Raw genomic sequence first — 57011 nt, 5'->3', positions numbered from 1 at the left:
TATTATCGCACAGATAGAAAATATCGGCAATTACGGCGATTTAGGCAGGGGCCACATAGTCCGCGACCCTCCATCAGGAGTATTGCCGTCATCTGGAATCTTGCCCGTCATTTGGAATATTGCTTGAGATAGGCGATGAGATCGGTGATTTCCTGATCATCCTTCAGGCCGACGAAGGCCATTTTCGTGCCCTTCACCTTCACTCTCGGATTGTGCAGGTAATCGCGCAGCGTTGCCTCGTCCCAGACGAGCCCGCCATCGCCGGCCGCCTTCATCGAAGCCGAATAGGCGAAATCGGGATGCGTCCCGGCCTTCCTGCCGAGCACCCCGTTCAGCGACGGACCGACCTTGTTCGTATCGGAATCGACGATATGACAGGTCGCGCATTTCTTGAAAACAATGGCACCCGCATTGGCATCGCCCTCCTGCGCCCCTGACTTACCAGGGGAAAGGGCAAACACGGATGCAGCGATCAGCAGAACAAGACGGTAATCCACGGCAAACCTCATCCTCCTCAAGGTCGCCCAGCCACTCACACCCTCCGCTCACATTCGCGCGCCGATGGTGGTTGCTACGTCTCAAAGCTTAATCTTTCGCGGGAGCAAGTCAATTGCTCACAATTCGGGCTCGGCGACGGATGGGAAGGTCGAAACCATCAGGCTGAGTGACCCTACCTGCACACCGCGGCAATGGTTTCCGGCGCAAATATCTGGCCGGCCTGCGTCAGAGCAGGCAAAAGCAGTCTGTTCCGGCAGGACGACCCATGGCAAACTCCGGCGCGAGTGCCGGTGCAGGCGCATCGAACATGACGTCACTGGAGGCTGTCTTGCCACTGAACCGATTGGTGATTTACGCCGGCGATGTCGAGGAAACCGCCGCATTCTACGAGACACATTTCGGCTTCAAGCCCATGCGGCTGCCCGGCGACCGCATCGTCGAGCTGGTCGCGCAGGATGGCGGCGCCAATATCATGCTGCATCAGGCTGCCAAGGGGCAGCGCCGGGGCCAGTCCATTGTCAAGCTGGTCTTCGATGTCGAGAACGTCGAATCCTTCTGTGCCGAATGCGTCGGCAACGGCCTGACATTCGGGCCGATCCACAAGGCGGACGGCTATGTCTACGCCAATGCAAAGGACCCGTGTCAGAACTCGATCCAGGTTTCCAGCCGGGCCTTCCGGTGAGCACTTGCCGAAGCCTCGGGCTCCGCGCTTTCAGCCGCGCATCCGACTCAGGAGATCCTGCACGTGCCGATGAATGGCATCCGTACTCTCCTCTGCTGAGAGCGAGGTAACATCGAGATTGAGCGTATTCGCATGCTCGGGATCAAGCACCTGCAGCGTCCGGCTGCGCTCCCGCGAGGCTTCGGCATTGACCGATTTCAGCCGCTCACGCCGCTCTGGTATGGCAACCCGTCGCGCCAGCTCCTCCGCCTGGCAAAGCAATTGCACCGGCACCAGCAACGATCCCCGCTCATCGGCAGCATCGGCAATCTGCCGGAAGGTTCGCTGGCTACGCTCATCGCCCTGAATGCCGGCATGGGTGAAGATGAAATTGGCTGACGGAGCGCTGAAAGCGACGATCGTATCCAGCACCGCCTGCCGCACCCTGCCCGTCTGCTCCCAGATCGCCTCCGGCAGCGGCTGCGTCAGATCATGATCGAGAACGCCGAGCACCGGATTGTTGACCCAGTGGTTGTCAATGATCCTTGCCGAAATGAGCGGGCTCAGCCGCTTGGCGATGGTGAGCTTTCCGGTGCCCGGAAAGCCGATGAGCAGGAGGAAAAGTCCGGTCATGAGAGCGCAACTTCGGGAATATCACTTTAGCTATGCCGGCAATCTGACCGCCCGCGCCGCCGTCTGCAAGGGGCTTGCGAGAGCGCTTCAACTTCGAAGGGCTTATATCAGTCCAACCAGTCTCGATGTCGCGGGTGCCGGAGACGACCGCCACGACGAAGATGCCATAAGACATCGGGAAGCCGGCGGCCGGGCGCATCTCGAATACTGGATACCGGTCGAAGAGATAGATTGATTCAACGCCGCCATCGTCGGCATGATCAAGGCGACGCAGATCTTAGGTAATCTCTACCTATTTGCAGACGGCTCTTCCGCCCCTGCGCGACATGAGATCGAAGTGGAAATGGTTCCAGTGTTCGGGATTGTAGCCCGGGCCGAGCACCGTCGTGAAATAATTGCAGCTGTCGGTGCGCACGGCCTTCAGCAGGCGCCCTTCGCGGAAGGAGAACAGGCCCTTCTTGCGCACGTCGATCTCATGGCCGTCCTTCAGCACGAACTTGCCGACATCGATGGCGTTGCCCTTCGCATGTTCCGAAATCGGATTGTATCTCTGGCGGCTGTTGTTCATGCGCCGGCAGGAGTAGCCGCCGAGCGGCTCGATGGTCCTGATGCCGGTCCAGTAACGGAAGCGCGCAGACGGCGCGAGCTCGTTCTTCACCCATTTGGCGAAGGCGAGCGTGACCTGGCAATTCAGGATCACCGCCGGCTTGACGCCGATATTGCCGGAGAGGCCTTGGAGCGAAACCGGGTAAGGCACCTGGCAGGCCGGCCCGTTGGAGATCGGCGGGCGATCCTCGAAGATCACCCCCATGCGCTTCAACTCGCGCCGGCAGGAGAGCTCTGAAGCAGGCATGGCGCCGGGATCGATGGGGGCTGCCGGCTCGCTCATCATGGGATTGTTGGGCCGCAGCATGGCGACCTGCTCGGGCTCGTCTTCCTCGGGCACGCGCGTCGGCGCGAGAACCGGGCTGCCGTCGCTCCAGGTCCGGGCGCCACCGCCGGCAGCGCGCACCGGCTGACGGCTCATCTGGCTGGCCGCGACCGGCTGCGGCATGGTGCGTTGGTTCAACTGTCTGGGATTCTCCGTGCCGATACCGTCGACGACAGGTTCGGTGGCGTTGCCTTCGGCGATCTGCTGCTGTTGCTCTTGCGCCAGGCCGACGACCGGCTGATTGCCCGGCCCGGCGCCGAGCTCCTCATCCATGTTGACGCCGCCCTGGGGAATGGCGAGCGGCTTCACGCCGCCCCAGTTGCCATTGGATGCCTCTCGCTGCTGGCTCTGTTGGGCGAGCGCCTCGTCGCTGTCGATCATGGGCAAGCGTCGCTGCCCCTGCTGCGGTGCGGCCATGGGCGCCGGTTGCTGCGCCGGCGCACGCATCTGATGGCCCGATCCGGCAAGGTTCGGCGTATCGAGATAGTCGATCTGCCCCTGCGTATTGCCCACAGGCGAGCTGGCGACGGGATAGGGTTGCTGGCTCTGGACAGGCGCCATGCGAACGGCCCCGCCCCGCGCGGGCGAAATGGAGCTGACGCGCGTGCTGCTATCGACATTTTCAGGCGGCACCAGCCCATCGCTGATCGAACAGGTCGTCAACGCCGTGGAAAGCAGAATTGGCAGGGCGGTACGCCGGAGAAGGGAAAGAAACGCCATACTTATCGCTTCCGCATGCGGCCTGTGATCGGAAAACCTCGATTCAAATTTAATTAAAAACGGTGAATGAAAGCTTTACGTGTGGAGAATGGGAGACCGAAGGCGTTTGCTCTCGTTAGAGAGGTATCTGGGAACCGAAAGGAATCCCAGAAACATATCCGGCGTCGCAAACCTCGCCTTCCGGGCGGCCGCGTCTCCTTCCTCCCCTCATCTCTATGCCCTCGCGCACAAGGGCACAGGAATGAGGAAGCTGCGTTTACTGCACCCCTATCGAGGTCGTACGCCGCCACGATCGAGGCCACCCACGAGCCTATCCGTTGGTAAAATTGATCAGATCGGCCATTGTAAAATTCCCCTTTTCCTTGCCCGGCAGCGTCGGCCGCCATTTCGGCCATTGCGCCAGGAAGGAATGGCGATCCTCGCGGATGAGGCCGGCGATGACCTCGGCAATGATCGTGCCGCCGACCGGGCCGAGATGCTGGCTGTCTGCGGCGATTTCCGCCTCGCGCAGGATATAGAACCATAGCGGCGCATTGTTCTCGAAGATGCCGGGATGGTGTTTCAGCACCTTGCCGCGCGCCTCCTTCACGTCAGCATCCTCGCTGTCGAACAATTGCTTATCCGTCAGTGCCTCCATTTCCATATGGTGCGCCACCGCCTGACCCGATGGGAGCCCGAGCCGCCAACCGCGCAGGAGATTGAGCGCTGCAAGCGCCCTGCGGATCTTGACCGGCTCCTGCTGATGATCCGGCAGGCTGGTCAGCGGATCGACGAGAAGTGTGTCGATCTTGTAGGAAGGTTGCGGCAGCACGGCGCCAGGAGGCGGCGGTCCATCAGGCGCAACACCGTCGAAGAAGAAGGACCAGTCGATCGCCCAGAAGCCGGGCAATTCACGAAAGCCGTTCAAATTCGCTTGGGGATGCTGCGCCACGTCCATCAGCGAGAAGATCGGGATGCGGTTGAACGTCGCCTGCTTGCCGTTGAACGGCTGCTGCACGGGATTGGGCGCCTTGACGATCCTGTTCAGCGCGTAGCTCGGCCGCACCATGGAATGGCCGTAGCGATAGGCGGCAACCGAGAATTCCACCGGGATGAAGGCATAGCGGCCCTGCGGATTGTAGAAGCGGATATTGGGCTTTTCGCCCTTGCCGACGATGACGCGCCGATAGGTATCCTGGCCGATGATGCGCGGCAGGAAATCATGCAGCACGATCCACTGGTAGTGCCAGCGCACGGTCTGCTGACAGAGCTCGAAATCGCGGCTGTCGAGCGTATCGACCACCTTGTTGTGAAATCTTAGAAAGGTGGTGTGGAGCTGCGAGACGATGACATTCTCGTCGTTGCGCTTGTCACCGAGCAGCGCGCGGCGGATCTTTGCCGTATTTCGCGGCAGGTCGGGACGCTTCTTGCGCGCCTGATCGAAATCCTTGTCGTCACCGAGCAGCAGATGAAGTTCGTCCGCATCATAGAGGAACGGCTGGTCGGCCGGCCCCGATCCATAGACGGAATCAAGATCCAGGCGCGGCGTGCGAAAATCCTGCAGCGCATTGGGATCGTTGAAGCGATCGAGCGACGAGGCCGGATCGAAGGTGATGTCGTGATCGAGAAGCTGGCCGAAATAAGTAAAGCCGGCCGGAATGGTTGGATTCTCGTCTTCCGGCTCTTTCTCGTCGAGCGCAACATCGACAGGCTCGTGCTTCTCGATCTTCTCAGCGAACTCCCCCTGAAACATCGTCTTTGCGAGATCGACGAGCGCGTCCTCGGTATAGGCGGCGGACGGCAGGTTGCGGAACATGCGCCCGAACCTTTGGTCTCGAACGCTCGATTGCGCGACGTTGTCCATGCCCCTCACGGGTGAACCATGCTTGCTCTGGGCCATTTCGGGCCTCCCTCGGTTACAAAGCTGGAATGCGATGGCGAAAATCTAGGTTTCCGTATGCACGTCGGCAGCGATGAGATTGAGTGGCAGCGGCTGGATGCAGATCTCTGCAGCCGGCGAACAGTCGCTCGCCGGGCCTAAAACGTGGAATTTGGACAACGGCCGCAACAAAGTGCCGTGACGATGGTCTCGGATCTCAAAAGATGCGGAAAGGTGTACTGGCTTCTATGTCGGTAGCAGTCGCCGCCTTGATATCTCGCCCCTCAAGTACAACCTGAATTAAGCATATTAGCATAGTCATTGCAATGATATTCTCTCTATACTTGAATATCCGGCTCGTGATTAATCAAATCGGCTGACTGTTTCTTGGAAAATCTTCGATCACGACACCAGGATTCTGTCGTGACTGCCAGGCCGGAATTGCCGCTTGCCGGCAACACGTTGCCCCGGTCACACTGGCTCTCTAGGCTGGTTGCCAATCCTGGAAAGGCACGCGAAATGATGCACGCCGCAGAGACTACCCTTGAAGACATCCGCGCGCTCGAAGAGGCCCTGCACCGCCCCGACATACGCCGCTCCAGGCAAGCACTGGAAGCGCTCCTAGCCGATGGCTTTACCGAATTCGGCGCCTCCGGAAGAGCCTATCGCCGCGATGTCATGATCGAGTTGTTGCTTCGCGAGGAAGACAGCGCTGATGGTGGCGAGCTTCACTCGGCCGACTATGCGCTCACACCGATCTCCAGCCATGCGGTGTTGCTGACCTACCGCACGTGGCGCAGGCAACCTGATGGCGCCGAACGGCATGTGTTGCGCAGCTCGATCTGGAAGCATGACGGGCAGCGCTGGCAGATGCTTTTTCATCAGGGCACACCGAGAGGGGCCTAGCGGAAAATCCCAAAATGAAAAAAGGGCCGCGGCATCATCTGCCGCAGCCCGTGAATATTGGTCACACTGCCGCTTACGCAGCCCGGCCGTATCGCGCACCCTGCCCCGTCTGGTCGCGCAGGCGGAATTTCGACAACAGCGCCCGCAGCTGCTGGCTTTCCTCCGCCAGCGTCTGGCTCGCAGCCGTGGTCTCCTCGACCATCGCGGCATTCTGCTGGGTCATCTGGTCCATGTGGTTGACCGAGGTGTTGATCTCGTGCAGCCCGGTTGCCTGTTCGCGGGCAGCAGTCGCAATGGAGTCGACATGGGAGTTGACGCGGTTGACCAGCGCCTCGATCTCGACCAGCGCATCACCCGTGGAGCGCACCAGCGCCACGCCGCCTTCGACTTCGGCTGCCGAGCTTGAAATCAGCGTCTTGATCTCCTTGGCCGCATTGGCCGAGCGTTGGGCGAGTTCGCGCACCTCCTGCGCCACGACCGCGAAACCGCGGCCGGCTTCGCCCGCACGCGCTGCTTCCACGCCGGCGTTGAGCGCCAGAAGGTTCGTCTGGAAGGCGATCTCGTCGATGACGCCGATGATCTGGTTGATGCGGCTCGAACTATCCTCGATGCGGCTCATGGCGGAGACGGCGTTGCGGACGATCTCGCCGGATTTGCCGGCGCTCGTCTTCGTCTCCGCCACCATGGTGCGCGCCTCGTTGGCGCGCTCGGAGGCGGTGCGGACCGTCGCTGTGATCTCGTCGAGAGCGGCGGCCGTCTCTTCGAGCGCTGCAGCCTGCTGCTCGGTGCGCTTGGAAAGATTGCCGGTCGCATCGCTGATGTCCCGGGCGCTGTCATTGACGATATGGCTGGATTCCGCGATCGCATGGATGACGCCGTTGAGCGCATCGACCGCCGCGTTGAAGTCGGAGCGCAGTTTCGCATAATCCTGACCGAGATCGTCGATCGCGACCGTCAGATCGCCGGCAGCCAGCCGCTCCAGGCCGGCGCCGAGCGCCTGCATCGCCGCCGTCTGGCGTTCGGAGGACGAGCGTAGGCTCGCCTCGTTGCCGCGCCGTTCGCCCTCGATCTCCCGCTGGCGCTCGTCTTCGCGAACGCGCAGTTCGGCGCGCTCGGCAACGGAGTCGCGCAGCACAATCAGCGATTTCGCCATCTGGCCGATCTCATCGCGCCGATCGGCATCCGTGATATCGACGCTCGCATTCTCATCGGCAATCGCATTCATCGCCGCCTTCAGGCGCGCAACCGGCGCCGTCACGCTGCGCACGATCGCATAGGCGATGGCAAGGGTAATGAGCGCGCCGATGAGACCGACCACGGCCGTCCAGATCGCGTTCTGGCGATAGAGCGCTGCAAGGTCATCCGAATAGACGCCGGTGCCGACGATCCAGCCCCAGGGCTGAAAGCCCGCCACATGCGAGTATTTCAGCACCGGCTGGTCGGCGCCCGGCTTCGGCCAGTAGTAGTCCACGAAACCCTGCCCGCTCGCCTTCACCGTATTGACGAATTCGACGAACAGGAACTTGCCGTTCGGGTCCTTGTTCTGCGTCAGGTCCGTGCCGTTGAGTTCTGGCTTGACCGGATGCATCACCATCGTCGGATGCATATCGTTGATCCAGAAATAGCCGGTGCCGCCGCCATAGCGCATGGAAGCGATCACTTCCTTGGCCGCCGTCTGCGCCTGCTCGCGGGTCATCGCGCCCGCCTGCTCCAGCTTGTAATATTTGTCGAAGATGGCAAGCGCCGTCGCATCCATCTGCGCCAGACCGGCTTTGCGCTCGGCCTCCAGCTCCCGATAGGAATAGTTGAGGAAGAAGATCATCGTTGCGGCAAGCACGGCAAGCGCGAAGGCGACGAGGCTGTAGAGGCGGGTTGAAATCCTGATGTTGCGCATGGGGTTCCGGCAGCTCTCATGTGTGACAATCATCAGATACTGATGTGAGCCGCTTACCGGACGGTAAAATTTGATTAGATCTTGATGAAATAACGCTACGTGAGGCAATCGGGCGCAGCCCCGCTGCAAGATCAAGCATTTGAATTCGAACCGAATTTTAACGGTTGAAATTCTTCCGCAGCCGCCTGATATTTTTTGCAGGCGTCGCGCAAACCTGTGTTTTTGCGCCCTTTCCCACCGGCTTGCCTTTGCATTAGGGTGATTCCAGATGAATCACCGGCCAAACGGAGAGCCCTGATGACCGATGCCGCCAAGCCGACAGGCGAACTGACGCTACGTACGCTCGCCATGCCCGGCGATGCCAATCCGGCCGGCGATATCTTCGGCGGCTGGGTCATGGCGCAGATGGACCTGGCAAGCGGCATCCGCGCCGCCGAGCGCGCCAGGGGCCGCGTTGTTACCGCCGCGGTGAAGGAAATGGCCTTCGAACTGCCGGTCAAGATCGGCGATACGCTGTCCATCTATACCGAGGTAGAGCGCGTCGGCCGCACCTCCATCACGCTGCGTGTTGAAGCCTGGGCGCACCGCTCGCGCTACAATCAGCAGGAAAAAGTGACCGCCGGAACCTTCATCATGGTGGCGCTCGACGAAGACGGCAACCCCAAGGTCGTCCCCCAGGAGTGAGATGATGCAGGCGGCCGCGACACCGGAAGTCTACGTCTACATCCGGACCGTGATGTCGATGGTGATCGGCCTCTCGCTCGCCCGCCTGCTGACTGGCCTCGGCGGCATCGTGCAATCGCCTGGCAAATTCAGGGTCTACTGGGTGCATCTCGGCTGGGTCGCCTCGATGTTCCTGTTCATCATCCATTTCTGGTGGTGGGAATATCGCCTGCAGTCGCTGGCCGTCATCTCCTTCGGCGTCTATCTGTTCCTCATTAGTTTCTGCTGCCTGTTCTTCTTCCTCTGCGTGCTGATCTTCCCGACGACGATCGAGGATTACGGTGGCTACGAGGAATATTTCATCTCCCGGCGCAGATGGTTCTTCGGCATGCTGGCCGTGACCTATGCGGTGGATTTTCTGGATACGCTGTTGAAGGGCAAGGCGTATCTGGCCGCACTCGGGTGGGAATATCCGGTGCGGAATGCGGTTTATATCGTGCTGTGTATTATTGCGGCCTGGACGGCGAACCGGCGGTTTCATGCGGTGTTCGTCAGCGCCGGCCTCATCTACCAGATCACGTGGATCTTCCGGCTGTATGATTTCATTTGAGGCCTCTCTCCTCCGTCATTCCTGTGCTTGTCACAAGAATCCAGCAGCCGCGTGTCTACGCGGTGGGAGACTCCTCCCYTTGCGAAACATTCGGATCTCCTATTTGGTATTGTTTTAAAAGAGTCTTTTCGGCTTGCCGACGCAAGCCGGCTGGATTCCTGTGACAAGCACAGGAATGACGGAGGTTGGGGTACCGACCCCGCCAAACAGCAACGTCGTACCTACTGTAACATCCGACTACTAATCCAACCTACGCACATTGATTGCGTATCCCGTAATCGCAACCCTACATATATTTTATCCCTTCCCGGCCTGTACGAGGATCGCGACATGAAGGTCCATCTCACTCGAAGTGCCCTGAACGAAGTCCGTTCGTTCGGCGCATATATGGCTCGAAGCGAACGTGACAAACAAACGATACCAACGGTCAGTTGGGTATTTTCGAGCGAGTCGCACAATGAGATAACAGGTGAAGTTACCAGGCGTGGTCCGCATTTTATTCTGGGTGCGCAACTGACGGACAGGCTGTGGGGATTGATGATCTTCACGCAGGACGGCGTAACTTTCGGAATTGCTTTGCCCAAAGAGGCCGAAGGACTCGACTGGGTCGAGATCGACTACAAAGACCGCGACTTCTTCATCAGCAATTAGCCGAAGAGTCGGTCCTGTGTAGTAACTCCCAGCAACACGAAAATTCGCAGTATCGACCAGCTTCGCGCAAGTACGGCCAAGCATTGTCCGACCCATCAGGATGATCCTGATCAGGAGACCACCAATGCGTATCGATGGCAGCACCCCAAGCTACTCCGCATTTTCGACCCAGAAGAAGAGCGCCGCCGGCGGATCGGCCTTTGCCGCAAGCCTCGATGATTTCGACCAGCCCATCGGCGAGGATCCCTCGGGCGAGGAAGAAGGCGGTTCTCACGATTTCAGCCATATGACGCCGGCCGAAATGCGCGATCTCTCCACCGATCTCTATGACTCCGGCGATCTCGACCTGACCGAGATCCTGCAGCTGCAGCTCTCAGGCCGCCCCTTCGGCAAGATCGACCCGGACGGCACGCTCCTGCCGCTCTCGGATGCTGAAACTTCCGCCTATGACGGTACCTCGCAAGACTTCATCGGCATTGCCAACAATGCGCTCGACCAGATCGAATCCCAGGGCCGCACCGACGACCCGACCTCGGGCTATCAGAGCTGGCAGAGCATTCTCTCGGTGCTGAATAATTTGCAGGGTGGTGCGCGGACTGAGGATGACGCGGTTTGATGTTGATTGAAGGGAGCTCATCACGCGTGGGCTCCTCACCCTAGCCCTCTCCCCGCTGGGTAGAGGGGACGTGGCATACGACGCCTTTTGAGAATGCAGAGACGGCGCGGCACATCCCCTTCTCCCCTGCGGGGGTCCGAAGGACGGGTCGTGACCCGTGGCTCGGGGCCAAAATCACAGAACCACCCGATCAAAGCATCCAACATCAAGCCCGCAAAAACTGCGATCCCTTGTCAAAGCTCAGCCCCGGAAAAATCTTCCCCGTCAGATCCTCCGCCGACACATCGAACTGCCGATAAAGCATCGCCGCCGCCAGTTCCCGCACATCTGCCATTGGCATCAGATCGCGATCATCGAGCAGCGCGCCATCCGCAAGCCCCGGCCATCTGCCGAGAATCCGCCCACCATCGATCGCACCGCCCGCAAGCACCGCACAGCCGCCCGTGCCGTGATCGGTACCACCCGAGCCGTTCTCACGCACGGTGCGGCCGAATTCCGTCATCGCAAGCACCACCGTCTTCGACCAGAGATCGGCGCCCATCGTGGCTTTCAGCGTCATGATCGCCTGCGCCAGATCCTGCACCGGCCGCTTGAACTGGCCGAGCTGGCCGACATGCGTATCCCAGCCGGTAATCGAGAAGCTGGCGATGCGGTAATCGCCCTTCAGCATATTGCCGGCGAGCGCCGCAACATCGGTGATCTTCTCGCCGCGCTGGCCGGAGGATTCGGCCATCATGGAAGCGCTGTTGGCCCGCATCGCCTCGTCCATTGCCTTGGCGAAAGCCGGATCGCCGGCATAGAGCCGCATCAGGAACTGCATCTCATCCTTGGCCGGCCCGAGATTGGAGTCCGACGCCCAGACATCGACATTGTTCGGCCCGGTCAGGATCAGCTCCGTGGAGGTGTTGACGTCGATCGCTTTGCGCGCATCTGAGCGCGGGATGACGGCAAGCGCCCGGTTCAGCCAGCCGGTCTTCTCCTCGGCCACATGTTCGCCGCCGGATTCCAGCATGTCCTGCCCGTCGAAATGGCTGCGCTGGTCGCGATAGGGCGTGGAGACCGCATGGACGAAGGCCAGCTCCTTGCTCTTCCACAGCGGCATGAGATCGGCCGCCGCCGGGTTGAGGCCGAAATGCCCGTCGAGATCGAGAAGCCCCTTGTCGGGCGTGAGCGCCAGCGTCGGCCTGAGCGCCGCAAAGCCGGCATCGCCATAGGGCTGGACCAGGTCGAGCCCGTCCATCGCCCCGCGCAGCACGATCGTCACGAAGCGCTTGTCGCCGGGCATGGCCGCGAAGGTGACCGGTGTGAAAATGGGGGCTGCGGCGAGACAGCACGCGGAAGTGAGGAAGCCGCGGCGCGAAAGCGTAAACTCTGTCATGACGGGCTCCTATCGACGGTTGAATTCGGGGGATGCAAGAACCAGCGTCAGTCCGCTCACCCTGTTCGGCGCCTGCGAGACGACACGGATCGTCTCGTCGCGGGCAGCATCGGCAAGCGTCGCCTTCAGGAAGTCGCGCGGATCGACATCCTTGCCGAACTGGGCACTGGCGCGCCGCGCCCATGACAGCCGCTCGGAAAGCTGGCTTGCGGTGATCCAGGCGGAAAAACTCTCCTCGAAGCCGGCCGGGCTCGGCGGCAGCCATGTCGGCTGGCCCATGCGGCGAAGAGCGCCCTGCCCGAGCGCACGCGCCATCTGGAACGCCTTGCGTTGCTTGATGCGCGCCTCGTCTTCAGGGCTCGGCGGCGCCTGCATCATCGCCTGCCCGTCGGAAGCGGGCGCTGCATCCTTCTTCGGCATCGCCATCATCTCGTCATTGTCGGCATCGTCCTGCTGATAGGCCTGCATGAAGGCCGCGACATCGCCCGCCCCCGAACCGCTGTTCAGTGCTCGCAAGCCCGTGACGATAAAATCGAAAGGCTGGCGCGCCTTGGCACCTTCATCCGCCCAAGCGGCCGGATGGTCGAGCATGGCGCGGTAGACGGCGGGCAGTTCCCCATCCGTCTTCTTCCACGCCTCGCTCATGGCCCGGATCATCTCCTGCGGCGGCTGGTCCGAGATGAAATGCACCGCAAGCTTGCGGCTGATATGCTCGGCCGTCTTTGGATTGACCGCGAGATCGTCGAGCATCGCGAGATAATCCTTCCGCGTACGCCTGGCCCCGCCATAGCTGACGCCGAGCACCGCATGCGCACCGGGCTCCGAGATCTGCGGACGAAAAGCCGTCTCCATCGCCTGCTGGTCGATCGTCAGCCCGGTCAGCACCATCGCTGCCGAGCGCACATCGGCCTGCGTATAACCGCTGCCCGCGCCGAGCGTATGCAGCTCCAGGAGCTCGCGGCCGAGATTTTCGTTGAGCCCTTTGTTGCGCTGCATGCCGCCCTTGGAATCCGGCCCCAGCGACTGCGCCTGATCGAGATAGATCAGCATGGAGGGATGCTCGGTGGCGCTGCGCAGAAGCGTCGCAAACTTGGCTCCCATATAGGGCCGGATCGCCTCGGCCTCATAGAGCGGCACGATCAGCCGCATCGGCAGGCTTTTCGCAGCACTGGTAGAAAAATGGTTGGTCCAGAAGGTCGCCAGCCGCTCGTTGAACCCATCGGGCGAAAGCACCGCCTGCATCAGCCGCGCATTGGCATCCATCTGGAAGAGCACCTGCGCCCGGCGCTGCAAAAGCCGACGCTGCTGCCGGCGATCGAGATCGTCGCCATCGGCCTGCCGGATCTGTTTCAGCCTGTCCTGCAGGTCGAGGATCGCAGTATGCCGCGCCTCTATACCGCCGACGGGAAAGCCCGGCACGCCATTCACGCCGCGCGTCACCTGCCCGATCAAATCATCCTTCGTCTGCGCCGGGGCCTCGCCCGGCCGTAATCCATAGCCGAAACGGATCGCCGCCATCGTCGGAAAAGACAGACTCATGACCGCTCACCTCCTCATCACCTAACGGTGACAAGGTCTCAGCCAATTGCGACGGCAAGGTGTAGGAAATGCGGCGATTTTCCGACATGGACGATTTGTAATCTATTGAAATCGTTGGATTCGAGCTGTCGGTGGCGTTGCGCCCATTACTTATGGGCGGGTTTGTCAATTGCCTCGTCGAACGGCACCATTGACCGGATTTGCGAGTTGGCTCAGCAGCCGCGCGCGACCGAGACCACCCGCGGGCTGGACATGTCGCGCGGCGGTTCGCCCTCGACCATCACCTTGTTGCGCCCGGCCTCCTTGGCGGCATAGAGCGCCTTGTCGGCCCGCGCGATCTGCTCGTAAAGGGAATGATCGGCCGGATTGGCGCCGGCGACACCGAAGCTTGCGGTGATCTTGCCGTCGAAGCCGATCGGCTCGCCGTCGAAACCGATCGGCTTGCGGTCGACCGCCGCAAAGGCAAGCCGCACCCGGTTGGCGAAATCGGCACCCGAAGCCAGCGGCGTCGCCGGCAGGAAGATCACGAATTCCTCGCCGCCGAACCGCGCCGCAAAACCGCCTTCCGGCATCCGAGCCTGCAGCATCTCGGCAAAGGCACGGATCACTTCATCGCCGGGTCCGTGGCCAAACGTGTCGTTCACCCATTTGAAATTGTCGATGTCGCAGATGATGACGGCGCCTTCCGCCCGGCCGCGCTCCCCGACCATGCGGTCAAAGCCGCGCCGGTTCAGCATGCCGGTCATCGGATCGCGCTCCGCGGCATCGCGATGCGCGGTGATCGTATCGAGCGTCGTTGCCGCAAGCGCCGAAAGCGCAAACATCAGCGCCAGGATGGAAGCCGCCGCCTGCATGGTGAAGGCGTATTGCGACGAGATGAAATCCTCGTGGCCGCCATAGGATGGCACGATGAAGACGAAGACCACATTGCGGATGATGATATCGGCAATGACGAGACCGGAGACGGCAAGCAGCAGCTTGTCGGCCGCATGGCGTATGTGCCGCAGACTGACGGCAACGGCAAAGCCGAGCAGCGCCACGCAGGCAAGATCATTCAGCAGGAACTCTGCCGGAATGCTGACAGCGACCAGCGCCGCATAGAGCATGCCCGCATACATCACCCCGGCAAAGGCAAGACGCAGCCGGAAATAGGAAGGCCGTCTGAAACGGGCGAGCATGGCCCCGGAATAGAAAAAGAACGCGAGAAGGAACAATGCATCGGCAATGGCAGAGGCGGTGCGCTCGGCGAGCAGGCTGTCGAAAAGCGGAACGGAAAACGCGGCCGCAGCAAAAAGATAGCCCGGGCCCCAAAGCCTCGCTTCCCGCGACCCGAACCGGGCAACGATCAGAAAAGTGCAGCCGAAAATCAGCATCATGACCGGCAGCAGGAAGGCGAAATTACTATCCATGACCCCTCGCGGCGGGACGCAATACAGAACCGGCGCTCAGACACGCTAGGACAATGATCTTAAAAAAGGAGAAACCGGCCGGCATCAAAAATTCGTACCAGAACTAGGCATTACGCAGCGGCCGGGGTGCCTGCGACGTGGTGACCACAAGGAAAGGCCGGCAGCTTTCGCCGCCGGCCTTCAGGCCGCAGGCAGCGCTATATTCGCATCGCGCCACGCGGCTCCTCGGCCTCCTCCGTGCCGAAGCGCACATCCTTCTTCTCGTAACCGAGGCCCGTAAGCACTGCGACGACGACAGCGACGATCACGGCCACTATGACCAACGCATAGGCATAGTCGCCGTTCCAATGGGCGGCGAGGTCGGCCTGCATCGTCGCATTGCCTGAGGCCAGCAGATTGCCGAGCTGGTAGGCGAAACCGGGGAATGTGCCGCGCACTTCGTCAGGCGAAAGCTCGTTGAGATGAACGGGCACGATGCCCCAGGCGCCCTGAACGAAAAACTGCATCAGGAAGGCGCCGATCGCCAGCAGCACCGGACCCGGCGCATAGGCCCAGAGCGGCGCCACGGGCACGGCGATCAGCGCGGCGATGACGATCGCCCGCTTGCGGCCGATGCGCTGCGACAGCGCCCCGAAGAACAGCCCGCCGACGATCGCGCCGATATTATAGACGATGGCGATCGCGCCGACCGTATAGCTCGAATAGTTGCGCTGGCTTTCGAGGAAGGTCGGGTAGATATCCTGCGTGCCGTGGCTGAGGAAATTGAAAGCGGTCATCAAGAGCACCGCCCAGATGAAGAGCGGAATGTTTTCGCGCAACACCGTTAGGAACGGCCGGCCACGACCCTGCTGCTGGCGTTTCAGGAAGGCCGGGCTCTCCTGCACATTGCGGCGGATATAGAGCACGAGCAGCGCCGGAGCCACGCCGACGAAGAACATGCCGCGCCAGCCGATAACAGGAAAGAGCAGGAAGAACAGCAGCGAGGCGATCAGATAGCCCGAGGGATAACCCGCCTGCAGGATGCCTGAGACGATGCCGCGGCTTTCCTCCGGCACTGTCTCCATGACGAGCGAGGCGCCGACACCCCACTCCCCGCCCATGGCGATGCCGTAGAGCGCGCGCAACACCAGGAACATGGTGAGCCCGGTCGAAAAACCGGTGAGGAAGTCGAAGAGCGAATAGAGCAGCACATCCACCATCAGCGTGATGCGCCGCCCGTAACGGTCTGCCGCCAGCCCGAAGATCAGGGCGCCGAGCGCCCGCATGGCAAGTGTCAGGAAGATCGCCACGGACACCGCGGGAACGTCGGTATGAAACTCCTCGGCGATATATTTGAGAACGAAAACGAGAATGAAGAAATCGAAGGCGTCGAGCGTCCAGCCCAGATAGCTGGCGATGACAGTGTTGCGCTGCTGCGGCGTGAGCGCGCGCAGACTTGCCAATGCGGACATAAGCATTCCTCCGTCCGAAAGCGGCGGCGAGGCGGGGCAATTCCGGATGCCGTCGGAAGGGGTGTCAGGGTGGGCATGCTGCTGGGAGACAGCGAGGCGGAAACGTCAGGATTGCTGACCGGGTTCCATCACATCGACGCGATTGGGGATTTGGTGGTCGGGCAATGAAGTGATCGCCGCGCCAGATCAATCGGGCTCGAACGGCCCCTTCGGCGCGACCGCCGCCTTTGGATTATAGTCGAAGACTTCCAGAATTGCTCCTTCGGTCGTTCCATAGGTCTTGTTTGGATATTCCGGATCCTTGAAACGCCGCTCCGCTCGGACAAAACGTTTGCCTTTCGACGAAAACCAGACGTCGATGTCGGCCACGATACCATCACGTTGCCATGTGGCGCGATACTGGCGGATCTTATCGCCGAGATCCTCGCGCTCGGCGACGAACTGGCATGACTGGAACCGTGGACCATAGTCATCCCTCGGCGACCAATTGGCCCGTTGGGAGCGAGACCAGGCCGGCTTGCCGACCGTTCTGTAATAAGCGGTCTCGTCGTCGAAGCGCTGCTCACCAAACTGTTTTCCTGCGCCATCTTTGCGAAGGTCGTAGAACCTTTCGCTGTAAAACCAGCTGGATCGTGTCGCCGCGTAGGCATAATTGACCTCAGCGCAAGACGGATCTTCCTTGAGCTTCTGAGCAAAAGCCGGAGCGGCGATCGATGCCATCAACACCCCGCAAGCAATCGCAAATATCCGCAAATCCTCGCCCCAAAAACATTGCCGACACTGATTTCTGGTTCATACAACCTGTTCGCGCAGGCAGGCAATATGCAGCGAATGGTCAAAATTATCCCAAGGCAATGATATGCTGAGCCTCCGCCGCCTTACGGGCGGCGAAAGCCTCCCTCGCCGCCCATCAGCCTCAGCCACGGCCCGACATGGAACAGGCTCATCAGTCCATACATGGCCGCCATGCCGCTGAAGGCCGATGCGCCATGCATCGGCATCCCGCCCATCGAGCAGATCATGTCCGCCGCCGGATCGCTTGCCGAGAGCGCAGCCATGACGGCAAAGGTGGGTGCCGCCGCAAGCGATAGCCCGCGTGCGACACCAGGCAGAAGCGGGCCGGCGCTATTGCCGGCCCCCATCTTCGAAGGCGTGCTCATTGCCCTGCCCCGTAACGGTCGTGGTGACGCCACCAGACACCCGTTTCGTTGCGCCCCAGCGGTGCGCGGTCGAGCAGCTGGTACATGCCCCAGATCCCGTCCAGCCCGCGGGCATAGGAAGAGTAGCTGTGGTAGATCTCGCCGTCCTGCACGACGAAGGCGCTGAGGCCTGGGCGGTCGCGGGTGTAGGTGGAGATATCGGTGCCCGTCGTTGCGGCCATCTGCGCCACCGGGCCTTCGCCGCCGCGCAGCTCCCATTGCTGTACCCTCTTGCCGGCCTGCGCATCCGGGATCGGAGGTTCGCGGCGGTAGTTGTAGTCGATGCCGCCGTCGCGCTGTTCCTGCAGCGTGAACACCACATTGAAATCATGGTTGAAATCGCTGCCGGCCGACGACGCCCAGTCGAAGGTCCAGCCCATGCGGCGCTTGAATTCCAAGAGTTTGGCCAGCGGCGCGCGGGAGATGGCGGTAAAGGCGACATCGTGGTTTTCCAGATGCACGGTGACGCCGTTGAAGCCATCGGCAATCGCCGAGCAAGATGGGCAGCCGGCCGTATAGTCCGGCCCGAACATGAAGTGATAGACGAGCAGCTGCGAGCGGCCCTTGAAGAGTGCCGACAGCGGCACGATGCCGGCTTCGGTCTCGAACCGGTAGTCCTTGTCGATCTTCACCCAGGGCAGTTCCTGGCGGCGCTCTACCAGTGCATCGCTGCGGCGCGTCAGATCCTTTTCCTCGTCCAGCAGCGCCAGCCGCGCCCGCAGCCATTCCGCCCGTGTTCCGGTCTTGTGCATCATCATTGGTCTTCTCCTCATTTGCATTGAAGGGTCTAAGCCGGCGGGCCGTTGCCTGCCGATGGGGAATAAACTAGGTCTGAATGCCCGAGGGGTGGGAGTTACAAGTGTGACGGGATTCCGATGGACTCGCTGATAACAGCTGCCGCGCAGGCGTTGGCCGTGGGCGATGCGCTGGGCGCAATGAAGCGCGTGGCGCTGCGCGACGACCCGCCGGCGCTTGCGCTGCGCGGCATCGCCATGGCCCAGCTCGGCGATCTCACCCGCGCCAAGGCACTGCTGAAGAGCGCTGCTCATGCCTTCGGCCCGCGCGAGGCCGTGGCCCGCGCCCGCTGTATTGTGGCGGAGGCCGAAATTGCCCTTGTCTCGCGCGATCTCACCTGGCCGGAAAAGGCGCTGGAAGGCGCGCGCCTGACGCTCGAAAGGCGCGGTGACCGCGTCAACGCCGCCCATGCCCGCAACCTGCAGATCCGCCGTCTGCTCCTGATCGGTCATCTCGATGCCGCCGAAAAGCTGCTCGCCGATCTCGACCCCTCGCCGCTGCCGCCGGCTGCCCGCGCCGGCCATGAACTTGCCGTCGCCGGTGTCGCAATCCGCCGGCTGCGCACGGAGCCGGCGCGCCAGGCACTGGCCCATGCGGCCGAAGCGGCGCTGAAAGCCGACATACCGGCACTTGCCGTAGAGGTGCGCGATGCCGCAAAGGTTCTGGAAGCGCCCGCCGCCCGGCTGATCGATGGCGGCACGGAACGCCTGCTGCAGCTTCAGGAGGTCGAGGCGCTGCTTGCCTCAGATACACTCGTCATCGATGCCTGCCGCAACGTGGTGCGCGTGGGCAGCGCGATCGTGCCGCTTGCAAGCCGCCCGGTGCTGTTTGCACTCGCCCGCACGCTCGCCGAGGCAGCACCATCGGATGTCTTACGTTCGATTCTGCTTGCCCGCGCCTTCCGCGCCCGTCACGCCGATGAATCCCACCGGGCGCGGCTGCGCGTCGAAATCGGCCGGCTGCGCGCGGCACTTGCCAATCTTGCGGAGGTCAAGGCGACGACCCACGGCTTTGCGCTGATGCCGCATGATGGACGCGCCGTCGTAGTGCTCGCCCCGCCGGTCGAGGAGGAGCATGCCTCGCTGCTGGCACTTCTCGCCGATGGCGAATCGTGGTCCAGCACGGCGCTCGCAATCGCCCTGAGCCTGAGCCCGCGCACGGTGCAGCGGGCGCTCGACGCGCTGGAAGCGGCCGGCAAGGTGCAGTTTTTCGGCAATGGACGGGCGCGCCGCTGGATGATGCCGCCGGTCGTCGGCTTCCCGACAACATTGTTACTCCCGGGTCCGCTACCGAGCGATTAGAAATAAACGGCAGCAAAGTGCGGAGCGGTTCTGCGTCCGGAATTGCGAAAAAAGAAGGAGGATGGAGCACCATGAAGACATCACAGGCAGAAATCGTCAGGGAGTACGGCCCCTTCGAGGGCACGCGCAATATCGGTGGCGTCACCTATGATGGCCGTCGGGTCTGGTTTGCCGCCGGCGAAAACCTGCGGGCTTTGGACCCCGAAACCGGGGCCGAGCTCAAGACCATCGATGTCGCCGCCCATGCCGGCACCGCTTTCGACGGACGTTACATCTTCCAGATCGCCGAGGACAAAATCCGCAAGATCGATCCCGAAACCGGCACCGTGGTCGCCACCATACCCGCCCCCGGCAAGGGTGCCGATTCCGGCATGGCCTGGTGCGAAGGCAGTCTCTGGGTCGGCCAGTACCGCGAAAACTGCATTCACCAGATCGACCCTGAGACGGGGACGATCCTGCGCACAATCGAATCCAAACGCCATGTGACGGGCGTGACCTGGGTCGATGGCGAGCTCTGGCACGCCACCTGGCAGGACGACAAGAGCGACATCAGGCGCATCGACCCTGACACCGGCGAGGTGCTGGAACGGCTCGATATGCCCGAGGGCACCGGCGTTTCCGGGCTCGAGGCCGATGGCGCGGACCTGTTCTATGCTGGTGGCGGCGGCAGCGGCAAGGTACGGGCGGTCCGCCGGCCGCGATAAGGTTGGGCCGGGGATGTCCGTGGTGCAGCACAATTGCTGGGGCTGCCGATCCGCTCGCCCTGCTTACTTACCCTTCTTGCGCAGCGCTTCGATGAGCACATGCGCTGCCGGACCTGACGATGCCGGGTTCTGCCCGGTGATCAACTGCCCGTCCGTGACGGTGTAGACACCCCAATCCTTGACCTTGGAAAAGATCGCCCCGAGGCTCAGCAACTCGTCTTCCACCAGGAAAGGCACCACCTTCGTCAGCCCGACGGCCTCCTCCTCGCCATTGGTGAAGCCGGTCACCTTCCGGCCCGCGACGAAGGGCGTGCCGTCGGCGTTCTTGACCCGATGCAACACGCCCGGCGCATGGCAGACGAGTGCGATGGTCTTGCCGGCCGCGATGAAGGACTCGATCAGCTTGATGGAGTTGGGGTCTTCGGCCAGATCCCACATCGGGCCATGCCCGCCGGGATAGAAAACCGTGTCATAGTCAGCCTGGTTGACGCTATCCAGCCGCACTGTATTCGCAAGCCGCGCCTTGGCGGCCTCATCGGCATTGAAGCGTCGCGTAAGATCCGTCTGAAACGCCGGCTCGTCGCTCTTGGGGTCGAGCGGTGGCTCGCCGCCCTTGGGCGAAGCGAGCGTCATCTCCGCACCCGCATCCTTGAACGCATAGTAAGGAGCGGCGAGCTCTTCCAGCCAGAAACCCGTCTTCTTGCCGGTATTGCCGAGCTGGTCATGTGAAGTCAGTACGAGCAGAACTTTCATAGTACCTATCCTTCTGTGATTGGCTTGGGGCTGCATTGATCACGACTGAAACCTGGGAGCCGCTGTCATGCGGGCGACAGCATCGGCGATTGGCGATGGCTTTAAGATTTTCGATACAGGGACGAAGTAGCGGAGAAGAATAAAGAGGGAAGACCACGCCAGAGGCAAGTAGTGCCGGCGAAGCCCCAGAGAAACGGAAACTTAACCATACAAAGACAGCTCCGGAACCGTCTTCCATGGCGGGAAGTTTCCCTGCTGCAATCGATGAAGTGAGAGTGACATGGTTCAGTCGTTTCAGGAGCGGTATATCACGCGCGAAGAGCATCAGCGGATCGTCGATTATTACCGGAAGCTGGTGGCCCGGCTCTATGGCAACGTGCGGGATCTGCGGGCACAGGCCGAGGCGCCGGTGAAGAAAGCTCCGCAGGCCGCCGAATGGCCGGACGGGATGCCGCAGGGAAAAGACCTTGGGCCGAATGTCGTCCACCTTGGCTTTTATCGCGACCGACGGAAATCCGGTGCCTGATAATCCGGTGCGCGTCTATACGGTCGAGGAACCCGCCATCTCTGATGAATCGCAGCCAACGCCAGCTTACCCCGGCACCCTGCCCCGGCACGCCCAGGCGACCGAGGCAAACGACCGCGGCCCGTCCGGCTCTCCGGCCTCATAGGCATCCCTCACGGCGATATCGACCCTCGCACGCGTATATGCATCCAGTCCCGCCACATACTTGCCGAGAGGGCCTTCGCCTGATGCAATCGGGTCCCAGTAGTCGGCAAACGAGCCGTAATCCATACGGATCGTGAGCGAAGTCTCCTCCACATCGGCAAGGCCATTGCTGATAAAGCTCGCCTTCATCTCCCCAGGCTGCGTCATCGGCTGGAAAGAATAGCGATGGCGCATCGCCCGCGAATTCGCGTCGATCATGGCAACCGTGTCCCACATCATGCGCATGCCCGACATGCCGCCATAATGATCCCAGACGGCGGCGGCAACGACACCGCCCGGGCGCACGACGCGCCGCATCTCGGCCACCGCCCTGCCGGCCTCCGGCACGAAGTGCAGCATGAGCATCGAGATCGCCCGATCGAAGCTGCTATCCTCGAACGGCAGCGCGCAGGCATCCGCTTCTCGAATGCTGATACGGGAATCGGTATTGCGCCAGTTCGCGGCCTCCACGAAGACGGGCGAAAAATCGATGGCGGTGATCGCCTTCAGGCCGGGATTTTCCGCCAGCGTGAAGGTGAGGCTTCCCGTGCCGCAGCCGACATCGAGAATGCTTTCCCCATCCGCAAACCCGGCAAAATCGATGAGCCCGGGCGCGAGCCTTCTGCTCCAGCGCCCCATCAGTTGCTCGTAACCATCGGCACTTTCGACATTGAAACTCGACGGCATCGCAGTCTCCCCCAAAAAGAGGCAAGCAAGCGGGACAATGTCCGCGCCAACATTAGGACTGCGCGAGCCACGCCGCAAGCAAATCGGCTCTCTTTGTTTCACGCAATTCCGGCCGCAAAACCGCAGCGCAGTTTTGCTGGAATTGCTCTGTCGTTTTCAGTACCCGCTTTTTGCCCTGAAGTTCAGTAGCTTGGCGTCATTTCTTCCGGTTTGCACCCGTAGCGGAAGTTGTCCCATGCGGTATATTATTTCACGCTGGCGAGCAGGCGTCCGAATGCGGCGTCGAAATCCTCCAGGCTGAAATTCTGCGGGTCGTCATGCTCGTCGCTCAGGCCCTGATCGATTGCCGCATGAAATGCTGGAACGAGGCCGGTTTGTGCACGTATGCTCGCCATCAGGTAAAGGAGGGCGAGCCGGTCATACTGGGCCGGCGAGAAACCCGGAGTTGGCGCATTGCCATCGGGTTGGCTCGGGTGCTTCCGGCGCGGCTGCACGTTCTCGATGTGCAGGAACATTCCGCGAGACAAAGTGCCGATCTGCAGTTCCAGCTTGGTTGCGCGCCAGGGCACGCCAAAATCATGGCCGACATAGATCTCGCCCCGGCGGTTGAGGAATATGTGCGCCTTGGCGTTCGACGGGCTCTTGAAACCGTCGAGCCGATTGACCTGGTTGCTTGTATCGATGTCGGCGGGAAACTGCGCCACGTTCCCGAAATTCGGCGAACTCGTGTCGTGAATGACAAAATAGCGCGCGAACGGCGCATTCGGATTGTTCGAGTTGCCACGGGATACCGGGGCGTCAAGACTGCCTCCAAGCCCGGCTTCGGTCAGTCCGGTGGCAGAGATTGCCTGCTGCAGCTTGGGCCTGGAGATCTCGACCGGTTTGCCGATGAAGCCGGCAAGATTGGGCGGTAGCTGTGCGGGCGTGGCGTCCACATTTCCCAGTATTTTCACCTTGCGCAGCAGACAGGATGCCTGTTCGCCGGGAGTTCCCGCAAAGGCCATGGTCTCTGTGTTGAACTTGCATTTTCCAAAGGTCGCCGCTGTCGTCTGGCTGGCCGCGCCGGCAACTATCAGAATGCCTAGGGTCAAAAGGTAACGCATCGCAAATTCCTCTCCTGCTTGCGTGGAAACATCACGGGCACATTGCGCCGCCCGTCAGGTTGAGCTTCTCCTTGGCAAAGGCACACAATTTCGAGATGGCGTTCTCCGGCTTCAGATCGGGGCTCTGGCTGCCTGGGTAGACGATGAAAATCACGTCGTGGCCGAGCCCGAAATTCTTGTAGGGATAAACGTGTCCCGGCCCGACGCAGGCCGTTTCATCGCTGTTCCACTTCTTGCAACGGCTTTCGCCGATTGCCTCGAAAACCCTGCTTGATCCCTCGCCGAGCCGCATGAAAGGACCACCATCCGCGATCAGAACCGGCGTCCACCGGTCCTTGTAGACGACGACCCCCATATCGCCGAACCGCAGCCCGGTCTTGTCCGCGAACATGCGGCCCATTTCACCGCTCTTGCTGCCGGTTATCCTGGAAAGGCCGGCCGTCGGCATCACGATGAAGGGAATGCGGTCCGGATCGATTTGAGCAGACCGCGCAGAAGGATTAGAGGAACCGGGCCACTTATAGGACGTCTCCTTCAGATCGGTAGCACCGGGCAGACCGTTCCATGCCGCCCAGGATCCATCAACGTCGAGCGCCATCTTGCTGCGCCAGTAGATCGCGCCGTCCTTGAGACGCAGCAACGCTTTCACGTTGCTGGGGTCGCGACTGCACAGATAATACTGTTTCGATTCCGCGACACCAGGAAGCCTCAGGTTAAAACCGAGAAAGCGATCCTTCGCGCCCTGTCCGGCCGCGCCGTCGCAACCGACAAACTCTTGTCGATAGGGTTCGTCGAGCGGCACTGATGCCGGGAATTCGACTGCCTTGAGGAGGTCGGCGGAGCTCGCCGGCGGTTCCGCAGCGTGGGCGTGAATAGCCAGCATTGCAATGCCAAACGTCACTAAAACTCGGGATAGTTGAAGCATGTAGAGGGACATAGTCGGGCACTCCTCTTGCTCGGCTTCGATGCAACGTGTGCGATCCAAATGGTTCTTCCATTTAATCTTAGAGTGTGCAATCTTGACGACAATTGCAACACTAATGTTTCTGCAGGTTGAAAGTATTTCCTGCAGGGATTCTGCAAGGAGGGTGAAGATGCAGCGGCTAATTCTCATGACCCTGAGAAACGTCGGGCTTGCTATTCTGATCACCGCGTTTGTCACACGCATCACGCAGGCGGCGGAAACCGACCCGGCGGCGTTGATCGCTGAAATGAAAGACCGCTTCGAGAGGCGGATCGATGGTGGCCAGTATATGAGATCATCATGCTCGCCAACGGCGGATAATGACTGGCCAGGCGTCGAACTCCTGCGCTGCACCTACAGGGAACTGAACGCCGAGGCGACGGTCACGCTCGCCTTGCCGAGCGCAGAGCAACTGGCACGTTGGACGGTTTCCGCCTGCCGCGACGCTGGAGCAACCGACATGAGGGCCTGCGCGCGCTACATCGAGAAGCGCATCTGGTCGGCTTCGAATGCCCAGTTTCCAGTACGCGGCTATGTGATCGAACCGCATTCGGTACTCGGGGGTGCGTCGAACGAAGCCTACTGTTTTCTGTTCCGCGACGGCGTGACGGTAAGGACGGCAGCGGTCACGTCACGCGCGCCGCAAGGCGGCAAATGCGCTCCGCAAAGTGCGGAAAATGATCCGATCACGCGCGCCTTCACCTATGCGCGGATTGCGTCGACGACCCGCGCCGAGTTGGCGCTTGCGCCCGGTGCCCCAAGCGAGGCTGTCTTGGCGGGCACGGCTTTCCCCGATGCTGTGCGCAAGGAATTCGTCGCCGCATGGGCCTCCGATCGCAACCGCCTGATTTCTGGTGCTGCCATTGCCGACAAGGCGAAAGGGAAATTCAACTGACCGTATTTTTCGGCCTTCTATCTAGTTCAACGAGGCGATAGCGGCATTGAGCGCCGTGGCATAGGCGACCCATACGCCGTAGGGCATGAACAGAAACGACGACAGCCGGTCGCGTTTCCAAGACAGGCCGATGAAAGCAAGGATCAGCAGGAGCAGCGGGATGATGATCATCAGTCCCAGGCTCGGGGATTTGAGGCCGAAGAAGGCCGGGGACCAGGCGAAATTCAACACGAGCTGTGCGATCCAGGTGGTCATGACGGGTGAGCGCCTGCTGCGCGCATATGTCCGCGCGCCCGCAATGCCGATGAGGATGTAAAGGACCGTCCAGGCCGGACCAAACAGCCAGTTCGGCGGCGTGAACCAGGGCTTGGCGAGCGACTGGTACCATTCATCCGGCAGATTGATGAGACCGATGAGAAGCCCGCCGCCGAGCGTGAGCAGAATGAAAACGAGATAATGATCAAACCGGTGCAACGGAACCCCCGCTTAAGTGACGATTGAAGTGGCGTCCGCCGGCGCGCCGTCAAGAGCGGCCTCTTCCCAGCCCGGTCAGGCGTCCCGCCAGTAGCGTTTGGGCGCACGGCCGAAGACGCGCTTGAAGGCATTGCCGAAGGCGCTTTCGGAGGAATAGCCGAGATCGGCGGCAAGGCCCGCTACCGTCGCCTGCTTTCGGCGCAGCGCCTCGCGGGCGCGGTGCATGCGCCAGCGGGTGACGTAGTCGAGGGGCGCAACGCCGACCTGATCGCGGAAGCGCTGTGCAAAGGCGGAGCGCGACATGCCGGTGCGGCTTGCGAGTTCGCCCACCGTCCAGCGATATCCGGGATCGTTGTGGATCAGGCTGATCGCCTTGCCGATGCCGGGATTGCCGAGCGCGCCGATCCAGCCGGCATTGTCTGCGCCGGCGCGGGCGACATGGGCGCGCAGCGCCTGTACGAGCAGGATATCGCCCATCCGCCGTGTCATAAGCGTCGAGCCCATTTCGCCGGCTCCGAGCTCGTCGTCGAGGGTCGCAAGTGTAGCGCGCAGAACGGCGGCAGCGCGGTCGCTTGCCGGTATATGGATGAAGGGCGGCAGCGCATCGAGCAGCAGTTGCGCATTGCCGCCGGATATGACGAAACTGCCACCGATCAGCACCRTCTCGTCGCCGCCATGCCGGGCAATATCGGAATGCGCCCAATCGAAGAAGGCGATGCCGTCTTCCGGCTCGCTCGCGAGATCATTGGCGATCACATAATCAGGCGCATTGGCAAGCAGGAACGTATCGCCCGCCTCAAGCGCAAAGGGCTGCTCGCCCGGCAGGATGATCCAGCACCCGCCCCTGATGACGGCGACGAATTTCAGTGCCGGCTTAGGCGGAAAACGGAAAGCCCACCGCCCGCCCACTTCGAAACACGTGCAGCGGGCGCTCTCGATATCAACGAGCGAAAACACATCGGACAGGGGATCGATCATGACTTCTGGACGATCTCGACGAAATGACAGAGCCTGCAGCATAGATTCTCCAGACTGTCGCTGCAATCCTTGAGGTCACCACCAAGGAGAAGAACGATGTCCCCGATCAAGGACAAGGTCATTGCCATTACCGGCGCCAGCAGCGGCATCGGCGAAGCGACCGCCCTCATTCTGGCCGAGCGCGGCGCCAGGATCGTACTAGGCGCCCGGCGCAGCGAGAAGCTGGAAGAATTAGTTCAGCGCATCACCGAGGCTGGCGGCGAGGCCATCTACCGCGTCACCGACGTCAAGAAGCGCGCGGATCTCGAAGCCCTCGTGGCGCTTGCCTGCGACACCTACGGAAAGCTCGATGTCCTGATCAACAATGCCGGCATCGGGCCGATTTCGCCGATGGATGAATTACGCGTCGAGGATTGGGAGGAGATGATCGACGTCAATATCAAGGGGCCGCTCTATGGCATTGCCGCCGCCCTGCCCGTCTTCCGCCGCCAGGGTTTCGGCCATATCGTCAACACGCTCTCGACGGCGGGCATCAGCATCAAACCGACCATGGCCGTCTATGCCGGTACCAAGAATGCCATGCGCACCATCGCCGAAGGCCTGCGGCAGGAGGCCGGCCCGCATCTGCGCGTCACCAATATCTCGCCGGGCTTCATCAGGACCAATTTCGCAGACTCCCTGACCAGCCCGGCCGTGAAAGCCGGCATTGCCAAAAGCATGGAGGAAATGGCGATCACGCCGGATGCGATCGGCCGCGCGATCGCCTTTGCGATCGAACAGCCTGACGATGTCGATGTCGGCGATATCGTCATCCGGCCGACAGCGCAGGCGTGAACACAGCATGAAGCGGACCAGCCGTTCGCCGGTCCGCTTTGCCGAATGCGGCCGTTCATCAGGCCTTGTCGAGAACACTCCAGTCAAAACCCTTCGCCCAGTCGGCATAGCTGTGCCAGGCGACATCGGGGAAATCGCGGCGCAGGGCGGCGATATCGGCGGAATAGCCGGTACGGTCGAACCATTCGAACATCAGCGCCGCATCCTCGCTCTGCTGGCGCATGGCCGCAATCGGCAGCTCCTGGAAACGGATCGGCCGGCCGAGCGCTTCGGTGAGAATCTTCGCCTGCTCCTCGCCCGAGAGTTCGTCGCCGGCAATATCAAAACGCTTACCGAAGACCTGCTCGCGCCGCTCGGCAAGGGCGGCGACGAAATGGCCGATATCGTCGATGGCGATCTGCTGCAGCTTGCGGGCTGGCGGCAGGGCCGCGGCATAGACGCCCTGTTTCAGGCCGCCGATCGACCAGGGGGCGACGGTATTTTCCATGAAGGCGACGGGTGCGCTGATCGTATAGGGAATGCCGAGCCCGGCAATATGCTGTTCGACCAAGTACTTGCTGTCGAAATGCGGGATGCCGGTCTTCCTGTCGGCATCGCCGACCGACCCATAGATGAGATGGCCGATACCGGCCTCCCTGGCCGCATCGGCAGCGGCAATGCCCTGGCGCGTCTCCGCCTCGATGCCGGCCTCATAGCTGTTGCCCATCAGGTACATGGTTTCGACGCCTTTGGCGGCCTTGACGATCGACGCCTTGTCGTCGAGATCGCCGACGACAACCTCGATGCCGGATGCGGCAAGCCGTTTAGCACTATCGCTGTCCGGCCGGCGCGTCAGCCCCTTGACGTGGTGGCCGCGTGCGGCAAGCGCCCGGGCGACGGCGCCGCCCTGCTGGCCGGTTGCGCCCGATACGAGAATGCTTCGGGTGTTGCTCATGTCTCTGCTCCTTCTCTTGCCGATGGCAGTTGCTGATGGAGTAGATTTAGGATTGCCGCATTGGTTCATAATGACCTAAAAATGCCAAACATCGTCCCATTGAGAGCAACAATGATCGATCTCAACGATATCGTGATCTTCTCCCGCGTCATAGAAACCGGCAGCTTCACCGCAGCTGCCCGGCTGCTCGGCATGCCCAAGACGACGGTCAGCCGCCGGGTTGCGGCCCTCGAGCGTGACCTCGGCGTGCGCCTCCTGCAGCGCACGACCCGCAGCCTCGGCATGACGGAGGCCGGGCGGCTCTATTATGAGGAGGCAAGCGAGGCGCTGAGGAAGATCGAAGGCGCCAACAACAGGCTTGCCGAAGCGCAGGCCGAGCCCTCGGGCACCATCCGCATATCGGCTCCGGTCGGCTTCAGCGGCCATTTCCTGCAGGAAGCGACTTTCGAATTCATGGCGACCTATCCGAAAGCCAGGGTCGAGCTGCGGCTGACCGACGAGCGGCTGAACCTCGTCGACAATGGCATAGACCTCGCCTTCCGCACCGGATCGCTGGAGGATTCCACCCTGATTGCCCGCAAGCTCGGCCCGACCTATCGCCTGCTCTGCGCCAGCCCCGCCTATCTCGCCCGCGCAGGCCGACCCTTCACGCCTGATAATCTCGCAAACCATGATTGCGTCATCGCCGGCCCATCTGCCGCCCACGCGCAATGGGTGCTGGAAGGCTCGGCCGGGCCGGAAACGGTCTCCGTATCAGGACGCTTCGCCGCCAATGAAATGCAGGCGGTCATGGAGGCGGCCATTGCCGGCTATGGCATCGCGCAGCTGCCTTACGGCGTAGCCTTCGCCTGCATCGCCGACGGGCGACTGCAGCGCGTGCTCGACGAATACACGACGGCATCGGGCGGCCTGTACGTCGTTTATCCCAGCAGCAAACATCTTTCGCCGCTGGTGCGCGCCTTCATCGCGCTCGCAGAAAAGCGGCTGCACGCGGCCGATGCGCGAAACATCCTGCCGAATAGTCCTTAGACCAGCCGCGCGCATCAGCCTGATGGTTGCCAAAGCCGCCCGATAAGCAGAAGCTCCTTTTCTGTGATCGAGGGAATGCGGCATATGACTATATCAGCCATATCAGGGCATCCGGCAAAATCCGGCAGCGCAAGCATCTGCCGTGGCTGCTGGGACCAGATGCATATGCCGATCCCGATCCGCGGCCCGCTCTCGCTGCCTTTCCGCGCTTTCGGGATAACCCGCAGCAAGATGAACCCCGATATCTGCACGATCTGCGAGCGCTCCTTCCAATATGTGAAGAAGCAGCGCCACATCACCGCCGGCGCCACCATCCTCTTTGCCGATATCAGAGGTTATACCGGCCTGTCGGAACGCATCGAGGCAATCGAGCTCAGCCGCATCGTCAGCCTGTTTCATGATCGCGCCGCACAGGCGATCTGGGAAAATGACGGTATCGTCAACAAACAGATGGGCGACGGGCTGATGGCGATCTTCAACTTCCCGATCACCCGCAAGGACCATGCCGCAGCCGCCATCAGGGCCGCGCTGGAGATCCAGCGCTCCTGCACGGAAGCGCTCGCCGAACTCGACACCGGCTACACCCTCGGCATCGGCGTCGGCATTCACACCGGCGATGTGCAGATCGGCGAATTTTCGAGCTTCCGCAGCGATTTCACCGCAATCGGCGGCGTGGTCAACCAGGCCGCAAGGCTGGAATCGCAGGCAGCACCCGGCGAAATCCTCGTTTCGCTGGAAACGACACTCCAGGCCCCCGAACTGATGGGCGGCACGGAAGCACGGTCGCTCTTGCTGAAGGGCATCGAGCAGCCCGTGGAGGCGCGGGTATTGCGGGTGGAGTGAGTATGATGCCCCATAGTCCCCTACTGGCTACCTATCCGCTACGATCATTCTAGCCGGGATAGGCAGAGACTGGTGAATCGGATTTCCACTCTTCAATCGTCCTAAGAGCGTGCTTGATCAATAGCGGCTCGGAAACCTCCAATCCCTGCTCCTTGATCCAATCGAGCAAAGGCTTGGCGCGACCTGCTTCGCCCCGTCCTGCTGCCCTTGCTGCATCAGCCACGAAGCCCTTGACGGCATCCAGATCCCACACAAGGCGGTATACCGTTTCATTTACATCTATGGTGAAGCCCAGTTGCTCCTGCGGGAAAATGGTCTCCTCGGCCAGACGGATGAAAGTCTGCTGCCACATCTCCAGATATTCCCCCTTGCTCACGTAGTCCGGATCCGTCCCGGCCCTGCGGATTGCGACAAGACCGAAGCAAAGCAGCCATATCTTTTCCCTCAGTTTGACGTACTGAAGCAATTTCGTGCTGTTTGCCCACGTCTCTTCCTTGTTGTCGCTATCCTGCTTTGTATAGAATGGTTTAGGGACCAATTCGATCATGTTACGAGCGCGCCACATAATCTCCATCGAGAGAACCTTGGCGTTCAGAATGAGAATCCTGCGTTCAATCTCGTCCATCTCGGAAGGGTCGGCATCCTGTGAGGCGCCAGCTGCGGGTACCCGTGTTTCAGGTGCTGGTCTCTCGGGTAACAGTCTCTCGGGTGTCGTGTTTTTAGGCGCCAAGTTCTCTTCCGTCCGCTCCCCCGTGATCCGGCGTGTACCGAGCAAGCCGAACACCGCAGCGACGATGAAGGAAAAGACCCAGTCGCTCCCATAAACGCCACTCTGGGCAAATGACAGTAGCTGAAAAAGGACGATGACCCACGCAGTAGCGATGCAGGCATAGCGCTGCGCCTTGACCAGATTGATTCGCACATGTTCCCCCTGTGTTCACGGCCGGGACCATAGTGAGCCGCGACGCGAAAATCCATGCCCGGCAACGCAGGCGAGCAAAAAACAAAACCACTTGCATTTAAATCCGAACGTTCGTATTTTTATCCGCGAAAACGGGAAACCCTATCTGTGACGCGAACGCGCAAGATCACCACTGACGATATTCTGGATGCTGCCGAGCGCGTCGTCGTGCGCGCCGGTGCGACGGGGCTTTCGATCGATGCGGTGGCGAAGGAGGCGGGCGTCAGCAAGTCGCGTGTCGTCTATGACCACAAGACCAAGAGCGCCCTTCTGGAAGCGCTGGTCGATCGCCGCGTCGGCGCCGATATCGCCCATATGGAAGAATGCGTGAAGGCGAGTGCGGATACCCCTCACCCGGAGCTTTACGGCCGCATCGCGGCTGCCGACAAGACGCTTGATGATACCGACCGCGCCGTGGCGATGGCGATCAGCGCCTCCATGTCGAGCGAGGAAAATCTGCAGCAGATCATCCGCAAATGGGTGGTGACCGATCTGGCGGCCATGGCCGCCGGGCCGAAGCCGCGCGCGGCGCTGATGGCCTATCTGGCGCTGACCGGCTTCTATTGTACCGAACTCTTCGATTTCCACCGCTGGAGCGGTGCGGAACGGCAGGAGCTGCTCGAGGATATCCGTAACGTCTACACAACGTTCCCCGAGCCTCCTGAAACGAAGAGCTGAAACCCTGAACCAAAGCAATTCCAGGAAACGCGTGAAGAAGTTTTCCGTCCGGAATTGCGTGAAGACCAAGATACCAAAGCACTAACCTAGCAAGCCGCCCGGGGGCGGCCAAAAAGGGATATATCCATGTTGCGCAATACCAGACTGCCTCGCCCTTGGGCGTTGATGGCAGCCACGACCCTTCTCGCACTGACAGCAGGGCACACATTCGCTCAAGAGGGCGGAATGCAGATGCCGCCGGCGGCCGTCGGCGTGGTCGAGATGAAGAGCCATGCCGTGCCTGTGGTCAACGAATTGCCGGGCCGCATTGCCGCCACCCGCGTTTCGGAAGTGCGCGCCCGCGTCTCCGGCATCCTGCAGGAGCGCGTCTTCGAACAGGGCACCTTCGTCAAGAAGGACGACGTGCTCTACCGCATCGATCCCCGCATTTTCCGCGTCCGCGTCGCCTCTGCTGAAGCCACGCTGCAGCGCGCCAAGGCGACACAGCAGAATGCCCGCCTGCAGCTGGAGCGCCAGCAGAACCTGAAAGAGCGCAATATCGCGACCGGCATCGATTACGATTCGGCAGCCGTCGCCGTTGCCCAGGCCGATGCCGATGTGGCGAGTGCGGAAGCCGGCCTCGATGAAGCCAAGATCAATCTCGATTACACCGACGTCCGCGCGCCGATTTCAGGCATTATCGGCGGCGCGCTGGTGACCGAAGGCGCGTTGGTGACCGCCGACGGCACCTCCAATCTGGCGCTCATCCAGCAGGTCGACCCTGTTTATGCCGATTTCACCCAGTCCGCCCAGGATCTCCTGAACCTCAAGCGGGCCGTGGCCGACGGCAAGCTCGCCAGCACCGCACCGGGCGAGGCCCGCGTCGAACTCGTTTTCGATGATGGCAGCCTCTATGCCGAGCCCGGCCGGCTGCTGTTCGCCAGCGCCAATGTCGACCCCAATACCGGACAGGTGACACTGCGTGCCGAGTTCCCCAACAAGCACGGCGATCTCCTGCCCGGCATGTATGTGCGCGTGCGCATCGAACAGGCCGTGCGCCAGGATGCGCTGACCGTGCCGCAGCGCGCGGTGACCAGAAACGAAGCCGGCCAGGCGCAAGTCTATGTGCTCGCCGAAGGCAACAAGGCGGAGCTTCGCCCCGTCACGCTCGGCCAGGTTCTCGGCTCAGAATGGGTCGTGGAATCGGGCCTGAAGGCAGGCGAAACCGTCATCGCCGATGGCGTGCAGAAAGTGCAGCCCGGCGCGACGGTGGCGCCCGAACCCTGGAAGCCGGATGCGGCAGCGGATGCTTCGGCGCCCGCCCCTGCAAAGGCGGAGTAAGAGCTCATGGCACAATTCTTCATTCGCAGGCCGATCCTGGCCTGGGTCTTCGCGCTGTTCATTTCGATTGCCGGCATCATCGCCATCCCCTTCCTGCCGGTCTCGCAATATCCGAAGGTCGCTCCACCGCAGCTTTCGATCTCCACGTCCTATCCCGGCGCTTCCCCGCAGGAGATCTATCAGGGTGTGACGCGCCAGATCGAGGATGAGCTGAACGGCGTCGAAGGGCTGATGTATTTCGAATCGACCTCGGACAATTCCGGCTCGGTCAGCATCAACGCCACATTCCGCGCCGGCACCGATATCGACCAGGCCTCCGTCGACGTGCAGAACGCCATTCGCCGCGTCGAAGCCCGCCTGCCCGCGACTGTTCGCTCGCAGGGCATCAACGTGGAAGAGGCAAGCTCCGGCTTCCTGATGTTCATTGCGCTCACCTCCACCGATGGCACGCGTGATGAAGTGGCGCTCGGCGATTACATCACCCGCAATATCATCGGCGAGCTGCGCCGCATCGATGGTGTCGGCCGCGCTCAGCTCTTTGCCGCCCAGCGCGCCCTGCGCGTCTGGATCGACCCGGACAAGATGGTCGGCCTGAACCTCACGACCGACGACATCAATGCCGCGATCACCGCCCAGAACGCCCAGGTGGCAGCCGGCCAGATCGGCGCCGCGCCGAACCCGGTCACCCAGGACCTGACGGCAACAGTGCTCATGCAGGGGCAATTGCAGACGCCGCAGCAATTCGGCGAGATCATCCTGCGCGCCAATCCCGATGGCTCCACCGTGCGGCTGAAGGATGTCGCCCGCGTCGAGCAGGGTGCGGAATCCTATAACTTCACCAGCCGCCTGAACGGCCAGCCGAGCGCGGCCATCGCCATCCAGCTCTCGTCGACTGGCAATGCCGTCGCCGTCTCCAACGCCGTCAACGAGAAGATGAAGGAGCTCTCGCGCTTCTTCCCCTCAGGCATCGAATATTCCGTCCCCTACGATACCAGCCCCTTCGTCTCGGCCTCGATCGAGAAGGTCATCCACACGCTGATCGAGGCCGTCGCCCTCGTCTTCGTGGTCATGTTCATCTTCCTGCAGAATTTCCGCTACACGGTAATCCCGACACTCGTCGTGCCGGTGGCGCTGCTCGGCACCTGCGCCGTCATGTATGCGACCGGCTTTTCCATCAACGTGCTCACCATGTTCGCGATGGTCTTGGCGATCGGCATCCTCGTCGACGACGCGATCGTCGTCGTCGAAAATGTCGAGCGCATCATGGCCGAGGAAGGGCTGTCACCAAAGGCGGCTGCCCAGAAGGCGATGGGCCAGATCACCGGCGCCATCCTGGGGATCACGCTGGTTCTCTCCTGCGTCTTCATTCCCATGGCCTTCTTCCCGGGTTCGACCGGTATCATCTACCGTCAGTTCTCGCTGACCATGGTCGTCTCGATCCTGTTTTCGGCCTTCCTGGCGCTATCGCTGACACCGGCGCTCTGCGCCACATTCCTGAAGCCCATCAAGCAGGGCCACCACCACAAGCGCGGCATCGGCGGCTGGTTCAACCGCAATTTCGAGCGCATCACCGCGGGTTACTCGACGACCGTTACTGGCATGGCGCGCCGCGCCGGCCGCATGATGATCGTTTATCTCGCCCTCGTCATCGGCCTCGGCTATCTCTTCATCAACCTGCCGACGGCCTTCGTTCCCGACGAAGACCAGGGCTTCATGATCGTCGATATCCAGGGCCCGCCGGAAGCGAGCGCCAACCGCACGATCGAATCCATCAAGCAGGTGGAAAAGATCTTCCGCACCGAATCCGCCGTCGAAAATATCGTGGCGATCCAGGGCTTCTCCTTCTCGGGCAACGGCGCCAATGCCGCACTCGCCTTCGTCACGCTGAAGGATTGGGCAGACCGCGGCCCCGGCAACACCGTCCAGGAAATCGCCAACCGCGTGAACGGCCAGCTCTTCGCGCTCAAGGATGCCACCACCTTCGCGCTCTCGCCGCCGCCGATCGAAGGCTTCGGCGCCACCGGCGGCTTCTCCTTCCGCCTGCAGGACCGCGGCGGCAAGGGCCAAGTGGCCCTTTCGGAAGCGGCCGGCCAATTGATGGGCATGGCCGCCAAGAGCCCTGTCCTGACGGGCATGCGCGTGGAAGGCATGCCGGATGCAGCCCAGGTGCTGATGGTGATCGACCGCGAAAAGGCCAACACCTTCGGCATCTCATTCGCGGACATCAACAATGCGATCACCGCCAATCTCGGCTCGTCCTATATCAACGACTATCCGAATACCGGCCGTATGCAGCGCGTCATCGTTCAGGCGGATGATCGCGCCCGCCTGCAGATCGACGACGTGATGAAGATCAACGTGCGCAATGCCAGCGGCGGCATGGTGCCGCTCTCCTCCTTCGCCATTGCCCAATGGCAGAAGGGCGCACCGCAGATCGTCGGCTATAACGGCTATCCGACCGTCCGCATCTCCGGCGCGCCGGCCCCCGGCCAATCCTCCGGCGCGGCAATCGCCGAAATGGAGCGCCTCGCCTCGCAGCTTCCGGATGGTTTCGGCTTCGAATGGTCCGGCCAGTCGGCGGAGGAAATCACCTCCGGCAGCCAGGCGCCGATCCTCTTCAGCCTGTCGATCCTCTTCGTCTTCCTGCTTCTGGCAGGTCTCTACGAAAGCTGGTCGATCCCGCTCGCGGTCATGCTCGTGGTGCCGCTCGGCGTCATCGGCTCGGTGGCGGCGGTGATGCTGCGCGATATGCCCAACGACATCTATTTCAAGGTGGGCCTCATCGCCATCATCGGCCTATCGGCCAAGAACGCCATCCTGATCGTCGAATTCGCCAAGGATTACTACGCCGAAGGCAAATCCCTGCTGGATTCGGCGATAGAAGCCGCCCGCGTCCGCTTCCGCCCGATCATCATGACCTCGCTCGCCTTCACCCTCGGCGTCGTGCCGCTGGCGATCGCGACAGGCCCGAGCGCCGCCAGCCAGAACGCCATCGGCACCGGTGTGCTTGGCGGCATGATCTCCGCGACGGTCCTCGCGATCTTCTTCGTCCCGGCCTTCTTCGTGTTTGTGCTGAAGCTGATGCGCACGAGGCGGCCGGTCACTGAGGAGCAAATGCCAGCCGCACCCGAGACACCTCCAACCGCCCCGGCCACCCACTCCTGACCTACGACCGGTGCGTTATACCTCCCGGGCTCCCTTGAGGGTCCGGGAGGTTTTTTGTTTCTGGGGCTTGGGCGAAACTGAAGAATTGTAGGGTCTGCCGTGGAGCACCCCCCTCTGGCCTGCCGGACTGCCGGGGTCGAGCCACGGGTCTCGACCCGTCCTTCGGACCCCCCACAAGGGTGGAGATCGACAAGCGGCGCGACCTTCCCACCTCGCTGACATTGCGCGGTTTGCCACGTCTACTATTTGGGGAAGCCGGCGCTCCCAGCCAATCTCCCCACCTGTGGGGGAGATGGCCGGCAGGCCAGAGGGGGATGTCGAGCACTCCAAGGCCGGACGAACCAGCCCAAGCAATAGACACCGTATCCACCCGCCCTATATCCGCCCGGCAAAAGCACAATTGCCGGGAGCACCCCATGCCATCCACCTTCATCGCCAGGGGCGCACAGGCCTACGAAGCCGCCATGGGCCGCTGGAGCCGCAAGCTCGCAGACCCCTTCCTCGCCTTCGCCGGCGTACCCGCACATGGCCGCGTCCTCGACGCCGGCTGCGGCACCGGCAGCCTGACGCTGGCGCTCGCAGCCCATCCCGAACTGACCGCCATCGAAGCCCTGGATTTCGAGGAAAACTTCGTCGCGGCCCTCGGCGCCCGCACGGACGACCCGAGGATATCGGCCCGCCAGGGCGACGTCTGCGCCCTGCCCTATGAAGACAAGAGCTTCGACGCCGCCTATTCCCTGCTCGTCCTGCACTTCGTCTCCGATGCCGACAGGGCCATCACCGAAATGCGCCGCGTCCTCAAGCCGGGCGCCACCGCTGCCGCCGCCGTCTGGTCCCATGACGGCATGCCGAGCTGGCGCCTCTTCTGGAACACCATCCGCGCCATCGAACCCGAAGCCGAAGGCAACGGCATTCCATCAGGCCCGCGGCCGATGACCTCCGAGGGCGAGTTGCGGGCGCTCTTTGCCGGCGCAGGCTTTGCCGATGTCACAGAGGCAAGGCTGACGATCACGATGGACTACGCCGGTTTCCACGATTTCTACCTGCCGAAGGTCTATGGGCAGGGACGGTTTTCGGCGTTTTTCGATGGATTGCCGGAAGCGAGGCAGGAGCGGCTGCAGGATGCTCTGAGGATGGCATATCTGGATGGCAGGTCAGAGGATGGGCCGCGGGGGTTTGAGAGTGTGGCCTGGGCGGTGCGGGGTGTATGAACCGATTTCAGCGAATGAAGCCCAGCTTTCAAGATGACACTCTGACCAGTTGTGAAAATCCTCATCACCCGAAGCGACGTAAATGAATTGCTTACAAAAGCCATGCAATCAAGAGGTGCAAGAAAACAAACCATCAGATAGGAAGCTCGTGCAGATTTACTACGTCTATGCCCTCAAAGACCCGAGAACGATGAAGCCATTCTATATTGGAAAAGGCTCTGGAGCACGAGCTTGGGAACATCTAATAAACTTCGAAGACAATTCGAAGGGAAAACGAATACAAGAGATTCAAAACGCCGGTTACAACCCTATTGTACATATCATCTGCGCCGGTCTTGACGAAATCCATGCCATTGCGCTGGAGGCAGAAATAATCAGTACGTTCGGGACCGAGGCAACAGGCGGAATACTTACGAATGTTGTAATTCCATCTGGAAAGACATCACGCCAAAAGCGCAAAATTAACGTTCCTCCAGGAGCGCTCGAAAGAGCACAGCTGGGGTTAGCGCTAATAAAAGGTGCATTGCTAGAGTTGGCTCAAGCAAATGAAAATGGAATAACCAATGCCGAGGCCGCTAGGGCTCTTGATCTAAAAAGTGATCACAATAAAGAAAACGAGGATTATCTCACTTTCAGCGTAATAGGACTAATGCTGCAAGAAGGGCGACTGAAGCGCGTCGAAAAAGCAAAGGGTAGAGGCGCTTTCTTTGTCGATCCCGATATTTCTCGCACCGTTGAGAAGGCTTTTTAATTTTTAGGACAGTGACGCCGCTCTAGGATGAGTGGCTCGACGGCACAATCCGAGCCCACTGCGATTTACTTCCCGGGTTTTTCAGGGCCCGGGAAGCACAATAGGACAACGATACAACTGCGTCCCAGCCACCTTCTAGTCAATCACCAAGCCTGCTGCGTCGGCATCACAAACACCTCGGCAATATCCACATGCCGCGGCGACTGCAGCGCAAACAGCACCGTCTCGGCAATATCCTCGGCCTTCAGAAACTCCATCTGCGTCTTCAGCTCCTCCATCTGCCGGCGCGCGGCCGGATCGGAGATCTGGTCGTAAAGCTCGGTCTCGACAGCACCCGGCTGCACGCAAGTCACACGGATATTGTGCTTCTTGCCAAGCTCGATGCGCATGCCATCAGACAGCGCGGTGATTGCATGTTTCGTCGCGCAATAGACCGACAGGCCCGCAAAGACCTTGCGGCCGGCAATCGACGAGGTGTTGACGATATGGCCGGATTTCCGGCCGATCATGTGCGGCAGCACGGCGGCCGTCGTGTTGAGCACGCCCTTGATATTGACGTCCACCATCCGGTGCCACTCATCCGTCTTCAGCGCATCGATATCCGAAAGCGGCATCAGGCCGGCATTGTTGAAGAGGATATCGATCGTGCCGAATGCCTCGGCGAGTTTTGCGACGCCGGAGGCGACGGAGGCGCTGTCGACGACATCCATCTCCAGCGCTATTCCCTGCCCGCCGGCCTTCTCGATCTCCGCAACGAGCGCCTCCAGCCGCTCGGTGCGCCGCGCGGCAAGACCGACCTTGGCGCCATTGGCCGCAAGCTTCAGCGCCGTGGCAGCGCCGATACCGCTCGATGCGCCCGTGATAAGAGCAACTTTTCCTTGGAGTGACATGGTTTCATTCCCTTTTTCTGCCGCCCTGAGACGGTTGGTTTCGACGGGAACAAACTAGAAGGATGGCCGCGCGCTTTCGCTCGGCCGCTTGCTGAAACTGTCGGGGATTTGCTGCGAAAGAGAGCAATTCCAGCAAAAGTGCGCAGCGGTTTTGCGTCCGGAATTGCGTAAAAACAGAAAGGCTCTACCCGCGATAGTCACGCGGGCTGACGCCCACCTGCCGCCGGAACACCTGCGCGAAATGGCTGGGGCTCGAATAGCCGAGATCGAGCGCGATCTGGATGATGCTGGCATCCGTCTCGCGCAGCAGCCAGCGGGCTTCGGCCATCTTCAGCTGGATGAAATAATCCGATGGCGAAGAACCGGTCGATTGCTTGAAGACGCGGGAAAAATGAAAGGCGCTAAGCCCTGCCTCGGCTGCTAGGCTCTTGAGATTGAAAGCCTGATCGAGCCCCGCCTCCATCATCCGCACGATCAACTGCAGCTTGAATGCCGGCAGCGCCCCGCGCCGAGCGGGCACTGAGTTATCCCGCTTGCCGTACTGCCGAACGAGATGGACGGCGAGCGCCTGCGCAATGCCCTGCACAACCATTTCGCTGGGCTCGGCCGCGCCCGTCAACTCTTTCAGGATCATCCCCATCAGTCCGGAAATCACCTCGTCCCGCGCCCCCGAAACATCCGCCAGCCGAAACCGATCCCCGCCGTCTGCGCCCAAAACCTCTGATATCGCCCGCTGGTAGATCGGCAGCCCGAGATAGAGATGCATGACGCGCAGCGGCTCGCCGGCGCTCGTCTCCCACCGCAGTTCATAGGGCGTCTCGCTCTGCGTCAGATAAAAATCCCCCGCCGCGACCTCCACCGACATCCACTCCCCACCGATGTCGCGCTCCTCGATCCGAGCCGAGCCGGAGACGATCCAGACCACAAGCGGCTCGGCGACTGCGGGCACGAGGAGATTGGTTTCGAGCGGCTGGTGGGAGAGAAGGTGGACGGAAATGGTGCTCCATGCTGGGCCGCGGCTGCGGGCGAGAAGGCGGGCGTGGATGCGGCAGCTTAGGGCTTCGGGGGTGGATTTTTCGGACATGGGGGGTTGGAGGGCGCCTGCGTTGTTCTGAATTCTTAAGAACGAGCGGATTCGTCGCGGAATTCTCGGAGCCGTGTTTGCAAGTTACAAAGCTTCCAGTTGAATGTCCGCTGAACTATAGCCTGTAAAGCTTTTTCGAGACCATCGGGGACTGGGACAAATAAGCTGCTAACACTATGTTTAACGTTTGACACCCCGCCCTAGGGGTGCATCACTTGCCATTGTGGTGCCGACGAATTTATCCGCTGGAGCACCGCAGCATGAAACATCAACTGAAATTTCAGCTTGGGCGAATGCACGGAGAGGCGCGTAGCTGGTCCGGCGCGATCGTTCTTTTCGTGATGTTTGTCGTTTATCGCCTTACGCAAGTTTCACTGCTGGCCGCGACTGCTACCTTTGTATTTCAGCTGCTGAGGTCGTCTAATTAGGTGCAGTTTGCGCGGCAGTTGAGTCGGTGGATTTGTCAACCCGGGACAAAAGCTGCGCGTAACTCACCAACAAGCTTCATTTTGCGTAATCTTCATCGTTGACGCCAAACCCTTTGGGTGCGTTAATTCTCATTGTGAGTCCCGCGAGCTTTTTCGCCGGAGACCCACATGAAGAAATTTCTCAAATTTGACATCACCAAATGGGCCATGCGCGGAGAGGCGTCTGGATGCCTTGAGGTGTGGCTGCTGTTCCTCGTTTTCATTGTCCGCAGCCTGGCACTGCCGTTGGTGGCAGCAGGATTTGGCATCCATTATATGAATGGCGGGCTGGTCCTGTGGGCTTGACCGGCCCGGCCGGTTCCTCAGAGGTTCTTGAGGTTTTCGAGCTCGATAAAGCGCTCGTATTTGATGGCGGGCTCGCTGCACCACGCGTCCTTCTGGAAGAGTTGGCCGGCCGGCTGTTATTCAGGGTGACGACATAGCCCTTGCGCCCCTTACAGCCGGCAAAGCCGTTGTTGCTGTTTGCCCGCACGCAGACATAGGTATTGGGCTCCCTGCCCATGATCCAGGAGATCTCGCCGTCACGGACGGGATATGGATCCTTGAGCGCGGTGCGGGCCGCCTCGCAGCGCCTTGAAGCCGCCCCAGCAAGCTCCCAATCTCACTCCCCCACCAATCCCCCAGCCTTCTTCCAAGCATCAATCCCACCCTCAATATGACACGCACTCCCCACCCCGGCATCCTGCGCCGCCTGCACAGCCATCGCCGACCTCTCCCCAAACGCGCAGTAAAACACTACCCGCTTGCCCGTCGCCACCGCCAGCTCATGCAGCATCCCGCCCGCTGACAGGTTCTCCTGCAGATCCGCATAGGGCGCATGCAACGCACCCGGGATCACCCCATGCCGCTCCCGCTCGCTCCTCTCGCGCAGATCGACGATCACAACATCCGGGCGGCCGCGGAGAACAAGCGCATCCTTCGCAGATACCGCCCAGCCCTTGCGGGCGATTTCGTCCTGGTGGAGGCCGATATGACTGTTGGCGGGGACGGCGACGTCCATCATCTTGGGGTTGGGCAGGTGGAGATTGTTCATCAGCTCGGCATATTCCTCGATCGATTTGACCTGCAGGCGCGGGTTGAAGCGTTTTTCCTCGCCGATGGTGGAGACCGTGTCGCCCTTGTAGTCATGCGCCGGGAAGAGCAGCGTTTCCTCGGGCAGGCGCAGGAGCTTGTTGAAGATCGAGTCATATTGGGCGCGGGGATCGCCGTTCTGGAAATCGGTGCGGCCGGTGCCGCGGATGAGCAGCGTGTCGCCGGTGAAGATGCGGTCGCCCATCAGGTAGGAATAGGAATCGTCCGTATGGCCGGGCGTATAGAGCACGTCGAGGCTGAGCCCCTCGATGCCGACGCGGTCGCCTTCGGCAACCCGCATGGCCACGACATCCGCCTTGGTCTGCTCGCCCATCACGGTGATGCAATGCGTCTGGTCGCGCAGCGCGCCGAGGCCGGTAATGTGGTCGGCATGCAGGTGCGTATCCACCGCCTTGACCAGCTTCAGGTCCAGCTCGCGCACGAGCTGCATGTAGCGGTCCACCTTTTCCAGGACGGGATCGATGATCAGCGCCTCGCCGCCGCGCCTGGAGGCGATGAGATAGGTGTAGGTGCCGGAAACACTGTCGAAAAGCTGTCGGAAAATCATGGTTGCCTCCGTAATGTGCTCATCCAGAGCAATTCCAGCAAAAGTGGGAACCGGTTTTGCGTCCGGAATTGCAGAGAAAACAATAAGCAGGAGCATTGAAGGCGACGCCGTTTTCGCCGGAAATGCTCTAGGCATGCTGATGCGAACGGATACTGGCTCTGCAGCCGATGATATCCTTGCGGGGAAAAAAGCGGAAGAAGCGGGCGGGGACGGATCGCAGATCCGCCCTCGCCTAATCTTGGTAGCTGACGTAAGGCGATGTAAGCCTTGCCGTTACGTCATGGTCCGTAATCAGGTCAGGATCGGCTGCGGCACGATGCGGATATAGGGCTTCGGCTCCTTCCAGCCCTGCGGATAGAGCTGCCTGGCCTCATCGTTGGAAACCGAGCCGGCGATAATCACCTCATCGCCCGGCTTCCAGTTGACCGGCGTTGCCAGGCGATGCTTGGCGGTGAGCTGGAGGCTGTCGATCACGCGCAGGATCTCGTCGAAATTGCGCCCCGTCGTCATCGGGTAGGAGATGACGAGCTTGATCTTCTTGTCGGGGCCGATGACATAGACATTGCGCACCGTCTGGTTGTCGGCGGCGGTGCGTCCCTCCGATGTCTCGCCGGATGCGGCCGGCAGCATGTCATAGAGCTTGGAGACGGCAAGCGTGGGATCGCCGATCATCGGGAAGTTCGGCGCCACGCCTTGCGTTTCCGCAATATCCATAGCCCAGCCGGAATGCCTGTCGACCGGATCGACCGAGAGGCCGATGATCTTCACGCCGCGCTTGTCGAATTCCGGCTTCAGCCGCGCCATGTATCCGAGCTCCGTGGTGCAGACGGGCGTAAAATCCTTCGGGTGGGAAAACAGGATGCCCCAGTCCTTGCCCAGCCACTCGTGGAAGCTGATCATGCCGTCGGTGGTCTCGGCGGTGAAATCGGGGGCGATGTCGTTGATACGCAGTGACATGGTCTTGGTCCTCTCTTGGTTTGCCGGCCGCCTCTGGCCGGGGTCGCGAAATCTGGGTTGATCCTCTCTGCGCTGCTCTGACCGTGTTGCCATCGCCAGCGCCGGATGTACGATGACGACATTACGCTTGAGCCCGTTCCCTCAGCGTTCCCCGGCGTGCCTTTCTCTGCGGCGGGTGGGAACGCTGTTACGGGCACCCATTTCGGCATGGCATTTTTCAATCATTCCGGGCCGGATCGGGCCTGATCTGACAGGGGCGCAAGGTGAAAATCTCCATAGACCTGCTCGGCCGCTTTGCCGTCCGCATCGATGATGCCGAAATTCCTTCCGCCGCCTGGAAGCGCGATCGCGCCGCCGCCATCATCAAGCTGCTGATGCTCTCGCCGGAGCACCGCATCCACCGCGAACAGGCAATGGAGGCCTTCTGGCCCGATCTCGATGCGGAAGCCGCGGGCGCCAACCTGCGCAAGGCGCTGCATTTCGCCCGCAAGGCGATGGATGCGCCCGAGGCGATCGGCATAACAAGGGAAATCGTTGCCTTCTCGCCCGAAGCCGCTGTTGAAACCGACGTCATCAGGTTCGAGGCTGCGGCAAAGGCGGCCCTGCGCAGCAAGGACGCGGCCGAATGCGAGGCGGCGGCCGATCTCTATGGCGGCGCGCTGCTGCCGGACGATCGTTTCCTCGAATGGCTGGATGCACCCCGCCAGCGCCTGCAGCAGCTCTATGTAGAGACGCTGCGTGCCGGAAAGCTCTGGCGCCGGCTGATCGCGCTCGACCCGACAGACGAGGAGGCGCAATGCGCCCTCATGCAGGCAGCGCTCGATGCCGGCAACCGCACGGAGGCGATCCGCCAGTTCGACCAGCTGCGCGAAAAGCTGCATGCCGAGCTCGGCGTCGGCCCCAGCCGCCCCGCGATTGAGCTCTACGAGCGGGCGCTGGCCTTATCAGGTAAAGAGCCGCCCGCCGCTGTGGAGCGCATCCGCGCCTCGCTCGCCTGGGCGCTGGTGCATCTGCAGAGCGGCGAATTCGGCGAGGCGGCCGATCTCGCCCGCCAGACCCGCGCCGAGGCACTGGATGCAGGGCTCGGCCGGGAAGTCGGCGAAGCCGGCGCCATTCTCGGCCTCACTGCCCATATGCAGGGCCAGTGGCGCGAGCTTTTCCGCAGCGAATTCACCGAATGGGTGCGGAAGCGCAGCGCCTTCGTGCCCGCCGTCTTCGATGGCCATCTCTGCCTTGCGGAATTCTGCCTGTGTGACGCCCGTGGCCACGGGCTGATCCATGAAAGCGCTGAGGAGCTGCTCGGCGTCGCCGACGAGGCGAAATCCGCCGCCGGCCGCGGGCTCGCCTGCCTCATCCTCGGCGAAATCGCCCGCTGCGCCGGCAATCTCGATGAGGCCGAACGGCTGCTGACCGAGGCCGAGCGCCTGCATGTGGAGGCCAATGCCATTTCCGGCCGGGTGCTGGTGCYGGAGCGGCTGGCGGAAATCGCGCTCGCCCGCGGCCAGAAATGGCGCGCCGGCCGCTTCATCCAGAAAGCGCTCGCCGATGCGCAATCCTCCTGGCTCTCCGGCCACCTGCTGCTTCGCCTGCAGGCGCTCGCCGTCCGCTCCGCCACCAGCAAGGAGAAGCTGGCGGAAGCCATCCTCACCGGCGACCGGCTGCTGACCTCAGGCAGCTGCCAGCCCTGCTCCATGGGCCTGCGCACCGCCTCGGCCATCGCGCTTGCTCAATCCGGCAATCTCGACCAGGTGGACCGCCGCCTGAACGAGGCCGAACGCATCGCCGGCATGTGGCAGGGCGGCCCCTGGGCGGCCGCTCTGTGGGAAGCGCGCGGCGTCCAGCGCCAGGCCCAGGCCAACAGGATTCGCGCCGTCGCCGCCTTCGCCGAGGCCGCCGCCCGCTATGAGGAGCTCGGCCGGCCGCTCGATCAGGCGCGTTGCCTTACCCAGATGAACGAATCGCAGATCGGCGTTGCGGTTTGATCAGTCAAAAAGTCACACAAATCGCCGTTTTTACTGTGCAAAGATTGCGTAAATGCCCGGCGGAAAGTACCGCCGGGCATTTATTAAGCAATAGCTGAAATAATTTCCCCGAGATTTAAAAAGTGAAATTGCGGTTCCATTATTCCGGCCTACAATGCTCCACGCTGGATGCTGCAAACCCAGTGGAGAAGGGTTGCCCACAGCTCTAAATCGGGCCTCCCTTCTCCTTCCATACCGCAAGCGCCGATATGTTGCTATTACGTGCGTAACATCGTGAACAGGCATTGAAGAAATCCCCAGGGCGGACCGGGGGCTGCACGATGACGTGATCTCCTTTTTATTGAAGAACACAATCTGCGCCCTAGAACGTTCCGGGGGGACGTTTGAGGGAATGTCGATGATCAGAGAGAAAATGTCGGCGAGTCAGACGCCGATGCAGGAAGAGGACGTCGCCCTTTGCCAGCGCGTCTTTGAGCATATCTGCGTGGCAAGGCATATCGCCAGCAATGACGAGCGCGAGGAACTGGCCATCCAGATCCTGCATTTCTATCAGCATGGGGTGAAGGACCAGGGGAGTCTGGAGCGGCTGTTGCTGTAGGGGGGAGACGGCGCATCGCGGAGGGCTGTGCCGTGTGACGCCCCCTCTCGCTGCCAGCGGCGCCTTCGTCATATCAGGGCCTGCTCCCGATATCTGCAGCGGAGCAGACTGCCTTTCGCGCCTATGCTACACTCCCGCTCGAGAGCATGCTCATCGAGGGGACCGGCATGGAACGCAAGCTCGCCGCTATTCTCGCCGCCGATGTCGCCGGTTATTCGGCGCTGATGGAGCAGGATGAGGCCGGCACGTTCCAGCGGCTGAGGGCGGATCACAAGGAGCTGCTGGAGCCGGAAATCCGCAAACATAATGGCCGCATCTTCAAGCTGATGGGCGATGGATTGCTGGCCGAATTCGGCAGCGTCGTCGACGCGGTGGAATGCGCCGCCGCCCTGCAGCGCGGCATGATCAGGCGCAATGCCGGCGCTTCGGAAAGCACTCCCCTGGAAATTCGAATTGGCATCAATCTCGGCGAGGTGATCGTCGAGGGTGAGGATCGTTATGGCGAGGGCGTGAACATCGCCGCCCGCCTGCAGGCTCTTGCCGAGCCCGGCGGCATCTGCGTGTCGGGCAAGGTTTCGAAGGAGGTTTCTGGCAAGCTCGCCTTTGCCTTCGAGCCGATGGGCGAGCAGCGGGTCAAGAACATCGCCGAACCAATCGCCTGCTACCGCGTGAATTTCGATCAGGGCATGTCTTCCCGCACCGAGCCGCGAGTGCTCAAGAAAATATCGATCGCTGTCCTGCCCTTCAGCAACATGAGCGGCGACCCGGAGCAGGAATATTTCTCCGACGGCATCACCGAAGACATCATCACCGACCTCGCGAAAATCTCCGACCTACATGTCGTCGCCCGCAATACGAGCTTCACCTATAAGGGCCGGCCCGTGAAGATCGAGCAGGTGGCCCACGAACTCGGCGTCGCCTTCCTGCTTGAAGGCAGCGTGCGCAAGGCCGGCGCCCGCGTCCGCATCACCGGGCAGCTCGTCGACGGCAGGGATGGCAGCCATCTCTGGGCGGAGCGTTATGATCGCGAACTGACCGATATCTTCGCCATACAGGACGAGATCGCCCACGCCATTATCGAACAGCTGAAGGTCAGGCTGCTGCCGGGCGAGAAAGCGGCGATCAACACCGCGCCGACGGAAGATGTCGAGGCTTACACCTATTACCTCCGGGGCCGGCAATTCCTGCACATGTGCTCAAGATCCTACATGCTGCTGGCGCGGCGCATGTTCGTGAAGGCAGCCGAGATCGACCCTGAATATGCGCGCGCCTATGCCGGCATCGCGCTCTGCGATTCCGTTCTCCGCTCCTGGCAATATGCCGATATCTCGATAGCAGGCATTCTCGCCACGAGCGCCAGGGCGCTGGAACTCGATCCCGATCTCGCCGACGCACACGCCTCGCGCGGCCTCGCCCTCCAATATGGCGGGCAGCGCGAACAGGCAGCCGCCGAATTCGAGCTCGCCCTGAAGCTCGATCCCGATCTGCATGAGGCAAACTATTTCTTCGCGCGCTTTTTCTTCGAAAATGGCGATTTCGAAAGGGCCGCCGCCCTGTTCGAACGGGCCACCCAGCTGCGGTTCGATGACTATCGCTCCGCCGCCCTCCTGGCCTGCGTCTATCTCAAGCTTGGCCGCGACGCCGACATGAAGCGGGCTGGCCGGCTGGGCCTGGAGCGGGCCGAACGCGAACTCAGTCTGCATCCGGAGAATTCGAGCCCGGCCCAGCTGGGAGCACTGGTGCTGGCCTATCTCGGCGAGCGCGAGCGCGCCAGGGAATGGGCGGCGCGCACGCTCGCCATCGACCCCGATGATCTCAACGCCATGTACAACATCGCCTGCGCCTACCTGAACATGGGAGACCATGAAGCGGCGCTCGATCTCTTGGAAAAAGTCATTCCGCGCGCCTCCGCGCATCGCTATTGGTGGAGCAGTGATCCGGACCTCGACCCGATCCGCGATCACCCGCGGTACAGGAGGCTGGTTGAGGCCGTGATGGCGAGCGGGTGATCAACGCAGTTGACCTCTGCATATGAGCCCTACCTAAAGCCCAGCTGATATGCGCAGGAGGCTATGGTGACGGCACCTATCGAGGATTACGCCCTTATCGGAGATTGCGAAACCGCGGCACTCGTGTCCAGAGACGGCTCGATCGACTGGTTGTGCTTTCCGCGCTTCGACTCTCCCGCCTGCTTCGCCGCCCTGCTCGGCACTCAGGATAATGGTTTCTGGTCGCTCTCGCCCTCGGGCGGCAAATACAGCGTCTCGCGCCGCTACCGCGAAGACACGCTCATTCTCGAAACCGAGTTTCAGACCGAGACCGGCGCCGCCGTCCTCACCGACTTCATGCCACTGCGCGACGGAACGAGCGATCTGATGCGCATCGTCGAGGGCAAGAGCGGCACCGTCGCCTTCGACATGGAGCTCAACCTTCGCTTCGATTACGGCCACACCGTTCCCTGGGTCACGCATGGCGAGGATGGCGGCATCACCGCCATTGCCGGCCCGGACCGGCTAACCCTGAACTGCGCCGTGCCGCTCGAAGGCCGTGGGTTGAGCACCGTCGGCAGCTTCGAGGTTGCGGCCGGCGAGAGCCAGATCTTCACGCTGACCTGGTCCCCCTCGCATCTGCCGCCGCCGGCGCAGCGGCAGGTGGAATATGCGCTGCCGGACACGGAGGAATTCTGGTTATCCTTTGCCGCGAAATGCCCCAAGGTGGGCAAGTGGACGGATCAGGTGAAGCGCTCCCTCATCACGCTGAAGGCGCTGACCTACATGCCGACCGGCGGCATCGTCGCGGCCGCCACGACCTCCCTGCCCGAAAAGATCGGCGGCCCGCGCAACTGGGACTACCGCTATTGTTGGCTGCGCGACGCGACGCTGACCCTGCTCGCCCTGATGAAGCTCGGCTATTACGAAGAGGCCCACGCCTGGCGCCGCTGGCTGCTGAGGGCGGTCGCTGGCGCGCCGGCTCAGATGCAGATCATGTATGGCGTCGCCGGCGAGCGCAACCTGCTGGAATGGCAGGTGCCCTGGCTGCAGGGCTACGAGGGCTCGGCGCCGGTGCGCATCGGCAATGCCGCCGCCGAACAGGTGCAGCTCGATGTCTATGGCGAGGTGGCGGATGCCATGCTGCAGGCCCGCAAGGACGGGCTGCCGCCGCATCATCGCGAGCGCGAACTTTCCGCTGCCATCCTGCCCTTTGTGGAAAAAATCTGGGTCGAGCCCGACGAGGGCATCTGGGAGGTGCGCGGCCAGCGCCAGCATTTCACCTATTCCAAGGTCATGGCCTGGGTGGCCTTCGACCGCGCCGTCAAGATCGCCGAGGAGGACGGCGAGGCGGAAGCCGCCGCCCGCTGGCGCACGCTCGCCGACCGCATCCATGCCGAGGTCTGCGAGAAGGCGTTCAATGCCGAGCTCGGCTGTTTCACCCAGGCCTACGGCTCCAGGGCGATGGATGCCAGCCTGCTGCATCTCGGCATGGTCGGCTTCATTGCGCCTGACGATCCGCGCTATGTCGCGACCGTCGAGGCGGTGGAGCGCAAGCTGCTGCGCGATGGCCTGCTGCTGCGCTACGAGACACAGGAAGTGGATGACGGCCTGCCGCCAGGCGAAGGCGCCTTCCTCGCCTGCAGCTTCTGGCTGGTCGACGCCCTCAACATGATCGGCCGCCGGGACGATGCGCTGCGCCTGTTCGAACGGCTGTTGGCGATCTGCAACGATGTCGGGCTGCTGGCAGAGGAATATGATCCGGGTGCGAAGCGGATGCTCGGCAACTTCCCGCAGGCGTTCAGCCATATCGGACTGATCAACAGTGCGCTGAACCTGGCGCGGGCGGAGGGGCCGGCGGACCAGCGGTCGGCTTGATGGGGTGGGTGGCGGCAACCTTCCTTTTGGCGAGTCGATTCTGGCGACTGCACCACCCGGAGCCCCCTCATCCGCCCTTCGGGCACCTTCTCCCCAATGGGTAGAAGGGGGAGCGCGCGGCACCGCTTGCAACAAGAGACGCTTGAAGTTGCACGAGGCATTGCGGCAAACACCCCTTCTCCCCAACGGGGAGAAGGTGCCCGAAGGGCGGATGAGGGGGCCGCGGGCGCAAACCTTGCCCATCTTATTGACTCGACAACGGACGAAGCAGCACCCCCACTATTCCAAAATCCGAACGATTCATTCGTTTCCCTTTTGTACTCTCAACCCCTTCCATTTCCCCATGACAACGGCCATATTCCGCGCATGGCAAAATCTCCGAAGAAATCTCCCGCCTCGACCGGTTTCGAGGAAGCCCCCCAATCGTCTTTCGAAGGCGCACCCCTCTCAGGCTCCGTGGCCGACTGGGTGAAGCAGCTCGAGGCGGATGCAGAGCAGGCCGGCGTCGAGAGCCAGCGCGAAATCGCCTCCAAGGCGGGCAAGCACCGCAAGAAGGTGGAGAACGAGGCGCGCAAGCATACGGAGGCTGTCAGCGTCAACAAGAAGGCCACCGTCAGCAAGACGGCGCGTGGCGTTTCCATCGGCGGGTCGAGCGATCCGAAGACGCGTGCGGCCGCCGGTCTCAACCCCGTTGCCGGCCTGGATATTTCCCTTGAGGATGCCGGCAATATGGCGCCCGGCAGCGTCACCGCCACGGTCGAGGCGCTGTCGGCGCTGATCGAGAGCGGCAACCCGCTGCACAAGAACGGCAAGATCTGGACGCCCCACCGACCTGCCCGACCGGACAAATCCGAAGGCGGCATCGCCATCCGCATGAACTCCGAATATGAGCCCGCCGGTGACCAGCCGACGGCGATCCGCGATCTCGTGGGCGGGCTGGAAACCGGCGAGCGCAGCCAGGTTCTGCTCGGCGTCACCGGCTCGGGCAAGACCTTCACCATGGCCAAGGTGATCGAAGAAACGCAGCGCCCAGCCCTGATCCTCGCGCCGAACAAGACGCTGGCCGCCCAGCTCTATTCCGAATTCAAGAATTTCTTCCCCGACAATGCGGTGGAATATTTCGTTTCCTACTACGATTATTACCAGCCGGAAGCCTATGTGCCGCGCTCCGACACCTATATCGAGAAGGAAAGCTCCATCAACGAGCAGATAGACCGCATGCGCCACTCGGCGACGCGCTCTCTGCTCGAACGCGACGATTGCATCATCGTCGCCTCCGTCTCCTGCATCTACGGTATCGGCTCGGTCGAAACCTATACGGCCATGACCTTCCAGATGTCGGTCGGCGACAAGCTGGACCAGCGCCAGCTGCTGGCCGACCTCGTGGCCCAGCAATACAAGCGCCGCGACATGGATTTCCAGCGCGGCAGTTTTCGCGTGCGCGGCGATACCATTGAGATATTTCCGGCCCACTTGGAAGATGCCGCCTGGCGCATAAGCATGTTCGGCGACGAGATCGACGCGATCACCGAATTCGACCCGCTGACGGGACAGAAGACCGGCGACATGAAATCGGTGAAGATCTACGCCAATTCGCACTATGTGACGCCGCGCCCGACGCTGAACGGGGCGATCAAATCCATCAAGGAAGAGCTGCGGCTTCGCCTTGCCGAGCTGGAAAAGGCCGGCCGCCTGCTGGAGGCCCAGCGCCTGGAGCAGCGCACCCGCTACGATGTGGAAATGCTGGAGGCCACCGGCTCCTGCCAGGGCATCGAGAACTACTCGCGCTACCTCACCGGCCGCGACCCCGGCGACCCGCCGCCGACGCTCTTCGAATATGTGCCAGACAATGCCATCGTCTTCATCGACGAAAGCCATGTCACCGTGCCGCAGATCGGCGGCATGTACCGGGGCGACTTCAGGCGCAAGGCGACGCTGGCCGAATATGGCTTCCGCCTGCCCTCCTGCATGGACAACCGCCCGCTGCGCTTCGAGGAATGGGACGCCATGCGCCCCGACACGATCGCTGTGTCCGCCACACCCGGCGGCTGGGAAATGGAACAGGCCGGCGGCGTCTTCGCCGAACAGGTCATCCGCCCGACCGGCCTCATCGATCCGCCCGTCGAGGTGCGCTCCGCCCGCAGCCAGGTGGATGACGTGCTCGGCGAAATCCGCGAGACGGCGGCCAAGGGCTATCGCACGCTCTGCACCGTGCTGACCAAGCGCATGGCCGAGGACCTGACCGAATATCTGCATGAACAAGGCGTGCGCGTGCGCTACATGCACTCTGACATCGACACGCTGGAGCGTATCGAGATCATCCGCGACCTGCGCCTCGGCGCTTTCGACGTGCTCGTCGGCATCAACCTGCTGCGCGAGGGCCTGGATATTCCCGAATGCGGCTTCGTCGCCATTCTCGATGCCGACAAGGAAGGTTTTCTGCGCTCCGAAACCTCGCTGGTGCAGACGATCGGCCGTGCCGCGCGTAACGTCGACGGCAAGGTCATCCTCTATGCCGACAACATCACCGGCTCCATGCAGCGCGCCATGGACGAGACGACGCGCCGCCGCGAAAAGCAGATGGCCTACAATACCGAGCACGGCATCACGCCCGAAAGCGTCAAGGCCAAGATCTCCGATATCCTCGACTCGGTCTACGAGCGCGACCACGTGCGCGCCGATATCTCGGGCGCCTCAGGCAAGGGCTTCGCCGATGGCGGCAACCTGGTGGGCAACAACCTGCAGACCCATCTCAACGCGCTGGAAAAGAGCATGCGCGACGCCGCCGCCGACCTCGACTTCGAAAAGGCCGCCCGCCTGCGCGACGAAATCAAACGCCTCAAGGCCGTCGAACTCGCCGCCATGGACGACCCGCTGGCCCGCGAGGAAGCCAAGTCGATGGAAGGCATCCGCCGCAACGCCAAGGCCGTCAGCGAGTCCCTTCCCTCGAAGGGAGAGAAATCGAACGGCAAGGCGGCGGAGAGCGCCGCGCCCTCCTACTTCGCCAAGCCGGAACTGGACGACATGGGCGGCCGCAACGCCAACGGCAAGAGCCTCTTCCGCCGCAACACGCTGGATGAGATGACCGTGGGCCGGACGGAGAAGCCGGTGACGGGACATGTGCCGGAGAAGCCGGATGCGGCGAAGGGCACGCAGCGGTTTTCGCCGCTGCTTGAGGGGCAGCCGGAGCGTGATGATGTGCGGCCGCTGGTGCGCGGGAAGACGGGTGTCGGGAGTTATGAGGATCCGGGTGAGCAGAAGCGCAAGAGCCGGACGAAGGGTAAGACTGGGCGGCCGGGGCGTTGAAGCCAACCTGCGGATGCGGATTATACTCTAAAATAGAAATATCCGTCACGGGTTAATTGTTTTGACCATCCCTTCGGAGAAGTTGTCATAGAATAAGGATCTTCGGAAAGATGGACGCTGAAAAGCTTATCATTAACCAGATCAAGATTGAAATCAGCGACAGAAATATTTTTCATGACAATATTTCCTACCTTAAGATTATAAACCTCTTCGAGGCTAATGTATTTACAATTACTGATGTTAAGATGAACAAGACGATCGAAACCCGTCAATGAGTCCAATTTTTTAACCCGCGTTCCAGAAATATCGAGAAATTCTAGATTATGGCAGGCTCCCAAATACGAAATATCTTCAACAAGAGTTCTTGAAATATTCAAGATCGACAATTTTTTTAATTCGTTCAATGCCGATATATCTGCGATGGCTGTATCAGAAACAACCAAATGACGTAAATTATTCAAGCCACGCAGTGGCGTTATGTTCCTCACATTGGTTCTATCGAGATAGATTCGATCGATATTGGAGATGGTCCCCAAGAAAGAGAAATCATCAACATCACAGCCCGTGATCGAAAGCGTCCGGAGGGTGTCCTTGCCTGCTAAAGGGGAAAACGATCTAATTTTCGAATTGTCAGCATAGAAATGCCTAATATTCCCAGAATCTCTCAATATAGACACCGAGGAAATGTTGGTATTCGACAAATCTAAAAAATACGGATCAAATTCCACCCCCAAATTATCTATGCTTTCAATTGCAGTTCCTGATAAAGTTATGTTTTTAATGAATTCTATTTTCAGCATGGAGATGTCTTTAACTGGGCAATTTGCTAGTCGAAAATAAAAAACTCGACAACTGGAAAGTGGGCTAACGTCGGAAATATTCGTATCTGATATATCTATCTCCATTATACCATTGAGAGAACTCAGCGGCGTTATATCTTCTACCATCGTTCCAGAAATATCGAGATTTGCAAGCTTAAAGCAGGCAGATAGAGGAGATATATTAAATATATTCGTTCCAGAAAGCCTTACGTCAACGATATTTGGTGTATTCTTTAGTTGTTCTATGCTTGAAATTCTACGCCTACTTGCGCGAAAGCTCGGAATTTTTTCACGCCAGCTGGCGGGGATCTCGATATTCTGAATGATCTTTTCCTTGGCCGCCTTTAATGAAAACTCCTCATCACCCTCATTGTTCTCATCAACCCCCAATAGATCCAACCCGGTCAAATCTTGGCCGGAGAGATCGAGTCCCGTCATCGACGTACCTCGATACAATACAACGGGATCGTAACCGGCAATTTTTGCAAGTTCCCTTAAGTCATGAGTCTTGGACGAAAGGATATCCGTAACAATATCAAGCCAATGCAACGATCTATTCCTGAACTTTTGCTGAAACATCCAGAAGAATTAGTTTTGAGAAATCGCTTCCGAGATCGCCAACTTCGAGACCAATTTCGCAAAGCTTCGTCCTAATGTAAGCCTCTGCCGCCCTTAATTTAATCTTACCTTGGTTTCCTCGAATCTTTTGCTTTAACGGCACGCCTTCTTTCATTTTTATGTCGGAAATTATAAGATCCTCCCGCAGACACTTGATGCCAATTCTGACGTTGGGCGCAATGCCTCGACCTGAATCAACTCTGGTATCCCTCAAACGCAGCAACGGTAAATCCGCGCCTGAAAATGCTCGACCGCTAAGGAAGTTCGCGGCATCGCATTCGATGACCCAGGTGAATGAGTCATCTATATTGTCATAGACAAACGTTGTCCGAATTTCCTGCTGCGTACCACTCTGTTTTTCTTTTCGGATTTTCGAGGTTTCGACGTTTGCCTTGGCATTTATATCGCCAGAACCAGCGATTTTGCCATCTTTGAAACTAGCCGCTAAGCTCGCTCCCACGCCTCCTTCAACTTTCTTTACGGTCTCCTCCGTCCAAGTTGCGGCTTCAGTTGCTTGTCCTCTGTTAATACTTTCACGTATCACTTCTACAGGCTCGGTCTCAGGCTTTATCAAAGTCAAAACCGCACGTTTCAACCGAAGCCTGAATTCGACTTGACTTTCGACCTCGCCTCCAACGCGAGCCTCAGAGAAAAACACATCCGCTTTGAGATCTACTTCTCGCCGTTCGGGCTTAAAGGGAGGATGCCAGACGTCAACGCTAACAACACTGGCAAACGCGCGAAGTCGGTTCTGATCGTAGTTCGACATTGATACCCCGGCGTGTAATACAACTCCGGATGCTACAGGCGACTTCTACCAAATTACAACGGTAAATATGTATGCACATCGTCATTTCGAACAATCTAAAATAGCGCTGAATCTTTCATAGCCCTCGCGACATCCGATTACACCTGCCAGAAGGAGCCCGCATGCGCCTCCCCGCCTTGATCCTCAGCCTCATCCTATCCGCTCTGATCGCCTCTCCCGGTTTCGCCGCAACCTACAAAACCCCGAAAGCGCTCCTTCAAGCCCTCTACACCTTCAATATCGACACCGCCCCTGACGACACCCCCTCGCCCTATTCGGCCTTCTTCTCCGACCACCTGAACGAGATGCTCCAAGCCGATCTCGACAACACACCGGATGGCGAAGTCGGGGCAGTCGATTTCGATCCCGTCATTGCCGGGCAGGATGGCGAGGCGAGCGGCCTGAAGATCGGTCAGCCGATCCTGCTGGACGATCGCGCCGAACTGGAGGTGCAGTTCCGCAATGGCGAAGAGGTGACGCTCTATTATACGCTGGTGAAGGAGCACGGCGGCTGGAAGGTGGAGGATATTGCCAACCAGCAGGGCGAAGAGCCGTGGAGCCTCAGCGCGCTGCTGGGCGATGCGCAATAGGTGGCGTCGGGTGCGCGGCTTGTCATTGCCGCCGAACCTGCCTTTGGGCGGCAGTACCCTCTGAAACGAGCCGGGTTTATTAGCGCCCGGTCATTGTAATGGCCGGCCCGCGCCCCATATCCACAGTATGGCGGCATGTGGAATAAAACCGCCTTTTGCATCGGTTTACCCGATGCCCTCAAGGGAAGACGCGCTGTCTTCCGACACTCTGCAGAACAGCTTTTTCGCAGCGATCCTGAGCAGCATGGCCGCGCCCGCAAGGGCCGGCAAAGAGCAATGTCTCTCATACGCCCAGACATTTAAGAGACCGCGCTGAAAAAGACCTCTGACGCATTCGATGATCAGCCGTGCATATCCCGCCTGCATCAGGTGTGGCCGCCTATGAGTCCCCGGCAGGCGCCGGAGGCACCAATTTCTGGAGAAACTGCGATGTCCCTGATTTTCCCCAATAGAAGCCGTAGTTTCGACGAGGGCCGCGATGGGGTTCGTTTCTCCGGCTATGACGGCATGTTCGAGGTGCGGTTTCTGATCGAGGCGAGCGCGCTGCGCTCCATCGCCCAGACGGGCCGCACGGAAGCCGAATGCCTCAGCGCCTTCGATGCGGCGCGCCCCGCCATTCTGGAGGCGGCATCCGGTGTCTACGGCCGCGGCGGCAAGG

Annotated in this window: 53 protein-coding genes (1 of these 53 cut by a window edge); 27 read left to right on the top strand and 26 right to left on the bottom strand. The window is 61.0% G+C overall.

Annotated features, from left to right (window positions below; genetic code table 11):
• Positions 1-107: 107 nt before the first annotated feature.
• Complete coding sequence (locus AC1DM5_RS00560; protein WP_477822164.1) at positions 108-497, bottom strand: c-type cytochrome; 390 nt, start codon at positions 495-497, stop codon at positions 108-110.
• A 329-nt stretch (positions 498-826) separates the two neighbouring features.
• Between AC1DM5_RS00560 and AC1DM5_RS00555 the strand changes: the two genes are divergently transcribed.
• Positions 827-1180 (top strand): VOC family protein, encoded by a 354-nt coding sequence (locus AC1DM5_RS00555; protein WP_477822220.1) that lies wholly within the window; start codon positions 827-829, stop codon positions 1178-1180.
• A 30-nt stretch (positions 1181-1210) separates the two neighbouring features.
• Here AC1DM5_RS00555 and AC1DM5_RS00550 read toward each other — a convergent pair whose 3' ends face one another.
• Positions 1211-1792, bottom strand: a complete 582-nt coding sequence (locus AC1DM5_RS00550; protein ID WP_477822165.1) for a DEAD/DEAH box helicase family protein — start codon at positions 1790-1792, stop codon at positions 1211-1213.
• On the opposite strand from AC1DM5_RS00550, the gene AC1DM5_RS00545 reads away from it, so the two are divergent.
• Positions 1791-2027, top strand: coding sequence for a hypothetical protein (locus tag AC1DM5_RS00545; RefSeq protein ID WP_477822166.1), 237 nt, complete (start codon positions 1791-1793; stop codon positions 2025-2027). The genes AC1DM5_RS00550 and AC1DM5_RS00545 overlap by 2 nt on opposite strands.
• Before the next feature lie 57 nt (positions 2028-2084).
• On the opposite strand, the gene AC1DM5_RS00540 is transcribed toward AC1DM5_RS00545, so the two are convergent.
• Positions 2085-3443 carry an extensin-like domain-containing protein gene (locus AC1DM5_RS00540; RefSeq protein ID WP_477822167.1) on the bottom strand — a complete coding sequence of 453 codons (1359 nt, stop codon included), beginning with the start codon at positions 3441-3443 and terminating at the stop codon, positions 2085-2087.
• A 310-nt stretch (positions 3444-3753) separates the two neighbouring features.
• Positions 3754-5322, bottom strand: coding sequence for a peroxidase family protein (locus tag AC1DM5_RS00535; protein WP_477974441.1), 1569 nt, complete (start codon positions 5320-5322; stop codon positions 3754-3756).
• A 402-nt stretch (positions 5323-5724) separates the two neighbouring features.
• On the opposite strand from AC1DM5_RS00535, the gene AC1DM5_RS00530 reads away from it, so the two are divergent.
• The gene (locus tag AC1DM5_RS00530) at positions 5725-6207 is read left to right on the top strand and encodes a nuclear transport factor 2 family protein (protein WP_477822169.1); all 483 of its coding nucleotides are present in this window, start codon (positions 5725-5727) and stop codon (positions 6205-6207) included.
• 73 nt (positions 6208-6280) lie between these two features.
• Here the strand turns inward: AC1DM5_RS00530 and AC1DM5_RS00525 are convergent, their stop codons facing one another.
• Entirely contained in the window at positions 6281-8101 is a 1821-nt protein-coding gene (locus AC1DM5_RS00525) for a methyl-accepting chemotaxis protein (RefSeq protein ID WP_477822170.1), read from the bottom strand.
• 297 nt (positions 8102-8398) lie between these two features.
• Here AC1DM5_RS00525 and AC1DM5_RS00520 point away from each other — a divergent pair, with 297 nt between their 5' ends.
• The 4 genes from AC1DM5_RS00520 to AC1DM5_RS00505 all read left to right on the top strand — a co-directional run bounded on the left by AC1DM5_RS00520 (position 8399) and on the right by AC1DM5_RS00505 (position 10641).
• Complete coding sequence (locus tag AC1DM5_RS00520) at positions 8399-8785, top strand: acyl-CoA thioesterase (protein ID WP_477974439.1); 387 nt, start codon at positions 8399-8401, stop codon at positions 8783-8785.
• A 4-nt stretch (positions 8786-8789) separates the two neighbouring features.
• A complete protein-coding gene (locus tag AC1DM5_RS00515; protein ID WP_477822172.1) occupies positions 8790-9374 on the top strand; it encodes a hypothetical protein in 585 nt (194 codons plus the stop codon).
• A 330-nt stretch (positions 9375-9704) separates the two neighbouring features.
• Positions 9705-10025, top strand: a complete 321-nt coding sequence (locus tag AC1DM5_RS00510) for a hypothetical protein (protein ID WP_477822173.1) — start codon at positions 9705-9707, stop codon at positions 10023-10025.
• Positions 10026-10149: 124 nt separating this feature from the next.
• A complete protein-coding gene (locus AC1DM5_RS00505) occupies positions 10150-10641 on the top strand; it encodes a hypothetical protein (RefSeq protein WP_477822174.1) in 492 nt (163 codons plus the stop codon).
• A gap of 205 nt (positions 10642-10846) precedes the next feature.
• Here the strand turns inward: AC1DM5_RS00505 and AC1DM5_RS00500 are convergent, their stop codons facing one another.
• From AC1DM5_RS00500 to AC1DM5_RS00470, 7 genes are all read right to left on the bottom strand, one after another.
• On the bottom strand, positions 10847-12019 hold the full coding sequence (locus AC1DM5_RS00500; RefSeq protein WP_477822175.1) for a DUF1501 domain-containing protein: 1173 nt from the start codon (positions 12017-12019) through the stop codon (positions 10847-10849).
• Positions 12020-12028: 9 nt separating this feature from the next.
• Positions 12029-13558, bottom strand: coding sequence for a DUF1800 domain-containing protein (locus AC1DM5_RS00495; protein ID WP_477822176.1), 1530 nt, complete (start codon positions 13556-13558; stop codon positions 12029-12031).
• A 212-nt stretch (positions 13559-13770) separates the two neighbouring features.
• On the bottom strand, positions 13771-14967 hold the full coding sequence (locus AC1DM5_RS00490; protein ID WP_477822177.1) for a GGDEF domain-containing protein: 1197 nt from the start codon (positions 14965-14967) through the stop codon (positions 13771-13773).
• A 197-nt stretch (positions 14968-15164) separates the two neighbouring features.
• Positions 15165-16418, bottom strand: a complete 1254-nt coding sequence (locus AC1DM5_RS00485) for an MFS transporter (RefSeq protein ID WP_477822178.1) — start codon at positions 16416-16418, stop codon at positions 15165-15167.
• A 186-nt stretch (positions 16419-16604) separates the two neighbouring features.
• Positions 16605-17138 carry a hypothetical protein gene (locus AC1DM5_RS00480; RefSeq protein ID WP_477822179.1) on the bottom strand — a complete coding sequence of 178 codons (534 nt, stop codon included), beginning with the start codon at positions 17136-17138 and terminating at the stop codon, positions 16605-16607.
• Between the two features lie 158 nt (positions 17139-17296).
• Complete coding sequence (locus AC1DM5_RS00475; RefSeq protein WP_477822180.1) at positions 17297-17578, bottom strand: hypothetical protein; 282 nt, start codon at positions 17576-17578, stop codon at positions 17297-17299.
• Positions 17575-18375 carry a DUF899 domain-containing protein gene (locus AC1DM5_RS00470; RefSeq protein ID WP_477822181.1) on the bottom strand — a complete coding sequence of 267 codons (801 nt, stop codon included), beginning with the start codon at positions 18373-18375 and terminating at the stop codon, positions 17575-17577. The genes AC1DM5_RS00475 and AC1DM5_RS00470 overlap by 4 nt, the downstream gene beginning before the upstream one ends.
• A 117-nt stretch (positions 18376-18492) precedes the next feature.
• Between AC1DM5_RS00470 and AC1DM5_RS00465 the strand changes: the two genes are divergently transcribed.
• The gene (locus AC1DM5_RS00465) at positions 18493-19713 is read left to right on the top strand and encodes a helix-turn-helix domain-containing protein (RefSeq protein ID WP_477822182.1); all 1221 of its coding nucleotides are present in this window, start codon (positions 18493-18495) and stop codon (positions 19711-19713) included.
• 71 nt (positions 19714-19784) lie between these two features.
• Positions 19785-20417, top strand: coding sequence for a Vgb family protein (locus AC1DM5_RS00460; RefSeq protein WP_477822183.1), 633 nt, complete (start codon positions 19785-19787; stop codon positions 20415-20417).
• 63 nt (positions 20418-20480) lie between these two features.
• Here AC1DM5_RS00460 and AC1DM5_RS00455 read toward each other — a convergent pair whose 3' ends face one another.
• Positions 20481-21170, bottom strand: a complete 690-nt coding sequence (locus AC1DM5_RS00455) for a type 1 glutamine amidotransferase domain-containing protein (RefSeq protein WP_477822184.1) — start codon at positions 21168-21170, stop codon at positions 20481-20483.
• A 280-nt stretch (positions 21171-21450) separates the two neighbouring features.
• On the opposite strand from AC1DM5_RS00455, the gene AC1DM5_RS00450 reads away from it, so the two are divergent.
• Complete coding sequence (locus AC1DM5_RS00450) at positions 21451-21696, top strand: hypothetical protein (RefSeq protein WP_477822185.1); 246 nt, start codon at positions 21451-21453, stop codon at positions 21694-21696.
• A gap of 66 nt (positions 21697-21762) precedes the next feature.
• Here the strand turns inward: AC1DM5_RS00450 and AC1DM5_RS00445 are convergent, their stop codons facing one another.
• The 3 genes from AC1DM5_RS00445 to AC1DM5_RS00435 all read right to left on the bottom strand — a co-directional run bounded on the left by AC1DM5_RS00445 (position 21763) and on the right by AC1DM5_RS00435 (position 24606).
• Positions 21763-22566: a class I SAM-dependent methyltransferase gene (locus AC1DM5_RS00445; RefSeq protein WP_477822186.1), complete on the bottom strand. Its 804-nt coding sequence runs from the start codon at positions 22564-22566 to the stop codon at positions 21763-21765.
• A gap of 245 nt (positions 22567-22811) precedes the next feature.
• Entirely contained in the window at positions 22812-23669 is an 858-nt protein-coding gene (locus tag AC1DM5_RS00440) for a peptidoglycan recognition protein family protein (RefSeq protein ID WP_477822187.1), read from the bottom strand.
• 31 nt (positions 23670-23700) lie between these two features.
• A complete protein-coding gene (locus AC1DM5_RS00435; RefSeq protein WP_477822188.1) occupies positions 23701-24606 on the bottom strand; it encodes a hypothetical protein in 906 nt (301 codons plus the stop codon).
• Positions 24607-24763: 157 nt separating this feature from the next.
• Between AC1DM5_RS00435 and AC1DM5_RS00430 the strand changes: the two genes are divergently transcribed.
• A complete protein-coding gene (locus tag AC1DM5_RS00430) occupies positions 24764-25528 on the top strand; it encodes a hypothetical protein (protein ID WP_477822189.1) in 765 nt (254 codons plus the stop codon).
• Positions 25529-25549: 21 nt separating this feature from the next.
• Here the strand turns inward: AC1DM5_RS00430 and AC1DM5_RS00425 are convergent, their stop codons facing one another.
• Positions 25550-26002 carry a TspO/MBR family protein gene (locus AC1DM5_RS00425; protein WP_477822190.1) on the bottom strand — a complete coding sequence of 151 codons (453 nt, stop codon included), beginning with the start codon at positions 26000-26002 and terminating at the stop codon, positions 25550-25552.
• A gap of 75 nt (positions 26003-26077) precedes the next feature.
• Positions 26078-26980 (bottom strand): AraC family transcriptional regulator, encoded by a 903-nt coding sequence (locus AC1DM5_RS00420; protein WP_477974438.1) that lies wholly within the window; start codon positions 26978-26980, stop codon positions 26078-26080.
• A gap of 96 nt (positions 26981-27076) precedes the next feature.
• Here AC1DM5_RS00420 and AC1DM5_RS00415 point away from each other — a divergent pair, with 96 nt between their 5' ends.
• Complete coding sequence (locus AC1DM5_RS00415; protein WP_477822192.1) at positions 27077-27814, top strand: SDR family oxidoreductase; 738 nt, start codon at positions 27077-27079, stop codon at positions 27812-27814.
• 58 nt (positions 27815-27872) lie between these two features.
• Here the strand turns inward: AC1DM5_RS00415 and AC1DM5_RS00410 are convergent, their stop codons facing one another.
• Positions 27873-28748, bottom strand: coding sequence for an NmrA/HSCARG family protein (locus AC1DM5_RS00410; RefSeq protein WP_477822193.1), 876 nt, complete (start codon positions 28746-28748; stop codon positions 27873-27875).
• A 111-nt stretch (positions 28749-28859) separates the two neighbouring features.
• On the opposite strand from AC1DM5_RS00410, the gene AC1DM5_RS00405 reads away from it, so the two are divergent.
• Together AC1DM5_RS00405 and AC1DM5_RS00400 are read left to right on the top strand one after the other, a co-directional pair.
• Entirely contained in the window at positions 28860-29777 is a 918-nt protein-coding gene (locus AC1DM5_RS00405; protein WP_477822194.1) for a LysR family transcriptional regulator, read from the top strand.
• A 75-nt stretch (positions 29778-29852) separates the two neighbouring features.
• On the top strand, positions 29853-30620 hold the full coding sequence (locus AC1DM5_RS00400; RefSeq protein ID WP_477822195.1) for an adenylate/guanylate cyclase domain-containing protein: 768 nt from the start codon (positions 29853-29855) through the stop codon (positions 30618-30620).
• Positions 30621-30669: 49 nt separating this feature from the next.
• On the opposite strand, the gene AC1DM5_RS00395 is transcribed toward AC1DM5_RS00400, so the two are convergent.
• A complete protein-coding gene (locus AC1DM5_RS00395; protein ID WP_477822196.1) occupies positions 30670-31542 on the bottom strand; it encodes a hypothetical protein in 873 nt (290 codons plus the stop codon).
• A 147-nt stretch (positions 31543-31689) separates the two neighbouring features.
• On the opposite strand from AC1DM5_RS00395, the gene AC1DM5_RS00390 reads away from it, so the two are divergent.
• The 5 genes from AC1DM5_RS00390 to AC1DM5_RS00370 all read left to right on the top strand — a co-directional run bounded on the left by AC1DM5_RS00390 (position 31690) and on the right by AC1DM5_RS00370 (position 38706).
• The gene (locus tag AC1DM5_RS00390) at positions 31690-32259 is read left to right on the top strand and encodes a TetR/AcrR family transcriptional regulator (RefSeq protein ID WP_477822197.1); all 570 of its coding nucleotides are present in this window, start codon (positions 31690-31692) and stop codon (positions 32257-32259) included.
• A gap of 126 nt (positions 32260-32385) precedes the next feature.
• The gene (locus tag AC1DM5_RS00385; protein WP_477822198.1) at positions 32386-33579 is read left to right on the top strand and encodes an efflux RND transporter periplasmic adaptor subunit; all 1194 of its coding nucleotides are present in this window, start codon (positions 32386-32388) and stop codon (positions 33577-33579) included.
• 6 nt (positions 33580-33585) lie between these two features.
• Positions 33586-36744, top strand: coding sequence for a multidrug efflux RND transporter permease subunit (locus AC1DM5_RS00380; RefSeq protein ID WP_477822199.1), 3159 nt, complete (start codon positions 33586-33588; stop codon positions 36742-36744).
• Positions 36745-37160: 416 nt separating this feature from the next.
• The gene (locus AC1DM5_RS00375) at positions 37161-37955 is read left to right on the top strand and encodes a class I SAM-dependent methyltransferase (protein ID WP_477822200.1); all 795 of its coding nucleotides are present in this window, start codon (positions 37161-37163) and stop codon (positions 37953-37955) included.
• A 148-nt stretch (positions 37956-38103) separates the two neighbouring features.
• Positions 38104-38706, top strand: coding sequence for a GIY-YIG nuclease family protein (locus tag AC1DM5_RS00370; protein WP_477822201.1), 603 nt, complete (start codon positions 38104-38106; stop codon positions 38704-38706).
• Between the two features lie 143 nt (positions 38707-38849).
• On the opposite strand, the gene AC1DM5_RS00365 is transcribed toward AC1DM5_RS00370, so the two are convergent.
• Entirely contained in the window at positions 38850-39596 is a 747-nt protein-coding gene (locus AC1DM5_RS00365) for an SDR family oxidoreductase (RefSeq protein WP_477822202.1), read from the bottom strand.
• A 184-nt stretch (positions 39597-39780) separates the two neighbouring features.
• Entirely contained in the window at positions 39781-40680 is a 900-nt protein-coding gene (locus tag AC1DM5_RS00360; RefSeq protein ID WP_477822203.1) for a helix-turn-helix domain-containing protein, read from the bottom strand.
• Positions 40681-41276: 596 nt separating this feature from the next.
• On the opposite strand from AC1DM5_RS00360, the gene AC1DM5_RS00355 reads away from it, so the two are divergent.
• Positions 41277-41453, top strand: a complete 177-nt coding sequence (locus AC1DM5_RS00355) for a hypothetical protein (RefSeq protein ID WP_477822204.1) — start codon at positions 41277-41279, stop codon at positions 41451-41453.
• Between the two features lie 316 nt (positions 41454-41769).
• Here AC1DM5_RS00355 and AC1DM5_RS00350 read toward each other — a convergent pair whose 3' ends face one another.
• Complete coding sequence (locus AC1DM5_RS00350; RefSeq protein WP_477822205.1) at positions 41770-42807, bottom strand: MBL fold metallo-hydrolase; 1038 nt, start codon at positions 42805-42807, stop codon at positions 41770-41772.
• A 291-nt stretch (positions 42808-43098) separates the two neighbouring features.
• The gene (locus tag AC1DM5_RS00345) at positions 43099-43764 is read right to left on the bottom strand and encodes a peroxiredoxin (RefSeq protein WP_477822206.1); all 666 of its coding nucleotides are present in this window, start codon (positions 43762-43764) and stop codon (positions 43099-43101) included.
• A 263-nt stretch (positions 43765-44027) separates the two neighbouring features.
• Here AC1DM5_RS00345 and AC1DM5_RS00340 point away from each other — a divergent pair, with 263 nt between their 5' ends.
• The 5 genes from AC1DM5_RS00340 (at position 44028) to uvrB (ending at position 53516) form a co-directional block, all read left to right on the top strand.
• Entirely contained in the window at positions 44028-45746 is a 1719-nt protein-coding gene (locus AC1DM5_RS00340) for an AfsR/SARP family transcriptional regulator (RefSeq protein WP_477974436.1), read from the top strand.
• Between the two features lie 397 nt (positions 45747-46143).
• A complete protein-coding gene (locus tag AC1DM5_RS00335; RefSeq protein WP_477822208.1) occupies positions 46144-46344 on the top strand; it encodes a hypothetical protein in 201 nt (66 codons plus the stop codon).
• Positions 46345-46511: 167 nt separating this feature from the next.
• Entirely contained in the window at positions 46512-48353 is a 1842-nt protein-coding gene (locus tag AC1DM5_RS00330; protein ID WP_477822209.1) for a TPR end-of-group domain-containing protein, read from the top strand.
• Between the two features lie 66 nt (positions 48354-48419).
• Positions 48420-50210 carry a glycoside hydrolase family 15 protein gene (locus tag AC1DM5_RS00325; RefSeq protein WP_477822210.1) on the top strand — a complete coding sequence of 597 codons (1791 nt, stop codon included), beginning with the start codon at positions 48420-48422 and terminating at the stop codon, positions 50208-50210.
• 366 nt (positions 50211-50576) lie between these two features.
• Complete coding sequence (gene uvrB / locus AC1DM5_RS00320; RefSeq protein WP_477822211.1) at positions 50577-53516, top strand: excinuclease ABC subunit UvrB; 2940 nt, start codon at positions 50577-50579, stop codon at positions 53514-53516.
• A gap of 20 nt (positions 53517-53536) precedes the next feature.
• On the opposite strand, the gene AC1DM5_RS00315 is transcribed toward uvrB, so the two are convergent.
• Together AC1DM5_RS00315 and AC1DM5_RS00310 are read right to left on the bottom strand one after the other, a co-directional pair.
• Positions 53537-54886, bottom strand: coding sequence for a leucine-rich repeat domain-containing protein (locus AC1DM5_RS00315; protein ID WP_477822212.1), 1350 nt, complete (start codon positions 54884-54886; stop codon positions 53537-53539).
• 4 nt (positions 54887-54890) lie between these two features.
• Entirely contained in the window at positions 54891-55724 is an 834-nt protein-coding gene (locus tag AC1DM5_RS00310) for a hypothetical protein (RefSeq protein ID WP_477974430.1), read from the bottom strand.
• 161 nt (positions 55725-55885) lie between these two features.
• Between AC1DM5_RS00310 and AC1DM5_RS00305 the strand changes: the two genes are divergently transcribed.
• Both AC1DM5_RS00305 and AC1DM5_RS00300 read left to right on the top strand, forming a co-directional pair.
• Entirely contained in the window at positions 55886-56353 is a 468-nt protein-coding gene (locus AC1DM5_RS00305) for a DUF3828 domain-containing protein (RefSeq protein WP_477822214.1), read from the top strand.
• Positions 56354-56782: 429 nt separating this feature from the next.
• Positions 56783-57011 carry the 5' portion of a DUF1488 family protein gene (locus AC1DM5_RS00300; protein ID WP_477822215.1) on the top strand. 38 nt of this gene lie beyond the right edge of the window, so the window shows 229 of its 267 coding nt (coding positions 1-229); its start codon is at positions 56783-56785; its stop codon lies beyond the right edge, outside the window.

This window comes from Rhizobium sp. 01T437 (assembly GCF_056398505.1).
This window is presented reverse-complemented; position numbering and strand designations above follow the sequence as displayed.

Excerpts from the sequence above, each read along its gene's own strand:
- AC1DM5_RS00545 (WP_477822166.1), top strand. The coding sequence starts at position 1,791 with ATGAGAGCGCAACTTCGGGAATATCACTTTAGCTATGCCGGCAATCTG.
- AC1DM5_RS00550 (WP_477822165.1), bottom strand. The coding sequence starts at position 1,792 with ATGACCGGACTTTTCCTCCTGCTCATCGGCTTTCCGGGCACCGGAAAG.
- AC1DM5_RS00540 (WP_477822167.1), bottom strand. The coding sequence starts at position 3,443 with ATGGCGTTTCTTTCCCTTCTCCGGCGTACCGCCCTGCCAATTCTGCTT.
- AC1DM5_RS00535 (WP_477974441.1), bottom strand. The coding sequence starts at position 5,322 with ATGGCCCAGAGCAAGCATGGTTCACCCGTGAGGGGCATGGACAACGTC.
- AC1DM5_RS00525 (WP_477822170.1), bottom strand. The coding sequence starts at position 8,101 with ATGCGCAACATCAGGATTTCAACCCGCCTCTACAGCCTCGTCGCCTTC.
- AC1DM5_RS00520 (WP_477974439.1), top strand. The coding sequence starts at position 8,399 with ATGACCGATGCCGCCAAGCCGACAGGCGAACTGACGCTACGTACGCTC.
- AC1DM5_RS00515 (WP_477822172.1), top strand. The coding sequence starts at position 8,790 with ATGCAGGCGGCCGCGACACCGGAAGTCTACGTCTACATCCGGACCGTG.
- AC1DM5_RS00510 (WP_477822173.1), top strand. The coding sequence starts at position 9,705 with ATGAAGGTCCATCTCACTCGAAGTGCCCTGAACGAAGTCCGTTCGTTC.
- AC1DM5_RS00505 (WP_477822174.1), top strand. The coding sequence starts at position 10,150 with ATGCGTATCGATGGCAGCACCCCAAGCTACTCCGCATTTTCGACCCAG.
- AC1DM5_RS00500 (WP_477822175.1), bottom strand. The coding sequence starts at position 12,019 with ATGACAGAGTTTACGCTTTCGCGCCGCGGCTTCCTCACTTCCGCGTGC.
- AC1DM5_RS00495 (WP_477822176.1), bottom strand. The coding sequence starts at position 13,558 with ATGAGTCTGTCTTTTCCGACGATGGCGGCGATCCGTTTCGGCTATGGA.
- AC1DM5_RS00490 (WP_477822177.1), bottom strand. The coding sequence starts at position 14,967 with ATGGATAGTAATTTCGCCTTCCTGCTGCCGGTCATGATGCTGATTTTC.
- AC1DM5_RS00485 (WP_477822178.1), bottom strand. The coding sequence starts at position 16,418 with ATGTCCGCATTGGCAAGTCTGCGCGCGCTCACGCCGCAGCAGCGCAAC.
- AC1DM5_RS00480 (WP_477822179.1), bottom strand. The coding sequence starts at position 17,138 with ATGGCATCGATCGCCGCTCCGGCTTTTGCTCAGAAGCTCAAGGAAGAT.
- AC1DM5_RS00475 (WP_477822180.1), bottom strand. The coding sequence starts at position 17,578 with ATGAGCACGCCTTCGAAGATGGGGGCCGGCAATAGCGCCGGCCCGCTT.
- AC1DM5_RS00470 (WP_477822181.1), bottom strand. The coding sequence starts at position 18,375 with ATGATGATGCACAAGACCGGAACACGGGCGGAATGGCTGCGGGCGCGG.
- AC1DM5_RS00465 (WP_477822182.1), top strand. The coding sequence starts at position 18,493 with ATGGACTCGCTGATAACAGCTGCCGCGCAGGCGTTGGCCGTGGGCGAT.
- AC1DM5_RS00460 (WP_477822183.1), top strand. The coding sequence starts at position 19,785 with ATGAAGACATCACAGGCAGAAATCGTCAGGGAGTACGGCCCCTTCGAG.
- AC1DM5_RS00455 (WP_477822184.1), bottom strand. The coding sequence starts at position 21,170 with ATGAAAGTTCTGCTCGTACTGACTTCACATGACCAGCTCGGCAATACC.
- AC1DM5_RS00450 (WP_477822185.1), top strand. The coding sequence starts at position 21,451 with ATGGTTCAGTCGTTTCAGGAGCGGTATATCACGCGCGAAGAGCATCAG.
- AC1DM5_RS00445 (WP_477822186.1), bottom strand. The coding sequence starts at position 22,566 with ATGCCGTCGAGTTTCAATGTCGAAAGTGCCGATGGTTACGAGCAACTG.
- AC1DM5_RS00440 (WP_477822187.1), bottom strand. The coding sequence starts at position 23,669 with ATGCGTTACCTTTTGACCCTAGGCATTCTGATAGTTGCCGGCGCGGCC.
- AC1DM5_RS00435 (WP_477822188.1), bottom strand. The coding sequence starts at position 24,606 with ATGTCCCTCTACATGCTTCAACTATCCCGAGTTTTAGTGACGTTTGGC.
- AC1DM5_RS00430 (WP_477822189.1), top strand. The coding sequence starts at position 24,764 with ATGCAGCGGCTAATTCTCATGACCCTGAGAAACGTCGGGCTTGCTATT.
- AC1DM5_RS00415 (WP_477822192.1), top strand. The coding sequence starts at position 27,077 with ATGTCCCCGATCAAGGACAAGGTCATTGCCATTACCGGCGCCAGCAGC.
- AC1DM5_RS00410 (WP_477822193.1), bottom strand. The coding sequence starts at position 28,748 with ATGAGCAACACCCGAAGCATTCTCGTATCGGGCGCAACCGGCCAGCAG.
- AC1DM5_RS00405 (WP_477822194.1), top strand. The coding sequence starts at position 28,860 with ATGATCGATCTCAACGATATCGTGATCTTCTCCCGCGTCATAGAAACC.
- AC1DM5_RS00400 (WP_477822195.1), top strand. The coding sequence starts at position 29,853 with ATGCGGCATATGACTATATCAGCCATATCAGGGCATCCGGCAAAATCC.
- AC1DM5_RS00385 (WP_477822198.1), top strand. The coding sequence starts at position 32,386 with ATGTTGCGCAATACCAGACTGCCTCGCCCTTGGGCGTTGATGGCAGCC.
- AC1DM5_RS00380 (WP_477822199.1), top strand. The coding sequence starts at position 33,586 with ATGGCACAATTCTTCATTCGCAGGCCGATCCTGGCCTGGGTCTTCGCG.
- AC1DM5_RS00375 (WP_477822200.1), top strand. The coding sequence starts at position 37,161 with ATGCCATCCACCTTCATCGCCAGGGGCGCACAGGCCTACGAAGCCGCC.
- AC1DM5_RS00365 (WP_477822202.1), bottom strand. The coding sequence starts at position 39,596 with ATGTCACTCCAAGGAAAAGTTGCTCTTATCACGGGCGCATCGAGCGGT.
- AC1DM5_RS00360 (WP_477822203.1), bottom strand. The coding sequence starts at position 40,680 with ATGTCCGAAAAATCCACCCCCGAAGCCCTAAGCTGCCGCATCCACGCC.
- AC1DM5_RS00355 (WP_477822204.1), top strand. The coding sequence starts at position 41,277 with ATGAAGAAATTTCTCAAATTTGACATCACCAAATGGGCCATGCGCGGA.
- AC1DM5_RS00350 (WP_477822205.1), bottom strand. The coding sequence starts at position 42,807 with ATGATTTTCCGACAGCTTTTCGACAGTGTTTCCGGCACCTACACCTAT.
- AC1DM5_RS00345 (WP_477822206.1), bottom strand. The coding sequence starts at position 43,764 with ATGTCACTGCGTATCAACGACATCGCCCCCGATTTCACCGCCGAGACC.
- AC1DM5_RS00335 (WP_477822208.1), top strand. The coding sequence starts at position 46,144 with ATGATCAGAGAGAAAATGTCGGCGAGTCAGACGCCGATGCAGGAAGAG.
- AC1DM5_RS00330 (WP_477822209.1), top strand. The coding sequence starts at position 46,512 with ATGGAACGCAAGCTCGCCGCTATTCTCGCCGCCGATGTCGCCGGTTAT.
- uvrB (WP_477822211.1), top strand. The coding sequence starts at position 50,577 with ATGGCAAAATCTCCGAAGAAATCTCCCGCCTCGACCGGTTTCGAGGAA.
- AC1DM5_RS00310 (WP_477974430.1), bottom strand. The coding sequence starts at position 55,724 with ATGTCGAACTACGATCAGAACCGACTTCGCGCGTTTGCCAGTGTTGTT.
- AC1DM5_RS00305 (WP_477822214.1), top strand. The coding sequence starts at position 55,886 with ATGCGCCTCCCCGCCTTGATCCTCAGCCTCATCCTATCCGCTCTGATC.